Annotated in this window: 50 protein-coding genes and 3 pseudogenes (2 of these 53 running past the window's edge); 27 read left to right on the top strand and 26 right to left on the bottom strand. The window is 56.9% G+C overall.

Annotation, left to right across the window (positions count from 1 at the left end):
• The 4 genes from ACR0KW_RS14430 to ACR0KW_RS14415 form a co-directional block, all read right to left on the bottom strand.
• A protein-coding gene (locus ACR0KW_RS14430; protein ID WP_480805599.1) for a tyrosine-type recombinase/integrase crosses the window boundary here: on the bottom strand, positions 1-1,193 show its 5' portion. The gene continues 505 nt to the left of window position 1, outside the view; only the first 1,193 of its 1,698 coding nucleotides appear in the window; it begins with the start codon at positions 1,191-1,193; the stop codon falls past the left edge of the window.
• A gap of 166 nt (positions 1,194-1,359) precedes the next feature.
• Entirely contained in the window at positions 1,360-1,566 is a 207-nt protein-coding gene (locus ACR0KW_RS14425) for a helix-turn-helix domain-containing protein (protein ID WP_480805598.1), read from the bottom strand.
• Positions 1,541-1,714 (bottom strand): hypothetical protein, encoded by a 174-nt coding sequence (locus ACR0KW_RS14420; RefSeq protein ID WP_480805597.1) that lies wholly within the window; start codon positions 1,712-1,714, stop codon positions 1,541-1,543. The genes ACR0KW_RS14425 and ACR0KW_RS14420 overlap by 26 nt, the downstream gene beginning before the upstream one ends.
• Before the next feature lie 32 nt (positions 1,715-1,746).
• Positions 1,747-2,580 (bottom strand): hypothetical protein, encoded by an 834-nt coding sequence (locus ACR0KW_RS14415; protein WP_480805596.1) that lies wholly within the window; start codon positions 2,578-2,580, stop codon positions 1,747-1,749.
• Positions 2,581-3,422: 842 nt separating this feature from the next.
• On the opposite strand from ACR0KW_RS14415, the gene ACR0KW_RS14410 reads away from it, so the two are divergent.
• Complete coding sequence (locus ACR0KW_RS14410; protein ID WP_480805595.1) at positions 3,423-3,818, top strand: hypothetical protein; 396 nt, start codon at positions 3,423-3,425, stop codon at positions 3,816-3,818.
• A gap of 149 nt (positions 3,819-3,967) precedes the next feature.
• Here the strand turns inward: ACR0KW_RS14410 and ACR0KW_RS14405 are convergent.
• The 5 genes and pseudogenes from ACR0KW_RS14405 to queC form a co-directional block, all read right to left on the bottom strand.
• Positions 3,968-5,026, bottom strand: a pseudogene (locus ACR0KW_RS14405) (IS110 family RNA-guided transposase).
• Positions 5,027-5,232: 206 nt separating this feature from the next.
• Positions 5,233-5,700: a preQ(1) synthase gene (queF, locus tag ACR0KW_RS14400; RefSeq protein WP_480805594.1), complete on the bottom strand. Its 468-nt coding sequence runs from the start codon at positions 5,698-5,700 to the stop codon at positions 5,233-5,235.
• A gap of 12 nt (positions 5,701-5,712) precedes the next feature.
• Positions 5,713-6,432 (bottom strand): 7-carboxy-7-deazaguanine synthase QueE, encoded by a 720-nt coding sequence (gene queE / locus ACR0KW_RS14395; protein ID WP_480805593.1) that lies wholly within the window; start codon positions 6,430-6,432, stop codon positions 5,713-5,715.
• Positions 6,429-6,785, bottom strand: coding sequence for a 6-pyruvoyl trahydropterin synthase family protein (locus ACR0KW_RS14390; RefSeq protein WP_480805592.1), 357 nt, complete (start codon positions 6,783-6,785; stop codon positions 6,429-6,431). The genes queE and ACR0KW_RS14390 overlap by 4 nt, the downstream gene beginning before the upstream one ends.
• Positions 6,785-7,477 (bottom strand): 7-cyano-7-deazaguanine synthase QueC, encoded by a 693-nt coding sequence (gene queC / locus ACR0KW_RS14385; protein ID WP_352997311.1) that lies wholly within the window; start codon positions 7,475-7,477, stop codon positions 6,785-6,787. Before queC ends, ACR0KW_RS14390 begins: the two co-directional genes overlap by 1 nt.
• 436 nt (positions 7,478-7,913) lie before the next feature.
• Between queC and ACR0KW_RS14380 the strand changes: the two genes are divergently transcribed.
• Entirely contained in the window at positions 7,914-9,110 is a 1,197-nt protein-coding gene (locus ACR0KW_RS14380) for an ABC transporter permease subunit (RefSeq protein WP_480805591.1), read from the top strand.
• A gap of 254 nt (positions 9,111-9,364) precedes the next feature.
• On the opposite strand, the gene ACR0KW_RS14375 is transcribed toward ACR0KW_RS14380, so the two are convergent.
• Together ACR0KW_RS14375 and ACR0KW_RS14370 are read right to left on the bottom strand one after the other, a co-directional pair.
• A complete protein-coding gene (locus tag ACR0KW_RS14375) occupies positions 9,365-9,664 on the bottom strand; it encodes a hypothetical protein (RefSeq protein ID WP_480805590.1) in 300 nt (99 codons plus the stop codon).
• A gap of 214 nt (positions 9,665-9,878) precedes the next feature.
• On the bottom strand, positions 9,879-10,349 hold the full coding sequence (locus ACR0KW_RS14370) for a hypothetical protein (RefSeq protein ID WP_480805589.1): 471 nt from the start codon (positions 10,347-10,349) through the stop codon (positions 9,879-9,881).
• Positions 10,350-11,327: 978 nt separating this feature from the next.
• On the opposite strand from ACR0KW_RS14370, the gene ACR0KW_RS14365 reads away from it, so the two are divergent.
• The 4 genes from ACR0KW_RS14365 (at position 11,328) to ACR0KW_RS14350 (ending at position 19,489) form a co-directional block, all read left to right on the top strand.
• Positions 11,328-12,356 carry a LytTR family DNA-binding domain-containing protein gene (locus ACR0KW_RS14365; protein ID WP_480805588.1) on the top strand — a complete coding sequence of 343 codons (1,029 nt, stop codon included), beginning with the start codon at positions 11,328-11,330 and terminating at the stop codon, positions 12,354-12,356.
• 51 nt (positions 12,357-12,407) lie between these two features.
• Positions 12,408-13,013 (top strand): helix-turn-helix transcriptional regulator, encoded by a 606-nt coding sequence (locus ACR0KW_RS14360; RefSeq protein ID WP_480805587.1) that lies wholly within the window; start codon positions 12,408-12,410, stop codon positions 13,011-13,013.
• Positions 13,014-13,609: 596 nt separating this feature from the next.
• The gene (locus tag ACR0KW_RS14355) at positions 13,610-17,812 is read left to right on the top strand and encodes a beta strand repeat-containing protein (RefSeq protein ID WP_480805586.1); all 4,203 of its coding nucleotides are present in this window, start codon (positions 13,610-13,612) and stop codon (positions 17,810-17,812) included.
• A gap of 330 nt (positions 17,813-18,142) precedes the next feature.
• Complete coding sequence (locus ACR0KW_RS14350) at positions 18,143-19,489, top strand: ferredoxin reductase family protein (RefSeq protein ID WP_480805585.1); 1,347 nt, start codon at positions 18,143-18,145, stop codon at positions 19,487-19,489.
• A 1,098-nt stretch (positions 19,490-20,587) separates the two neighbouring features.
• On the opposite strand, the pseudogene ACR0KW_RS14345 reads toward ACR0KW_RS14350, so the two are convergent.
• Together ACR0KW_RS14345 and ACR0KW_RS14340 are read right to left on the bottom strand one after the other, a co-directional pair.
• Positions 20,588-20,920, bottom strand: a pseudogene (locus ACR0KW_RS14345) (transposase); the annotation flags it as partial.
• A 368-nt stretch (positions 20,921-21,288) separates the two neighbouring features.
• The gene (locus ACR0KW_RS14340; protein WP_480805584.1) at positions 21,289-21,534 is read right to left on the bottom strand and encodes a hypothetical protein; all 246 of its coding nucleotides are present in this window, start codon (positions 21,532-21,534) and stop codon (positions 21,289-21,291) included.
• A gap of 26 nt (positions 21,535-21,560) precedes the next feature.
• Between ACR0KW_RS14340 and ACR0KW_RS14335 the strand changes: the two genes are divergently transcribed.
• From ACR0KW_RS14335 to ACR0KW_RS14325, 3 genes are read left to right on the top strand one after another with little or no spacing between them, the layout of a single operon-like run.
• The gene (locus ACR0KW_RS14335; RefSeq protein WP_480805583.1) at positions 21,561-23,198 is read left to right on the top strand and encodes a TadE/TadG family type IV pilus assembly protein; all 1,638 of its coding nucleotides are present in this window, start codon (positions 21,561-21,563) and stop codon (positions 23,196-23,198) included.
• Positions 23,198-23,728, top strand: coding sequence for a TadE/TadG family type IV pilus assembly protein (locus ACR0KW_RS14330; protein ID WP_480805582.1), 531 nt, complete (start codon positions 23,198-23,200; stop codon positions 23,726-23,728). Before ACR0KW_RS14335 ends, ACR0KW_RS14330 begins: the two co-directional genes overlap by 1 nt.
• A gap of 1 nt (position 23,729) precedes the next feature.
• Positions 23,730-24,296: a TadE/TadG family type IV pilus assembly protein gene (locus ACR0KW_RS14325; protein WP_480805581.1), complete on the top strand. Its 567-nt coding sequence runs from the start codon at positions 23,730-23,732 to the stop codon at positions 24,294-24,296.
• Between the two features lie 367 nt (positions 24,297-24,663).
• On the opposite strand, the gene ACR0KW_RS14320 is transcribed toward ACR0KW_RS14325, so the two are convergent.
• A complete protein-coding gene (locus tag ACR0KW_RS14320; protein WP_480805580.1) occupies positions 24,664-27,981 on the bottom strand; it encodes an ATP-binding protein in 3,318 nt (1,105 codons plus the stop codon).
• Positions 27,982-28,200: 219 nt separating this feature from the next.
• Complete coding sequence (locus tag ACR0KW_RS14315; RefSeq protein ID WP_480805579.1) at positions 28,201-28,671, bottom strand: aminoacyl-tRNA deacylase; 471 nt, start codon at positions 28,669-28,671, stop codon at positions 28,201-28,203.
• A gap of 262 nt (positions 28,672-28,933) precedes the next feature.
• Between ACR0KW_RS14315 and ACR0KW_RS14310 the strand changes: the two genes are divergently transcribed.
• Positions 28,934-29,896, top strand: coding sequence for a formylglycine-generating enzyme family protein (locus ACR0KW_RS14310; RefSeq protein ID WP_480805578.1), 963 nt, complete (start codon positions 28,934-28,936; stop codon positions 29,894-29,896).
• Positions 29,897-29,957: 61 nt separating this feature from the next.
• On the opposite strand, the gene ACR0KW_RS14305 is transcribed toward ACR0KW_RS14310, so the two are convergent.
• From ACR0KW_RS14305 to ACR0KW_RS14285, 5 genes are read right to left on the bottom strand one after another with little or no spacing between them, the layout of a single operon-like run.
• Entirely contained in the window at positions 29,958-30,341 is a 384-nt protein-coding gene (locus ACR0KW_RS14305) for a carboxymuconolactone decarboxylase family protein (protein WP_480805577.1), read from the bottom strand.
• Positions 30,342-30,358: 17 nt separating this feature from the next.
• On the bottom strand, positions 30,359-31,099 hold the full coding sequence (locus ACR0KW_RS14300) for a sulfotransferase-like domain-containing protein (protein ID WP_480805576.1): 741 nt from the start codon (positions 31,097-31,099) through the stop codon (positions 30,359-30,361).
• Positions 31,100-31,118: 19 nt separating this feature from the next.
• Entirely contained in the window at positions 31,119-31,937 is an 819-nt protein-coding gene (locus ACR0KW_RS14295; protein WP_480805575.1) for an aspartate racemase/maleate isomerase family protein, read from the bottom strand.
• Positions 31,938-31,956: 19 nt separating this feature from the next.
• Positions 31,957-33,045, bottom strand: a complete 1,089-nt coding sequence (locus ACR0KW_RS14290) for an aromatic ring-hydroxylating oxygenase subunit alpha (RefSeq protein WP_480805574.1) — start codon at positions 33,043-33,045, stop codon at positions 31,957-31,959.
• Positions 33,042-33,929, bottom strand: coding sequence for a MurR/RpiR family transcriptional regulator (locus tag ACR0KW_RS14285; protein ID WP_480805573.1), 888 nt, complete (start codon positions 33,927-33,929; stop codon positions 33,042-33,044). The genes ACR0KW_RS14290 and ACR0KW_RS14285 overlap by 4 nt, the downstream gene beginning before the upstream one ends.
• Positions 33,930-33,997: 68 nt before the next feature.
• Here ACR0KW_RS14285 and ACR0KW_RS14280 point away from each other — a divergent pair, with 68 nt between their 5' ends.
• The 7 genes from ACR0KW_RS14280 to ACR0KW_RS14250 are packed head-to-tail and all read left to right on the top strand — an operon-like array spanning position 33,998 to position 42,705.
• Complete coding sequence (locus ACR0KW_RS14280; protein WP_480805572.1) at positions 33,998-36,463, top strand: FAD-dependent oxidoreductase; 2,466 nt, start codon at positions 33,998-34,000, stop codon at positions 36,461-36,463.
• The gene (locus tag ACR0KW_RS14275; RefSeq protein ID WP_480805607.1) at positions 36,463-37,545 is read left to right on the top strand and encodes an alcohol dehydrogenase family protein; all 1,083 of its coding nucleotides are present in this window, start codon (positions 36,463-36,465) and stop codon (positions 37,543-37,545) included. Before ACR0KW_RS14280 ends, ACR0KW_RS14275 begins: the two co-directional genes overlap by 1 nt.
• Positions 37,542-38,120, top strand: a complete 579-nt coding sequence (locus ACR0KW_RS14270) for a dimethylsulfonioproprionate lyase family protein (protein WP_480805571.1) — start codon at positions 37,542-37,544, stop codon at positions 38,118-38,120. Before ACR0KW_RS14275 ends, ACR0KW_RS14270 begins: the two co-directional genes overlap by 4 nt.
• Positions 38,117-39,223 carry a mandelate racemase/muconate lactonizing enzyme family protein gene (locus tag ACR0KW_RS14265; RefSeq protein WP_480805570.1) on the top strand — a complete coding sequence of 369 codons (1,107 nt, stop codon included), beginning with the start codon at positions 38,117-38,119 and terminating at the stop codon, positions 39,221-39,223. The genes ACR0KW_RS14270 and ACR0KW_RS14265 overlap by 4 nt, the downstream gene beginning before the upstream one ends.
• Positions 39,220-40,326, top strand: coding sequence for a mandelate racemase/muconate lactonizing enzyme family protein (locus tag ACR0KW_RS14260; RefSeq protein ID WP_480805569.1), 1,107 nt, complete (start codon positions 39,220-39,222; stop codon positions 40,324-40,326). The genes ACR0KW_RS14265 and ACR0KW_RS14260 overlap by 4 nt, the downstream gene beginning before the upstream one ends.
• Positions 40,323-41,426 carry a mandelate racemase/muconate lactonizing enzyme family protein gene (locus ACR0KW_RS14255; RefSeq protein WP_480805568.1) on the top strand — a complete coding sequence of 368 codons (1,104 nt, stop codon included), beginning with the start codon at positions 40,323-40,325 and terminating at the stop codon, positions 41,424-41,426. Before ACR0KW_RS14260 ends, ACR0KW_RS14255 begins: the two co-directional genes overlap by 4 nt.
• A 1-nt stretch (position 41,427) precedes the next feature.
• Complete coding sequence (locus ACR0KW_RS14250; RefSeq protein ID WP_480805567.1) at positions 41,428-42,705, top strand: aspartate aminotransferase family protein; 1,278 nt, start codon at positions 41,428-41,430, stop codon at positions 42,703-42,705.
• 222 nt (positions 42,706-42,927) lie between these two features.
• On the opposite strand, the gene hemC is transcribed toward ACR0KW_RS14250, so the two are convergent.
• Positions 42,928-43,887: a hydroxymethylbilane synthase gene (gene hemC, locus ACR0KW_RS14245; RefSeq protein ID WP_480805566.1), complete on the bottom strand. Its 960-nt coding sequence runs from the start codon at positions 43,885-43,887 to the stop codon at positions 42,928-42,930.
• A 108-nt stretch (positions 43,888-43,995) separates the two neighbouring features.
• Between hemC and hemE the strand changes: the two genes are divergently transcribed.
• Complete coding sequence (gene hemE / locus ACR0KW_RS14240) at positions 43,996-45,030, top strand: uroporphyrinogen decarboxylase (protein WP_480805565.1); 1,035 nt, start codon at positions 43,996-43,998, stop codon at positions 45,028-45,030.
• A 60-nt stretch (positions 45,031-45,090) separates the two neighbouring features.
• Here hemE and ACR0KW_RS14235 read toward each other — a convergent pair whose 3' ends face one another.
• On the bottom strand, positions 45,091-46,200 hold the full coding sequence (locus tag ACR0KW_RS14235) for a CaiB/BaiF CoA transferase family protein (RefSeq protein ID WP_480805564.1): 1,110 nt from the start codon (positions 46,198-46,200) through the stop codon (positions 45,091-45,093).
• A gap of 154 nt (positions 46,201-46,354) precedes the next feature.
• Between ACR0KW_RS14235 and ACR0KW_RS14230 the strand changes: the two genes are divergently transcribed.
• The 6 genes and pseudogenes from ACR0KW_RS14230 (at position 46,355) to uvrC (ending at position 53,050) form a co-directional block, all read left to right on the top strand.
• Entirely contained in the window at positions 46,355-47,284 is a 930-nt protein-coding gene (locus ACR0KW_RS14230) for an ABC transporter ATP-binding protein (protein WP_480805563.1), read from the top strand.
• On the top strand, positions 47,281-48,042 hold the full coding sequence (locus ACR0KW_RS14225; RefSeq protein WP_480805562.1) for an ABC transporter permease: 762 nt from the start codon (positions 47,281-47,283) through the stop codon (positions 48,040-48,042). The genes ACR0KW_RS14230 and ACR0KW_RS14225 overlap by 4 nt, the downstream gene beginning before the upstream one ends.
• 113 nt (positions 48,043-48,155) lie before the next feature.
• Positions 48,156-48,953 (top strand): S49 family peptidase, encoded by a 798-nt coding sequence (locus ACR0KW_RS14220; RefSeq protein WP_480805561.1) that lies wholly within the window; start codon positions 48,156-48,158, stop codon positions 48,951-48,953.
• 168 nt (positions 48,954-49,121) lie between these two features.
• The gene (locus ACR0KW_RS14215) at positions 49,122-50,084 is read left to right on the top strand and encodes a calcium/sodium antiporter (RefSeq protein WP_480805560.1); all 963 of its coding nucleotides are present in this window, start codon (positions 49,122-49,124) and stop codon (positions 50,082-50,084) included.
• A gap of 18 nt (positions 50,085-50,102) precedes the next feature.
• Positions 50,103-50,885, top strand: a pseudogene (locus ACR0KW_RS14210) (SDR family oxidoreductase); the annotation flags it as partial.
• A 290-nt stretch (positions 50,886-51,175) separates the two neighbouring features.
• Positions 51,176-53,050: an excinuclease ABC subunit UvrC gene (gene uvrC / locus ACR0KW_RS14205; protein WP_480805559.1), complete on the top strand. Its 1,875-nt coding sequence runs from the start codon at positions 51,176-51,178 to the stop codon at positions 53,048-53,050.
• Here the strand turns inward: uvrC and ACR0KW_RS14200 are convergent.
• Entirely contained in the window at positions 53,047-53,931 is an 885-nt protein-coding gene (locus ACR0KW_RS14200) for a DMT family transporter (RefSeq protein WP_480805558.1), read from the bottom strand. The two genes, uvrC and ACR0KW_RS14200, sit on opposite strands and share 4 nt — an antisense overlap.
• A 183-nt stretch (positions 53,932-54,114) precedes the next feature.
• On the opposite strand from ACR0KW_RS14200, the gene pgsA reads away from it, so the two are divergent.
• Genes pgsA through ACR0KW_RS14185 form a run of 3 tightly spaced genes read left to right on the top strand, consistent with a single transcriptional unit; the run spans position 54,115 to position 55,477 of the window.
• On the top strand, positions 54,115-54,783 hold the full coding sequence (gene pgsA, locus ACR0KW_RS14195; RefSeq protein WP_170327279.1) for a CDP-diacylglycerol--glycerol-3-phosphate 3-phosphatidyltransferase: 669 nt from the start codon (positions 54,115-54,117) through the stop codon (positions 54,781-54,783).
• 3 nt (positions 54,784-54,786) lie between these two features.
• Positions 54,787-55,032, top strand: coding sequence for a molybdopterin converting factor subunit 1 (gene moaD / locus ACR0KW_RS14190; RefSeq protein WP_480805557.1), 246 nt, complete (start codon positions 54,787-54,789; stop codon positions 55,030-55,032).
• A gap of 1 nt (position 55,033) precedes the next feature.
• On the top strand, positions 55,034-55,477 hold the full coding sequence (locus ACR0KW_RS14185; RefSeq protein ID WP_480805556.1) for a molybdenum cofactor biosynthesis protein MoaE: 444 nt from the start codon (positions 55,034-55,036) through the stop codon (positions 55,475-55,477).
• A 50-nt stretch (positions 55,478-55,527) separates the two neighbouring features.
• Here ACR0KW_RS14185 and ACR0KW_RS14180 read toward each other — a convergent pair whose 3' ends face one another.
• The 3 genes from ACR0KW_RS14180 to ACR0KW_RS14170 form a co-directional block, all read right to left on the bottom strand.
• The gene (locus tag ACR0KW_RS14180; protein ID WP_480805555.1) at positions 55,528-56,058 is read right to left on the bottom strand and encodes a hypothetical protein; all 531 of its coding nucleotides are present in this window, start codon (positions 56,056-56,058) and stop codon (positions 55,528-55,530) included.
• Positions 56,059-56,222: 164 nt separating this feature from the next.
• Positions 56,223-56,543, bottom strand: coding sequence for a hypothetical protein (locus tag ACR0KW_RS14175; RefSeq protein WP_170327275.1), 321 nt, complete (start codon positions 56,541-56,543; stop codon positions 56,223-56,225).
• A gap of 1 nt (position 56,544) precedes the next feature.
• Positions 56,545-57,161: the end of an OmpA family protein gene (locus ACR0KW_RS14170; RefSeq protein ID WP_480805554.1), read on the bottom strand. Its footprint extends 1,300 nt past the window's final position; 617 of the gene's 1,917 nt are visible here — the last part of the coding sequence; its start codon lies beyond the right edge, outside the window — the gene reads right to left on this strand; the stop codon is at positions 56,545-56,547.

The following is a 57,161-nucleotide window of genomic DNA, read 5'->3' as shown; positions in this document are numbered from 1 at the left end:
AAGATGGCGATGGCGAGCGCATCTTCGCGTGCCAGAGCCCAGCCATACGGCTTGGACGTGCCGCGTGGTCGGGCGAAAATCCGTTCAGGCAGGAGCAGCAGGCACTGCTGATGCCGGTCCTCCTGCAACACCCGCAACCGGCTTCGGTTTTTTTGGGTCATGCCATTCTGAGGTTTGACGGTTAGGCGCGCGGCAAGCCCCGACAGCGCGTCCCGGGTGTCATCGGGTGCATTGAGTATCCGGGCCAAGTTGCGGAGCAGCGCGGCGATCTCGCTGATCATCTTTGTGGTCTGGTTGTTGGTGCGCGATAACATCTGGCGCAAACCCCGTTCAGCCATCGTCGGATTGATCAGGACGTCCAATCCGCCAATGTGGCAAATTGGGATGCCAGAATGAACCAGTTCGGAGGCAAACCGAACCAACTGTCTTTTGTATTGGGACAGGGTCGCGGATCGGAGTGCTCTGTTCTGACCGTCATCTGCCAGCGGGTCCGGATTGGACAGACGATGCATCAGCTTTACAAGATCAGCTTGGAATGGCGCTAGAAACGCGGTCACCGAAAAAGTGATGACCTTCTGACGCGATTCCAGAGGCAAAGTGACCCTGGGCCATTGTGAAATACGTCGGGCCGCCAGGTTCCAGCCGTTGACGGCGGCACGATATGCGACGTCAGGCGATTTGCTGATCTCGTTATGCTCAAGGGCTGCTCGATAGGCTTGGGCATGCTCTTCACACACAGTGGCAGGTTTGACGCCCTGCCGGTTGAGAAAATGCACGAAACGACAGAGCGCGGGTTGCAATGTCTTGTCACCGGACGCAAGTACATCCGCCCAGAGCGCGTGCCAATCAGGAGACAGATCATCGATCCGGTTGTATCGCCGTTCCACCAGCCCGAAATGCGCGAGCGCAGCCCGTGCGTCGCTGACCACATTTTGCCAACTCTTTGATGTGAGACCTAGTGCAGCCGGTGAGACATTGGCCAAACGGGGCTGCAACCATCGGCTATCGCAAGGCACATCCACTAACGGCAGCCCAAGGGCTTTGGCTGCGCGGCGCAAGCCGGAGATCATGTCGCGGCGGCGTGCGTTGGACATAGAGGTATCGGAGCGCAGCTGTTCGATAAGGTCGGCAAACATCGGTGTGTCGGCTTTGACGAAGGCCAGCGTCAATGGAACGGGTGTTTGGCTAGTCATCGGGTCTGCGCTCCTCTGGACATGTCAGGTCTCGGGTGGACGGGTGTGGACAGGAGGTCCGATTCGGGAAAAGCGTAGCACAGAAAGTTAGAAACTTACGGGGATGCCCTCTTCCCGAAACACACATAACGCACTGACATTAATGGGCATTAATGGTCGCGAGTGCCTACCAGCAATGTGCCTGCCGGTAGGCGGCATGAGCTGCCGGATCAATGCGGATGAGGCGTCCGCCGGGGCCGACCCGGATAACCTCAAGCAGGCCTGCCGCAATTGCACGGCGCACCGTCTTCTCCGAGCAATTGTCCAGTTCAGCAACGTCTTTCACCGTCAGAAGCTTGCGGGTTTGTTTAGTCTTCGCTTTGATCTGTGGCATCCTGAAGCGCCTCCTTTTGGTCAGAGGCGTCCCGGCCCAGTTCCCGTACTGCCTGGACAGCCAGCAGTCGGACCAACTGGTCAATCGCTGTCTCAACCTGCTTGTGCGCGTGGTCGTCAGAAGGGGTTTTGGCGGGAACGCGTGTCATGCCATGACCATGACAACGCGGGCTTGCTCATTCTAAGTGTATTGATTGCCCGATTCCGGCGGCGCGCAACGCTCTTTCTCTTCGCGCTTAAGCTTGCTGCGAAAATCGTCAATATCCACGCGGATCGTCTCACCGCTCAGGATTTGCTCCGGCTTGGTAATCATCTTCACGACAGACTGAATGAAGTTGACAAGTGGACCTTGCCGTTGTCCTCCGGGGCGACCGTCTGAGTATGTCGTATAGGTCAGGGGGCGGCCGGCATCTTTCCAGATATAGCAGCAGCTCTCGATGATGTACTGACGACGTTTGTCGCGCGAGAACCGCTTGTCTCGTGGCGACATCTCTGCAACCGCGCCGGGCGTCGCATAGATGCGTCGAATATCATCCTTGATGTCTTGGCTAAGTGTCGTTGCAGACTCTAGCTTGTCGAGGACTTGAGGAAGAAGGTCTGCGTCTTCTGGCGTCGACGCGAAATAAGTTGAAAGCGAGCCCAATGCGTTCCGGAGTTCTTGTGCAGTAATTGTGCCCCGTTTGGCTTCCCGCAGGAGTGTCTTGAGGTGCTTTTGACCTCGTTCAATCGCTTGCGAGCGACGGACCTCGGTCAGATTGATTGCAATGTCGTCATCGTTGTTTAGGCAGTGACCCAGCAAGGTGGACAAGTCGCGCACGAGCGTTGTTGGCAGGTCAAACTGTTCGCGCAAGCTTCCGATCATGTCCTCCGAAAGTGCGCCACGTTCTCCATAGCTGCCGAGCTTCCATGACATGGAACACTTGATCCCATCCATGTGCGGATAGATGGAATAGTCATCTTCAGTATCTGCAACGTCGCGATTGCACTTCAGACCGCTGTCCGCGTTAGCGCTCATCTTATTCTCCGTTTGGCACACTCTAGGGTCTGGCCTCGCGCCAAATAGCCGATGCGCATCACTGCAACATCGTTAGCTGAGAAAGTGCTCTGGTTGAAACAAGGCGACCCCTTCAAAGCTTGCACACAAATAAAAGAACGGGAAGAGAACAATTTGACTAGGTTCTGTGTAGTGCCGCTGGCCCGAACCGCCTGCGCTATTGGAGGGCTGCGGCGCTTCGGGCCAGCTACGGTTTGTACAACTGGCGATCGCGCGAAACTCACAAAGCCAAAAAAAGCAGATCAATACACTTAGTCAGCAAGAACGCAAAATCGGACGTTCCGGGCCGGGATGGGTCTTCCCCGTCTCCGTTGCGCCCGGTTTATTCTTGCTGCTTTCCCTGGCGAACGACCAAAAAAAGCGGTGACCACGGTACGTTCACCAACCGGCCTCCAAAGGTGAATTATGGTTCGGGGACTACCCCATCCCGCACCGACGCGGCTCCTTCTGGCCCGGTGCAGAAACGCGACAACGGAACCCACCGGCCGATGGTTGTCATTCGACGTCAGACGGATCGGGGACCGCTGAGACCGGGCTTGGTCCGAGCGGGGCAGGTGAGAAGCCTGCGGGGAAGCGGTTGGCCACCGACAACAGGCATCGCGCGGATACGAACCTGAAAGCGAAGGGCCTTCTCCCGCATGACGGGGGGAAGGAGCGGGGGCCGGATATTGTCTGACAAAATGTCGGAATAAATCCGGTTGAAATAAGACGGAAGCACAAGACTCGCTCACGTCCTATCCGAAAAATAGTCCAACCCCGTCGGCAAAGTGCTGATGTAACTTGCGTTCCTACTGAATGATTGAGTGTCGTTTTTCTTTCAACCGATCGGCGTCGAGGCAAATGGCTCAGAACTCACGGAAATGGGTCGATCGTCCGCCAAGCCTGCTTTCGCCGCCGTTGGTCGAATACTGGGTTTAGAAGAAAGACCAATAACGGTGGTTTTGGCCGCCAGCAACTTGGCAACAACAAAACCCTTGAAAAGCTGCAAAGTTCGTTTGGCCACCAAGCAGACCTTCGCTGCGGTTGCGGCACCGATCATCACCAATGGCAGCAACGCGCAGAAATCGGACGTTCGTGAAGGCAGCAGAAAAGGTCTGCAACGAGCCCAATGTATGTACCGGCTGCTGTTCGCAATGCCATTGATGCATGTCTTCTGGAAGTCGCTGATATGTATCCGGCCTTTTGATAGGCTTGCTTAGTTGCCGTGGCCCTGTTGGGAATACGCCCGCGCCTTTGCCTCATTACCTACCGGGCCGCCCATGGCCATTTGGGCTCTCAGGCTTTGGGCGCGGCATTGTTCCGTTCCATGCATGTGAGGTTTACGAACATCTTTGTCGGTGGCGGATCCTCAGGTCGCAACCGGAAGGTCTTGGTCTCTCCTGTCAAAGTCGGTGCCTGATCGCAGCACGCTCCATGCGATCCTGGCCAGTTTGTTGGCGAGCGCGACCCCGAGCTTGTTGTGCTGCATGCGGGTTGCGGCCGCTTCCAGCCAAGGACCAAAGCTGAACTTATGCCAGTTCTGGGGCCGCATCATGATGACCTGCGCGGCTTGAACGAAGAGAGTGTGAAGGTATTTGCTTCCGCGCTTTGTGATGCGGCCAAGAATGGTTCGCCCGCCGGTGCTGTTTTGTCGTGGAACCAAGCCGAGCTAGGCCGCGAAGTCCCGTCCCCTGTCATAGGCTTCACCTTTCCCGATAGCAGCGACAACCGCTGTCGAGATCAACGGGCCAATCCCGGGAATGGTCATGAGGCGTCGGCAACTCTCCTCTGACGCGCTGAGGTCCTTGATCTCGGATGTCGTCATGTCGATCCGCTTGTCTAGCCAGACCCAGTCATGCTGAAGACCCAGAATGAACTTTCGCATCCTTAGTGACAGCTCATCACTCCGATTGTTCAGAATGGCGTCGAGTGAGTTGCGCAGGGCGGCCACGCTTTTGCGGACGGTGATGCCGCGCTCGAGCAGGAAAGCCCGGATCTGGTTCATCGTTGCAGTCCGCCGTGACACGAGGCGCGACCGGACACGATGTAGGGCCTGCAGATCGAGTTGTTCCTGTGTCTTCTCAGAAACCGTCTTGAGATTGGGACGCAAGGCGGCTTCCGCGATGGCCTCGGCATCGTTGTAGTCGTTCTTTTGCCCCTTGTTGAACGGCTTTACATAGATCGCTGGAATGATCCGGGGCTCAAACCCCAGGTCGCGCAAAGTCTGGCTGACAAAATGTGCGCTCATGCAGGCTTCCAACCCGACAACGCAGCGGGGCAAATCCTCAAAGGTTGTCACCAGCGCAAGTCGCTTGATCTTCTTGCGCAGCACCAGACGGCCATCGAAATCGAAGCCAACCAGGTGGAAAACATCTTTGCCAATGTCGATGCCGACCGACATCAGCTCATCAAAGTCGTTCTTTGCCATGCTACTTCTCCATTTTGCAGAAATAGGCCAAGCCTAACCTGCTGGGTGAAGCAGCCGGTACATCCCATTACCTACCAAGATTAAAAGAGGCTCGTTTTGCACATGCAGCATTTCGACAAGTTTGTAGACCGCCCTCGGGCGACGTTCATCCGAGATTTGAGTTGCCGTGCAGCGGCATGAGAATCAGTTGTTCAGTCCGGCTGTTTTCATCCACGGCCACGATATGTCGGGACACCCTGATCAGGTATCCAGACCCCTGAAGGCTGCTCACCGGTTTGGTAGAAAATATCAATCGGGATTCCTCCACGCGGATACCAGTAACCGCCGACCCTAAGCCACTTTGGTTCCAGCAATTCGACTAGTCGCTTGCCAATGGTGACTGTGCAGTCTTCGTGAAATGCGCCATGGTTGCGGAATGATCCGAGGAACAGCTTCAGCGACTTGCTTTCCACGAGCCATTCACTGGGAACGAAATCCAGCACGATATGGGCAAAATCGGGTTGCCCGGTCATCGGGCAAAGAGAGGTGAACTCCGGCGCAGTGAAGCGCACCGCATAGTCGGTTCCTGCCTGCGGGTTCGGCACCTTTTCCAGCACCGCCTCTTCCGGCGACTTGGGCAACTCGGTTTTGCCGCCGAGTTGAGTCAGATTTGCGTAAATATCTTCGCTTGCCATTGTTCTGTTCCTTCAAACGCCGCGTTTGTTGCCCCAGACGAGCACATGTAGCTGTGGCAGAATTGTCGGGGAGAACCAGCGGTCCCCCAGGGTTGTTTCGATCAGCCACTCGTAGCGGGCCATGATGCCATCCAAATCGATTTCGGCATCCTCGGCGCCGGGTGGTGGCGGAGTGTGATTGCCGGGTTGAAGATAGAGTGGCAGATCAGGGTAACGTGCAGCCACGTCACGGGCCCAGTCATAGTCAACATTATCAAAGATCACGATTTTCATCACCGTTTCCACTCCTGTAGCACGTGCAATGCAATCGTCGAATTTCATCCAATCCACCGTTTCACCTGAGGATGGCGGCTTCGGGCTCAGGATCAGCGTAGACAATTTGCTGAACCAGTCCTGCGCAACCGAGCCCTGTGTCTCCATGGCAAAGCCATAACCTTTAGCTCTGCCCAGCATTATCAACGTCGCAAAATCCTGGATTGCAGGGTTGCCGCCTGACAAAGAGATAGTCAAAGGTGACCCACCGGACAGGCGTTCCACTTCAGCAAAAATTTCTTCCGCGCTCATCCGTGCCCAGGTATGGCGGAATTCACTGTCCACTGCGTGCAAACTGTCGCACCAAGAGCAGCGGTAGTCGCACCCCCCGGCGCGAACAAAGACTGTGGGCACACCAATCACGGCACCCTCACCCTGAATTGTCGGGCCAAATATTTCCGCAATGCGCAGGCTGCTCATGGGCGATACTCGGCCCAGGTTTTGGGCGTCTCGCTGATCCTTACTGCGCTGGTTTGTGGCCAGCGGGCCAGACAAAAATCGTATATCGCCTTCGCCATAAATTCCGAGGTGACCATGTCGTGCCCGAATACATCGTTCAGATGCCGGTGATCTAACACTTCGTCGATCCAGATCTTTAAAGGTGAAAGTTCTCGGTAATCGATGACAAAGCCGTTTTCATCCAGCTCATCTGCTGCCAGTTCTACTTCAGCGATGTAGTTGTGTCCGTGAAGACGGGCGCAGGGGTGATCATCCGGCAGGGCAGAGAGTTGATGACTGGCGGAAAAATGAAATTCCTTGGTTATCCGGTACATCAGGCGTCCTCCAACGCGGATTTCCAGAAATCCGGATCGGAATATACCGTTGGGTCTGTGACCCCGGCCAAATGGAACGCCTCGCGCCGTTCAACACAGGTGCCACAACGACCGCAGTGTTCTGCGCCACCTTTGTAGCAGGACCAGGTATCAGCAAAGTGAGTGTTGTATTTCGCCCCTTCGGTAACGATGGCCGATTTGGGAATGTGCACGAAGGGCGTGTAGAGGCGGACATTGGCATAGCCATCCAGCGCCCTGGCCTGCATCGCTTCAAACGCTTTGGTAAATTCGGGACGACAGTCGGGATAGATGAAGTGGTCGCCACCGTGCACAGCCGTAGCGACTGCGTCCGCCTGTTTGGCAGCCGCCACACCAAAGGCAATGGCCAGCATAATGGCATTGCGATTGGGCACGACAGTAACTTTCATTGTTTCTTCGGCATAATGTCCGTCCGGCACATCAACATCGTCGGTCAACGCCGAACCTGACAGATGCGCACCGATATGGCGCATGTCGATCAGATCAAACGGCACTCCCAGCCGCTTAGCGCAACGGGCCGCAAATTCAGTTTCCTTGCTGTGGCGCTGGCCATAGTCGAAGGAGATCAGGCCAATTAACTCGTGTTCCGCCGCTACTTTATGCGCCAGAGACACCGAATCGAGCCCGCCGGAGCAGATAACAATTGTCTTCATTTTCAGATCCATGTTTTGTTTGCCGGGTTGGCTACGACCGGCGCTCACATCTTGTGAACGCGGTGTTTTTAGCAGACTTAGGTGGCAAGGTAAAACAACATGCTTGTCGCGTAACGGCAGGCAGGAGTGTGTCCGACTTCCTTCTACTTCCCGTGATGAACGGCGGTCCAACTGTGAAGGAATATTCGCAGGTGCAGCGAAAGCCCACTTCGTCCGCTTATCGGCCATCCGACACCGGACTTTGAACGTCCGGAATGTGCGGTTCGCTACGTGCCGCACATGCAAAAGACCGAAGCTCGGTCGACGGCAGCAATGGGCTCAGAGCCGACATTCGGACGCATTATGGCGATTGTTGGGCCGGCCAAGGCAGTTCAATGTCGGCAGTGCGGACAAAACGGACCTTGCGGACATCGCCTTGAGCGGAGAATGTTCCTTCATGATTTACAAACCCAACAGGACAAGCATCACTGCTGCGCAAAAATCACCATCTAATAAATTTCTTTCAATCACCTTCGTTCGCTATTGGCTACGACAAAACTTGTTTAACGGTGCAACCAACAGTTTGCTGTCGCTAAGTCTAATCGCTCTCATAGTGACCCTATTGTGGAATTTTTTTGTATGGGCTGCACTCAACGGTGTCTGGAACACGGGGTCTCTTGCCGAATGTAAAGAGATTGTCGAGGTGGCCCATGGTCCGGAGGCGCATGGTGCATGTTGGGGGGTTCTCAAGGGAAGAGTTGGCGCGATTCTGTTCGGGTTTTATCCATCCGAGCTTTACTGGCGGCCAATCACAGCACTGGTATTGCTGTTCGCAGCGCTCGCTCCTCTTGTTTTCAAGTCATTGCCACGTAAGATGCTATATTTTTCAGCGTTGTATCCTGTCATCGCTTACTATCTCATTTGTGGGGGCCTCGGGATTGAAGTTGCTGATTCTCGCCAGTTTGGTGGCCTGTTGCTCACATTCATTCTGGCGGTTTCTGGGATCACTTTAGCAATCCCGACCGGTATCGCACTAGCATTGGGACGTCGGTTTCTCATTCGACCCTGTAGAGCCGCTTTCGCGTCTATCATTGCGTTTGCTCGAGGCGTTCCGCTCATTGTATTGCTGTTTGGATGTTTTCTATTGACCAACATCCTCCTGCCCCCTGGAACTTACGTTGACCAGATACTTCGAGGAGTAGCCGTGATTGCATTTCACACTGGCGCTCGGATAGCGGGGGCAATCCACGAGCGGCTGATAGCAATCCCTGAAGGGCAATGGGAGGTGGCGAGTGCTTTGGGCTTTAGCCGGAGGAAGACTATCTGGTTAGTCGTTCTTCCCGAAGTACTCAGGGCGCTGTCGCCATGGATGGTGCTAGCCGCTGTTGGGGTGTTTCGGGACACGACACTTGTTGCGGTGATGGGTTTCTTTGATCCACTCCGGATATTGGAGGCCATCAGGGCCGACGCAGTTTGGCATGGCGTCGTTTGGGAGTTGTTTATGTTTGTTGGATTGCTTTACTGGTCCATTTGTTTTTGCATGACCTGTTATTCTAAATATCTTGAACAAAAATTCGAATCCGAACACACCCATCCTGACAACTTGAGGCGACAGTCAGTTGCGCGTGCTATCGTCACCGACTCGACGGCTTAGATGTATCTTCAGGCTGAGGGCATTTTGAGTTGCCAAACTTGCAATCACCTCAGGCACGACTACTAGGGCCCAGAGTCGACATTCGATCATTTCACTCAGACAATTGAAGGGCGCTTAGGCGACCAAGGTCGGCAATGTTCTGTAAGCGGCCTAATGTACCCGCAGCAATCAATTTACGCAGCAACGGCAGCAAAGGGCTCAGATGGCATTCAACAACCAACAATAAGGAAGACTGTGCAGCACTATCTGTATCGCTAGGAATCATCACCAAATGTAAACTTAGTGCAGTCTCTTAACATTTCGGTCACTCGCTCAAGCATTCGACCAATTTCGTCAGCATCGGGCGACAACGGGTTGAGATTAAATGCAATTTCCTCACCAGCGCTCGAAATTTCCTCAAGTGAGGTCTCCCTGCGGCTTTTAAACCACGTGGTCTTGCATTCCTCGTGTGCTACCTCTGCACGCTTGAAAGCGTTTTCTGCTTCCTTTCTGCCTGCGTCGGCACAGTTGGCAAAAAGAACTAATGCGGAAGTTGCGAACAGAATTGCTTTCATGAAAATCCCCAAAGAAACGAAGCAACACTGACCGCCTTCGTGTAAAAACTCAACCCGAAGGTAAAATCGCCAAATCCCGGCCTTTGTCCGCTACGGGCGGCTAGCGGTCCAGTGCATCCGCAGCGCTTAGGCGGCGCAGCTATGACCGCAAGGGGCTGTTCTGTCTCACCGCAGAGAACGGCTGCAGTGAGCCCATTGTGACCCAACAAACGAATTACTTGAAGGAGACTTCTTCTTTCAGTTCCGCTTTGTCAGGTACTCGAAGGTAGATTTGAGGCTGCTCATATAATATGCTGCCGCGCTCGGAATCCACTAAATACAGTGGCCGGGAACCGGTGACAGTGGGTGACCACCCTTTTGGTGGGGCTACGGCTGGTGGAATATTGTCGTCGACTCTTATGTGGCCCTTTGTATAGCCGTATTCACGACATTTGCCGCTGACCTTGTCTAGAATTATTGTTTTGCAAAATCGACCATATCCGCTGCCGTTGCAGTGGCTTGGGTCGCGATACAATGTGAAGTAGACCAGTTCAGCGGTTTCAATTTTTGAACCCTCCGGAAACCCGCAAATTGAGCGGTCAAGAAGTTGCTCAATAAAACGGATTATTGGCGGAAAACTTGCCGCCGCTTGAGGGCTAATTGCGAAAAGCAATAGCAGTGCCATTGGCCAAGTAAGCTGCTTCATACTCAGAAAGTTACCCTTTGAGATGGATGTCAGAACGAAGTCCGAAGCTATTGGAGGTCAATCTACCCTGCAATCCAAGATCTGCAATGTCCGCTCACCTACCATTTGCCGCCTGGTTCTAAACGTCTGGAATGTGCTGTTTTCGGCGTGCTGCACATGCAAATGACTGAAGCTCGTTAAAGGGCAGGAATGGGCTCTTTTCACCAGTCCATGCAATCTGCGGAGAATGACGGCAGCGAGCCCGGACCTGCCACGCAAAGCTAAAAGCATGCTGTACCTGCATTCGGCAGGTCGCAGCCTAAAGCGGGCATCGTACTCCTTCAAAGACAGGCGGGAAACGGACTTTCGCCGCCGTTGCTCCCCACTTTGGCTATTGTGTTACTAGCGGACCTTCAATTCAGCCCATAGGTCTCATCGGGTCGAATGCTGTTTAAGCTATGAATGGCAGCGACAGCCAAGAAACGGGCTATGCACAAGCTATACGTGCAACCTTTTCTCGTTGTTGGCGGACCACTCGAGACGCCGTAACACGGCGACTCGTCTCGGAGGTATTGAAGAGCACACCCACTAACAATGCCGGTTTGAGCACCTGCCCGCGCCGATCAACCTTAGGGCCGGAAAATGGCTCAGTCTGAGTGAAAAAGAGGGGTAACAAGGAAGTCGCTGCCGAACGTTACTCGCACCAAAACGCCAGTTATTCGCACCAAAGCTCGATTTCTCGTACTTTGGCCGGTTTTTGACGAGGCGCATTCAGCTATAGGTTCCGCATCGGGTGGACTTCGAGGAAATGGTTCCACCGGACGGATTCCCTGGTGTGGGATTGTTTGCTGAGGAAAATAGGTGTGTCGGGCAAATTCGACGATTGTTGGATCGAAACCCTGTAGCGAAAAGACGTTATGGGAATAGAGGTGGTCTTCATGACTTTCGCGCTCAAGCGCCATGCTAATCGGGTCAGGCTAACGTTTGAACAGCGACTCTATGCCCAAAACCTATTCAATCGCTATCTGGCCGTACCAGATTGAGGTACTATTTCCCCGAGCAAATGCCTGTTTGCACCGGATCAGGAACTGGCGCCGCACCGACGGTCAGCTTCCCGGTAGTGGTAGCAAGCAGAAATGTCCGAAGTGTTGGTTTCCTGGGGAGCATATTTCGTTGCTGACAAAGGCTGAACTTGCTGTCTGGCTGCGTAACTTGATGAAAGACAAAGTCTTCATTTCAGCCTACGCCGTGGTCTTTCTTGCTCTTGTGATTGTAGAGCGGGGACATGCAGTTCCGAACATCAGTCAGGTTCAACACGCTTTGTACGTGTTGGCTTGGGTGATCGCATTTTACGCGTTCTATTTCTTCGCGGGGCCCACCCTGTTCTACTGGTCCATTCAAAACTCCATTTGTGTGTTTTGGACCACTTTGGGAAGCTATCTGATAATTCTATTCCTTAAGACCTTCATTGTGACCCACCTGCTGGCGGGCGGATCATCTCTTGGACACGCAGTCCTTTATTACCTTACCTCTGCATTTGTCTCGACTGTGGTTACCTACGCCATATTTTTGCACTTCAGGGCTCAGGCGGTGAAGGGTTTCGGGTACGACCCGCTGAAATACCTGTTTCGGCGTCCTCCTGGACAAATGGAATGTCCGATCCAGATGAAGCTCGACGAGGCAAATCGCGGCCCGTTGCTGATGATCGAAGCGCAGAACCAGTATGTGTCGGTCACAACTGAAAACGGCACGCAGCTGATACGAATGACACTGAAAAGCGCTACTCAGAGTTTGGACCCTGATGCCGGTTTGCTAGTCCACCGATCGAGGTGGTTGTCGAAAAAGCAAATAGACGAATTGGTCTATAAAAATGGAAATCCCTACGTCGTGACCCCAAGCGGCAATGCGTATTCGATAAGCCGAAAAATGGTTTCCGAGGTTAAAGAGACTATTGAACAGCGTAAGGCGCAGGCTTTCAGCATCGATCAGACGGGACCTGCAACCAGAAACGAAAAAGCACAATGCTGAATTGCGGGCAGGCAGAAACAAAAAATCGCCCCACCGCTTAGACCCGTCAGTTTGGATTTTTCGAAATCGCATCCTTCGATAGGGCAAAGCTGGTCAGCCCCGACACTGCACACAGAAGTAACGACCGGCGCAACAATCACCGGCAACTCGAAAGAACCTACCAAAATGCCCTCCAAAGAACGTCTGACGCTATCATTCTTTGCATCACTTGCCGCGGCGCTCCTGATGCTTTTGGAAGAGTTTAGCGAAGCGATGGGATTGGCGTGGGTGCACAACTGGGATGATTACCACATCTGGGCAATTATCGTCATGCTGTGTTTGCTGGGTTCGATCATAGCCCTTGGGGTCGAGTTGCTCCGTATGGGTCACCACGTGACAAAACTTGAGGGGAATGCGAGCCGTGCCTCAGAAGCGTTTGAGGAGCTTTTGGTGGGCTACTTTGACAAATGGTCATTCACCAGAGCCGAGAGGGATGTAGCGCGACTTCTTCTGAAAGGATGCTCCACCGCAGAGATTGCCGAAGCCAGAGATGCGAAAGAAGGCACTGTGAAAGCACAAACAAACTCAATCTACAGGAAGTCAGGATTCTCCAACAAATCGCAGCTTTTCAGCGCCCTTCTGGAAGAACTTACCGGCGACGGACTAAAGAAAAACTGACCCCCAAAAGGCATGAGCGGTTGCATTTCTGCCGGGCGTTCAGCCCCCGGCCTTGTTTCCACAGCGCCCCGGTGAAAGGACTTTTAGCAGGGCCTTTCTGCTTCTTTTACCCTGTTCCTCAATGCGGGTGACATCACGACCATCTGAATAAGTTAAGGCCGAGGCACTGTGTTTGACCTCGTCCGGTATACTAATGAGAGCCCGGTTGGTTACCCTTGCTTCCTGAACATACGACAAAACACCAATGAACCGGTTTCGCCGGGTTTTCGTATGAGATTTCAGGCCATTCATTTTCCTGCCAGCACCTTAAGTCGGGTGACGAAAGGGCTCTGTTTCGTCGATACAATCTCCAGGGCACGCGCCTTGGTACATCCACATTTCATGGTTTCAAATCTGTGAAATTTCATTGGCGATAAACTAAGGTGTAGGCCGCATAAACCAAGGTTCAATATTGCTTAAACAGCCTCATTATCGCCTTTTTTGGCCCTTCAAGCCCAATGCTGAGTGTGCAAGCAAATGCGCATTGAGAGGGTGACGCAGGGTAACCACCCCTGCTCGCGCACAACAAAAATCTTTAGCCAGATGGGGCAGGAAACATGCAGGTCGAGCAGAGGGTACACGCGTTCGCGCGCGGGGGGCGTCTAACCAAGTGGAAGGGAAAAGTGGCGAGCATTGCGCCTTCGCTGTTCTTGTGCTCCGCCTCGGTTTTGGCCGTCTCGGCAGGGTCCTCACTGGCAGAGGTTGTCAATGGGGCACGAACCACGCCGCTGATCAGTAGTGTGGATGAAGACCACACCATCTCGAACACCGGGTCGATCAGCATCAACCGTTTGCCGGGTCCTGCCTTGGTTCAGGTCAACGTGGCGGATTATTCCAGCACAGTGACGAACGCCGGGCAACTGACAGCCCCAGAGGCGAACGTCAGGACTCGCGCAGCGGTCGACATCAATGGCGATTTGTCAGGCACTGTTCTGAACTCGGGCTCCATCACGATGGGTGCCGCATCCGGCGACTCAGCAGTAATCTTTGGAATAGACATCTCCGGGAACACGACAGGTTCGGTACAGAATACTGGTGTTATCAGTATCGCAAATTCTGCGCTGACCTCCGGCACTTCCGTGGGTATTCTAGTCAATCAACTTGATGGCACACTGTCCAACAGTGGGACAATCGATCTTCGGGGCAACAACAGCAGCAGAGCTATAGCAATTGGACTAACGGCCGACGTTGTGAACGGAACTGCAAGTAACAGTGGCAGCATTGTTGTTGATGTCTCAAGCTCTGTTGGGTCGGCGTTCGGATTTGGCATGTCCTTTGTGACAATCAACGGGACAGTCGATAGCTCTGGCCCCATTAATGCATCTGCATCCGCCGCTAATATTGTCCGAGCAGCCGGTGTTGAAATTGATCGTCTGCCAGGGGAGTTTAACAGTACCGGGGCCATCAATGTGTTGGCAGCTGGTACAAACCAGGCAACCGGGGGCGCAATTGTGGTAAACAACCTCTCCGGGCGTCTGCAAAACAGCGGCGCACTTACTGTCGAGATGACAGCGGGTAACACCGGAAGAGCAGACTATGACGTCATCAAAGTCTCCGGCCTGAGCGGAACACTGACCAACTCAGGGATGATTTCCGGGTTGGCTTTCGGCGGAAGTGCTACGGCAGATGGGTTCGATATCGGGGGCGTGGGCGACAGCGGGAATTTCGACAATTCGGGCGCTGTCAATATCCAGGCGCTTGCTACATCTACAACTGCAAATGCCGGCGGGTTGGATTTCGGCAATGTTGCCGGCAGTGTCTCGAACAGCGGACCCGTCAATGTCGTCGCTGGGGGGATCACCTCGGCCACTGCCCGGGGGATACAGACGCGCGACATCTCGGGTACCCTGCTCAACAGCGCCAGGATTTTTGCTGATGCAAGGGCCAGCAACGGGTCGGCCACAGCATATGGGTTTCAAGTTGATGAGGTGAGTAACCAGCTGACCAATGACGGCGACCTGACGGTTGCGGCAAATGGGACACTTGATGGGGACGCAACCGGTATTTTAACGGATATTGTGCAGGGGGCGCTCACCAACAACGGCGCTATCACGGTAACCGGCCAAGGCAGTAGCGCCAATGCATCTGGGATAGACACCCGGAATGTCGATGGTTCCCTGATCAACACCAACACAATCACTTTGAGTTCTGTTGCCACTTCATCGTCGGCACTGGCCACGGGCATTAATACCGGAAGGCTGAACGGGACACTTCAGAACTCGGGCAATATCACCATTCGGGCACGCGCCGCCGACCATGCGTCCGCATATGGTATTGATGTTGGTGAAATTGGCGGCGCTCTGAGCAACTCGGGCTCTATCACCATCCAGGTGGATAACGGATCGAGCGTGGAAGCCATTGGCATCCGGTCTTCGACTGTTAATGGCTCATTGACCAACAGTGGCAGCATCACAATTGCATCACAAGGCTCTTACGTTTCAGCCGAAGGGATCCGCACAGGTTCTATCAGCACGAACGGAGCTTTGACCAATACCGGCTCGATTTCTGTTCTGGCAAACGCACAGGGTTCGCAGGCGAGTGCCAACGGAGTTCTGATCGGTGGTCTTATGTCCGGCACTCTGACCAACAGCGGCAGCTTGACGGTACAGGCTATGTCCGACGTTGCTACTGCCACCGCTTACGGCATCTTTGCGACAGATATCGACGGCCAGCTCAGCAATAGCGGAACAATCGTGGCGATGGCCAAGGGCGATACGGCCGAGGCCTCTGGTATCCGCGTCCGAAACATCAACGGCAGCTTCAGCAATAGCGGTGCGATCACTGTAACGGCTCAAGGGCAAAGCTCGGCAACAGCACGGGGAATCGAAACCGGAGAAATCACCGGTTCGTTTGACAACACAGGAACCATCACAGTCGCTGCTGAAGGGGGAAGCAGTGCGTACGCGACGGGAATACGATCTGACAATTTCCGGGGTATCAGCGGCACTTTTGCAAACTCAGGTAGCATTTCGGTAACAGCATCAGCATCCGGTGCGTCGACTGTGGCCGCAACTGGGTTGAGCGCGCGATTTATTGACCAAACTGGCAGTTATGAAAACTCGGGCACGCTTTCGGTTGCCGCACGCGGTGACTACATGTCCTATGCCTACGCGGAAGGCCTCCAATTTTCGCGCGTTGGCGGTGACGTTTCTAATACTGGGGACATCTCGGTTCTGGTTGAAAATTCGCAAGGTTCGTCTGCCTACGCTGCCGGGATGTTTATTGGTGGAGTATTAGATACGGCCCGCATTTCAAACTCGGGTTCCGTGCAGGTGACAGTCGCTTCTCAGAACGTGGCGACGGCTGCTGCGATAGGCCTGGGAATGGGCAACATCGATGGCAAAGTTAACAATTCCGGAGCTATTGTTGTTTCAGCCAAAGGTGATCAGTTGGTCCGCGCCCATGGCCTGACAAGCGGCGGCCTTGGTGCGAATGGTGTTCTGGATCACAGCGGTTCGATCTCGGTCTCTGCCGACGGGGGCACTGATACCGAAGCTTACGGCATTTTTGTGAATAGCGCTCAGGGCACTGTCAATGTGACGGGAGACGTCTCTGCCGCTTCATCCGGCAAGAGCTATGCGGTGTTTCTGGGCGACGGCGGCGGCACGCTGAATGTCGAATCCACCGCAGATATTGACGGCACCATCCGGGTCAGCGATCACGACGTCAATCTGAGCAATGTTGGCGGACGAGTTGTCTATCGTTTCCAGGACGATGACACGGCCAACGGTGTGTTCACAACGTCTGTGTCCTCAGCCTCTCAAGGTTGGTTTGTTGATAATGAAGGGGGCGCGGCGCCCGTTTATGCATCGTTCGACGCCGCCGAGTTGCAACCCAACACAAACCAAACGTTCGAGATTGCGGGTCTGTCGTACAATCTCGCACGCCAGTTGGACCGCGCAGATGTTGGCGCTGCCAGCCGCGACCGGGTGGTACTCAGCACGCGCGGAAGCGGCCCAATCGAAGGGTTCCGGCCGTACTTTTTGGTTAGTGGCAGCAAAAGCGACGGAACAGCTAGCGGCAGCTCTTCGGCACTTTCGTCAAACATGTGGAGTGTCAGTGCAGGTGTAACCCGCGATCTTGGAACCGGGCTTCGATACGGGTTTGGGGCTAGCTATTTCAAGAATGACGGAACCTTTGGCACTTCGTCCTTTGATACTTCGGGTGTGTTTATCAGCGGCATCGTAGCACAAAACTTCGGATTTGCCGATCTGAGCTTTGGCTTGGGATACGGTGACCTGGACAATGATGAGACCCACCCCAGCGGGAGTGTTGCGTCGGAGGCTGACTATTCCAGCGACATGATAACTGCCTTGGTCGCGGCAGAGCGGGAACTTGCCTTGAAAAACGGTGCAATCCTGACCCCGAGGGCAAGCTTTCTGTACGGAGAGCAAAACCTGGAGGGCTACACCGAAACGGGCGGGACCGCCAATGCAACAGTGGGGGATCGAACTGTCACGTTCAATGAAACCCGGATCGGTGGTGCATACGCAACTTCCATGCTTGGCGGGCGCCTCTCGGCATCTCTGGATGCTGTTCACAGGGACGCAGATGCACCGTCGGTGGTGGATGTAACCATATTTGGCAACACACTCGCTCTGGCCTCAGGTGGAGGGGGGGCCGACACCTTTGGCGAGGTGGGGCTAAACTTCGAGAAACCCTTCCATCATGGGGGAATCCTTCGCCTTGAAGCGAGATCAACCCTTGGGGCTGACGTATCAACCCAGGCCCTCTGGGCGTCCTACGAATGGAAGTTCTGACTAGGAGATACGCACGCAACCTTAACAAACAGTTCTGTTTGGCCACTCCGACCCCTTTGAGCGTGGCCTTGAGATAGCGGTCCACCAAAACTGCTATCTCTGTGGACCACCTCAAGCCATCACACGGGTGGTCCACAAACTCTCTTCGAAAGCTTCAAAATCAGGCAAAGTAACGCGATTGACATGGGCCCTGCCAGTTGAGGTCAATCCACGCAATGTGATGCGCCTAAACCTTTGGCCTATGACGCTTGAAGTCTGCCAATCGACCAATTTTGTCGGATGTTACAGCTTCCCGGTAACGATGAACCCATTCTCAGAAAAGAACCAGTCATGAACCCAATCGGCCTCATTCTGATCGCAGCAACGGTGCTTGTCCCGGCATATCAGCTCTTTTCCCTGCCAGGTATCACTGACCAAGCCGCATTGTTTTCCCAGTATCTGGGGCTTGCCGCGCTTGTCCTAATGGCGTGGAGTCAGATCCTTTCGACACGCATGCCGGGTATCGAGCATCTGTTTGGTGGGCTGGACCGGGTTTACGTGCTGCATAAATGGGCGGGCATGGTAGCCATGGGGGCGATCCTGTTGCACGATACGATAGGGGCTGAAATGCGTGGATTGGGTCGCGAAACCGCGTTAAATGACTTTGCTGAGTCTCTCGGTGAGATCAGTCTGTATGGCCTGCTGCTGCTGGCTCTCATCTCGGTTGCTACCTTTATTCCCTATCATCTTTGGAGATGGTCGCATAAAGCCATGGGTGCCCTTTTTGCCGTTGGTGCACTTCATTTTTTTCTGATCACCAAACCCTTTGCGATGACCGATCCTGCAGGGCTGTATACGGGGTCCTTCTGTGTAGCGGGTATAGTCGCCTATCTGTGGATGTTGCTGCCGCACAGGCTGCGTCCATCTTATCGCTATAAAATCACGAAGCTCGAAACCACCGGCGGAGCATTGGCCATTACGCTTGTACCAAAAGGTAAAGGGATACGCCCATTGCCTGGGCAATTTGGCGTCCTGCGTTTCACCGGCGCCGGAATAAATGAACCTCATCCGTTCAGTTTCTCGAAAATTGATTTTAGCGGCACAGTGTCGGTGACAGTGAAGGCACTTGGGGATTTCACTTCAACCCTGGAAAAGGCGTTGAAAATTGGTCAGCGGGTGCACGTTGAAGGCCCCTTTGGAAAGTTCCGCTATGCCGGTAAAGGTCCTGAAGTTTGGATTGCGGGAGGGATTGGGATCACACCATTCCTTGTCTGGGCCGACAATCTGAAAGCAGAAAGCAATCCGGTCGACCTTTTTTACTGTATCAAGTCAAGAAAGGTGGCACCGCACTTAAATGAGATCGAAAAGCTGGCTGCCAGCAGGCCAAATCTTGCGCTGCACCTTGTTGTTTCCGGTGAAGGCAGACGCATCAGCGCAGAAATGATCGCTGATACAATTGGGCCGAACCTATCACGTGCCAAAGTTTCTTACTGCGGCCCGAGTTCCCTCCGGGCATCACTCAAGAAGGGGCTGAGGCACTATGGCGTTACCAGCCGGCAGTTCCAAAGCGAAGAGTTTGAATTCCGGACCGGCATCGGGTTCACGCGCTTGCTGCGGTGGTTGAGTGGCCGGTTTTTGAGTTTTCGAACACATAACCGGCAAGCGCGAACCTCACCCTCCCCCGAGAGCACGACATGACACAATTCAAACAAGTACCAATTGACGATGCTTTCGTATTAGCCTGTCGCATTTTCACGATGGGCAGTTGACACCTGTCTTGATGTTGTAACAGCCAAGATGCTGACCAGATAGAACACTAATGTGGTGTCGAAGAAAACTCCTGCGACTTGCCGGATTCATCCGCAGCCTCCAAGTCGCTCAGGAACGATAGTACTGACGGAACGCAGTCCGATTGATGCGGTGGGATTGCATGCCATAGACTTTGCGTCAACAGCAGCTTTGTCCACCTATCGGCCGTCCGACACCGGACTTAGAACGTCCGGAATGTGCAGTTTGCGACCTGCTGCAAGAGCGAAAGTCTGAAGTGTGATCAACGGCAGCTCGGGACTCAATGCGGACCTTGAAACGGGTTTCTTGATTGTCACTTTCCGTCCAATGCGGTCATTATTTCAAACAGCCGCGGAATGCGTAGAGATGGCTTGTTAAATTAATAGTTCCGTTAACGTTCGGTATAGGCCAAATCCTGCTCCCGCAACCAAAAATAACAGCTAAATATCAAACGCTTAGCCTCGCAAGCCGCGAGGCTTTTTGCATCCCGCCAATACAACTGGAAGCACTGTGGAAGCAAAAGGAGGCGAATAAAACTGTGGTAACGCGCAACAAGCGCAATTCTATCTAGAGGCTGTTATGAGCCGTATATACCGTAGTCAATGGCTTGCTGTTTGTTCAAAAGGAGGTCTGTGGACGACGCTAAGCTGCTACCCCACTTCTGTTCGGCAAGTGACCGATACGGCCAGGCCCTTTTGAAAGGGAAGTAAACACTTTGCAAAACTATTTGGACATCTGGATTTGTGACCCGCGCCAGCGGAGGGAGTAGCTGTCAGCGACATGTTCATGGGTCCATGCCACACTGTGATCTCCCAAAAACATGCCATTTCTGCATTTCAGGATTTCCATTCTTCCAGATTTCTAGGGATATTTTCTGCACTATTACAGATGCTTAAGAGGCTTCTTCCGCGTGATTTGCAGATGCAAAACAACCTTTTGCCGACGAAAAGTAGCTTCTTGCAGCTACTTCTACTGTAGCGGCAGGAGGATCGGGCAGGCGTCCACGTCCCCCTTTTTTACCGCAAGGCTGGACGCGGTGTGATGGGCTTTGAGATACGTTGCATCGATCATGACGGTCTTTTCCTCACCATGATCAGCGGCCAAGCCGGTGAGCATCGCGGCGAAGATACCCTTATCGCTCCACTGCTTCCAACGATTGCAGAGCGTCTTGTAAGGGCCATACTCTTTAGGTGCATCACGCCATCGTAAGCCATTGCGGTTGATGAAGATAATGCCGCTCAACACGCGCCTGTCATCAACGCGTGGTTTACCGTGCGATTTGGGAAAAAAAGGTTCCAGACGCGCCATCTGTGCGTCATTTAACCAGAATAGATCAGACATGTTCACCGCTCGTTTTCGAGCCGTGAATCATGCCGTCGGTTGAAAATCAATGGGGTTGAGCCTAGAGCCGCGGACCTTCTTTGTTTACTTTAGGCAAAAGGATTTCTCTGAGGCAGAATCGTTCCATAGCTAACAACGGCCACCATATTTAGGGGGAATTACCAATAGAACAAATTGCAGAAATATTGGCCTAATTAGCCATCAATCCTTCCCGGTTAAGAATAAGGAGGCTATTATTAATTGCGCCAATTCTTATGTTTTCGGCATTACATAAAAGTGGCAATAGCCACGTTTTCTTTTTCCAAATATGATAAAGTCACGCTAACTATTTGATAAACCTTAATAAAAAACTAGATTCGACTCTTTTGTTAACCGAACATTAACGCGCGGTTGTGTGCCGTTAAAAATATCCACGCCAAAATGCCGAAGAGCTGCCACATTTTAACCGCTTTTAAATCAGACATTTTGTGGGGACGGCTGCAGCTTGCCGCTGACTTTAATTTCTTTGGGTTAGAAAGATGCTGAATATTTGTAACAGTAAACGTTGCCGCAATCGCACTGGTTGCAATTGCTAAGGTTGCCTTACCGAGGATCAGTCTTGTGGCCGGTTCCATCGGCCAAGAGAGGATAGTACATGCCCATGGCTTTCGAGAGATTTAAAAACACTTGTGTTTCCTCTTCAGTTCGAATGCAGAAAGATGCTCGACATTTTGCTAATGACGAGAGTGGCGCGCTTACTATTTTCGCCCTCTGTATGTTTTTGGCTATCGTCGCTTTTGTGGGCATCGGCATAGATTTTATGCGCTTTGAGAGCGAACGCGCCGAATTGCAGTACACGCTGGACCGGTCTGTTCTGGCCGCCGCGGACCTTGATCAAAAGGCAGATCCAAAAACCGTCGTTCGTTCATACCTTGAAACGGCGGGCCTTCTGGATCACGTGACCAGCATCGATGTGGTCAACAGCGATGGTTATCGCGAGGTGTCGGCAACAGCCTTATCCGAATTCCCGACTCAATTCATGCGCCTATCTGGCTACGATACATTGTCCGCCCCTGCGGCAAGCACTGCCGAGGAAAGCATCGGTATGGCCGAAATCTCAATTGTCACGGACGTCTCGACCTCGATTGCGCTGCAAGAACTGAAGGATGCTACGAAAAGCATCATCACACAGATTGCAACGAAAAACGGGAAATGGAACAACCAGATTTCATTTTCACTGATCCCTTATTCCAGCCAGGTTAACGCTGGCGCGAGCTTGTTGCAGTACTACAATGTCGACCGTTTCCATGGCTACTCGCACTGTGTCAACTTTGTCGACAACGAATTCAGCAAACCTGATCTGTCTCAGACCATAGAACTGGAGCAAACGGCTCATTTCGACCCATATACCGAGACTAAAGAGCCGATTGAACATCCTGTGTGCCCAATCCGCCCTGGATCAGCAATCCTGCCATTCCAAAACGATAAAACTGTGCTTCTTGACTACGTCGACGGCCTCACCAAGCTGAGCAATCCGGTGGCGGACGAGGACTCGGGCCTGGACAATGGCGCGAATTGGGGCCTTATCCTGCTGGATCCCGGCACGCGTCCGGTTATCAACAATCTCGCCACCAAAGACAAAATCGTTCCGGACGCATTTAAGGCCCGCCCTGTGGCTTACGGCGGCAACGTCCAAAAGGTTCTGATCCTCGTGTCCGACGGCCACAATACTGATCAGCACATGCTTAACCCCTCGATGCGCACCACTTTGTCGGATTTGTGGTACAATGAGGAAACCGATCGTTTCTCGGTATACCAATCGAATGGTAGCCCCAATTACTGGTGGCCGCACGACAACAGCTGGCAGGATCACCCCTACGGCAAAGGGAACACGCGTTGCACGAGCAAGGGCAGCAAGACGAGTTGCGTGAAAGAAGACGAACCCGGCAATGCGGTACAATTGTCCTACGTTGAGCTGCTGAACCTCGTGTCTTTGGAACACATCGAGCACAAAATCTTCACCCACTCGCCAAGTGCCTATGGTCAATGGGAAGGCAAAGCGTTCAGCAAGAAAAATGCAGTCGCCAAGGATCAGCGCACCAAACATGTGTGCAAGGCCGCCAAGGATGAAGGCGTGATCGTCTTTGGTGTCAGCGTCGACGCCCCGGTGAACGGCGAAAAGGTACTGCAAGATTGCGCAAGCTCTGCCAGTCATTATTATCGATCGTCGGCCTCTGACCTCAAAGATGCCTTTACCTCGATCGCATCCTCCGTCCGTATGCTGCGGTTGACACAGTGATGCGTAGGTTGCTTTCAGCGCTGGCCAAGCTCCACCGACGCGAAGACGGAAATGTGACTGTCGAGTTTGCTATCGTCTTCCCGGCCATCTTATTTTTGGTTCTTTCGGGGTTGGAGCTTGGCTTAGTAACGCTGAAACACGCGCAGCTCGAGCGTGCTGTCGACATGACCGTGCGCGACATTCGGCTGAACACAGGCATCAACCCACAACACGACGACATTAAGGCCCTCATCTGCAGCCGCGCCGGTTTTATCAGCAATTGCGAAGCCAACTTGCGCCTGGAAATGATTCGGCAAGATCCTTTTGCCTCTATTACAGTGCCCACTGTCCCTGACTGCACTGACCTCTCCGAAGTGGCTCGCCCCGTGAGGACTTTCCAAAACGGCCTTGAGAACGAGTTGATGGTTCTTCGGGCCTGCGCCAAGATCAACCCCGTTTTCCCAACATCCGCAATGGGCAAGGCACTGGTCAACGAAGAAGGCCAGTACGCTCTGACCGCCACTACCGTCTTCGTACAGGAGCCAAGTTAGTATGAGGATCAAGCGATTTCCGACACACCGCCCTAAACGTTTTCTGGCACGGGAAGAAGGCTCGATTTCCCTTGAGGCAGTCCTCCTTGCCCCGATCCTCTTTTGGACGATCATGGCGGGCTATACATTTTTCGAAGGCTACAGGCAGAATGCCTCGAACATCAAAGCGGCCCATACGATTGGTGACCTGATTTCTCGCGAAGTCCGGGAAATTGACTACGCCTATATCGACTCGATGGAAGATATGTTCAGATTGATGGTGGTCAATCAAGCCGATCTGAAAATCCGAATTTCGAGTGTTCAATACCATGAAGACACCAACAGCCACTCGGTGGAATGGTCTGAATATCGCGGTGGATATACCGAAAGGCTGTCGGACGCTAATATTGATCAATATAGAGATGCCCTGCCGCCGATGGCGGATCAGAACACGCTCATCCTGGTCGAGACGTCCAACACGTTTGTCCCCTTCTTTCAGGTAGGCTTGGGCAACATCGAACTGGAAAACTTCATTTTCACTCGGCCTCGATTTGCAAACGAGATTCACGGCCCCCCCCTCCCCGTCTAAGGCCACGCCACCTTGAACAGGCGGGTTAGAAATACTCGTTGATGGTGGCAGGGCGGGCACAAGCTAAGAACCGTCCGACGCTTAGATCTCGGTGTAGGATTGAACATACGTTCGCGTTTGCGGCAACATGATCCGAAAGAAACAATTCCCCGGGGCGCTGGTATTTGGCTTTCGGATGTTTGGGTTGAAGTTTTTAGCGATACGTGAACAAATTTCGAAATGGCAATGTAGTTCGACAACGCCGGAAGCGTACTCCCGCAATCAGGTCGGAGAATTCCAAACCAGCCCGTTCACTCTACAAACAATCATCAGAACTGCTTGCCCAGTGCCGTTCGATCAATCCAAACGTCCCACAGGCATCTGAGAATTACCCTGCCGTGATCTCATCAAGCAAGTCATGGGCATCACTTACGTCGATCGTATGCTCCCCTCCTACTATTGATCTTAAGACGGTGCTTAGTACGGGAGGGGCTGTGGGTGATGCGAATTTCTTGCATTGCTTAAAGTAATCTACCGCAGTTCGAAGTTCGAACATCCTCGCTTGTTGTCGCTGCGCAGTTTTCAAAGCTTCATGAAACTCAGCTTCGGCAGGACCAGTCCCGGAAGAGGCCAGCGCGTAGACCCGGTCTGTTTCGGCTTGTGCCCAGCCCTCATTCGTCAGGCCCTGGTATTCGCGGGCTTCGGCCAGCAATTCCAGGGCACCTTCCCGATCACCTGTTTCAAGAGTGAGTTCGGCAATCAATGTAAGGAAGAAAGGTTTGTAGTTCCCCGCCCCGCTGGCCCACCACGCTTCTGCCGCGTTTCCTAACGCGCGGATCGTCGCCGGGGCGGGTGAAACAAAGGCATCCACCCAGCTGCGCCAGAGGGCTGCAGTCACGGACATGAATGTAAAGGAGTGCTTTGACGCGAGTTCCTCAAGTTGGTCGACAACTTCAATGACCTGGTCGGGTTCACGGCGCAGAAGGTAAAGCATACACAGGTAGGTCAGTGATTGCGCGATGCTATGCGCATGTTCAAGCTCTCGGGCGGCAGCAACCGCTTGCTTTTGAACTTCCAGTGCCTTGTCCGGCGCGCCGCGCATCCAGATGGCCAAGCTCAGGAAACACGAGGTGATCGCGGCATGGTCCGACCCATAGATAAAAGCCAGATGCCCATCCCGTTCCCTGCTGTAGAGGTCGAGCGCCTGCTTCAAATGCTCGTAGGCCGGACTCAGTTCTCCAATGTGAAACAGCACGGCACCCATTGCCCGATGCGCCACCATCTGATGCTGCGTTTCACCGGTCGTTCCCGCCAATTTCAGCAACTCTCCGGCAACATTCCTGGCCAGATCGTATTCGGCACGCACCAAATGAAACGAATACAAACCGTTCAATACCGGGAACAAGTGCCCGGTTTCTTCGACGCGTTCACACAGGTCCCTAATCCGTTCATAGACAGAACCGGTTTCATCGGCGGCTATTCCGGCCGTTGAGCGCAGAACACCCGCTCTGAGAACCTGAATCTCGATTTCCTTTCGGTCACGGTCGTCGCTCTGCCCTTGCTCTCGCAATTGCTCGATTGCCAGGGAAAGCTGTGTGTTCGCTTCAATGTTTGCTGAACGCTGAACCGCACGCTGGCCCGCAAGGTGGCGGCAGTCGATGGCCTGCTTGCTCATCCCGGCCATCGTGTAGTGATGGGCCAGAATTTCCGGGCTGGCATCCCCTATGTGAAGTGCTTCCTGATTGAGCGTTTCGGCGACGCGCGCGTGCAGGACCCGTCGTTCGCTTTTCAAAAGACTGTTGTAGGCAGTGTCGCGAATAAGGGCATGGCGATAGCTGAAGGTTTCCAGATCGTCTGTCGCAGCGGTTGTGACAATGCCCGCGTCCACCAGAAGCTCCAGGGCTGAACGCAACGCCTTTTCGCCAAAGCGCGAAACCTCGGCGATCAACGGATAGGAGAACTGAGGGCCGATGACCGCGCCGATCTGAGCCACCTCCTTGGCTGAACTCAGTCGGTCGAGACGCGCCATCAGCGCATCATGCAATGTGCTGGGAACCGGGCTTGCCGGAGACGATGCACCAACCGGTTGGGCTGCGTGATCTTCCATCAAAGCGCCGGATTCCAACAGGTCTTTTGTCACTTCTTCGACGTAAAGCGGGACACCATCAGATCTGGCGGCGATCACCTCATACATCTCATCCGAGATGGACTGACCTTGGGCAACTTCGTCCACAATGCTTTTTACCTGATGGAAATCCAGTTGCCTCAAGACAACTTTCGTTAGGTTCGATTGCAGCGCCCAGCCCGGGTCGAATTCGGGCCGGAATGTCATCACAACCAGCACAGGAAGGTCTTTGATCCGATCCACGATCTGATCCAGCAGCAACTTGGTCGACGGATCAACCCAATGCGCGTCCTCAAACAAAAGAAGAACCGGTTTTTCCGCAGCCATAGAAGCCAGAATCTTCAGCATCATCCCCAGCGTTTGATCCATGATTTTCTGAGGAGTCAAATCCAGCGGTCCCAATCGGTCTTCGAAGGGAACAGAAAGCAAAGACGCGGCCAGCTTCAACACATGGTCGGACGGATCCCCCAGGACCGAAGATATCTTGTTGAGCTTTGTTTCGTCTGAATCGTCGGGGCGAAGTTCCGCAATGATCTCGAACTGACGAATGACGGGATAAAACGCACTCGCAAAATGATAAGGTGAGCACTGATACCGGGTTTGAGTGTGCGACACCCCCGAAGCGTTTTGACGTAGTTCTTCAACCAGCCGAGACTTGCCAATTCCCGGCTCGCCTGACACCAGCACAACTTGTCCTTGGCCACCACTGGCTAGTTTCCACTTTTCGTTCAGGGTCTCATATTCAGCAGCCCGGCCAACCAAGGGCTTTAGCAACACGTCGTCCAATGCCATGAAACGGCTGACCGTGTCCCGCGTTCCGGTCACTTGCCAAGCTTCGACCTCTTTCGCGAACCCCTTGAGCTTGAATGCGCCGCGCAAAACGTATTCGAAAGCGTCCCCAGCCAGCTGATGCGTGCTAGGTGCGATAATCAGCGTGCCGGGGTCGGCCATTGCCTGAAGACGCGCGGCCAGATTTGGCGTTTCGCCCATCGCGGTCCCGTCCTCAAACATCTTTTCGCCGCGCAAATCACCGACGACCACCAGCCCGGTCGCGATTCCAATTCGGACGTTCAGTTTCGCATGGGTCCGGATGTCCGGGATTTCTTTTATGATCCGCAGGCCCGCACGAACGGCGCGCTCCGGATCATCTTCGTGGGCATGGGGAAACCCGAAAAAGACCATGATCCCGTCGCCGTAATAACTTGCGATGTGACCATCAAAGGCGGCAACGGACGCCGCACATGTTTCTTTGAACAGCCGCAGGACTTCGGCCAGATCTTCGGGATCGACACGCTGGGCGATTTCGGTGGACCCGACCAGATCGATAAACATGACAGTCAGTTGCCGTCGCTCCGCCACAATGGCGGGGCCGAGTGCAGTGTTTTGTGGGCGCCGCCCCCCGTCTGCGCTGGCACGAACGGCTTTCATAAATCGCCGTCTCGGACCCAGAGGAAGCCCGATCGTGACAAGGTCTTCGTCGGTCAACTCTGTCAGATCACCGAGTTCGATTTCGTGTTCTTCAAAGGCTCTGGCATATTTGGACAAACCGTGGTTTTCCAGCCAGACCGCGATATCGGACATTATTGATTGTCTTGCTTGCTGCTTCAGCAGAGCCCTTGCCTGCATCCAGCCAGCACGCATCCCCCTGTTTGCTTGGCCTTTCAAGGACCCCCCATAGGTCCCGTCGAAATACGGAGTACTTCTTTCTCAATGAAGTACTCCGATGTGGTTTTGGTCAAGGGGGTCATCACCATTAACTGGGTTGGGCCCGATACCAGTTTGCCAGAATTCACCAAGTCCCTAGTGCATACAGCAGAATGCCCCATGAGGCGCATCTTTCATTAACGTGTCGAAATCCTTGCCGCGCATCTCGATCAGGGTTTTGTGATCCCCTGCCTCGAACCAGATTTTGTCCAGCCCGGTCAGGCTGTCGTCGACAACGGTCGGCAGATCATAGGCTTCGCCTACAGGCGGCACCGCGCCGAGAGCACAGTCATCGAACAGACCATCCATTTCGGATTCCGGCGCCAAGCCAAGACGGCGATTCATCATCGATTGCAACGCGGTCAGGTCAACCCGGTGATTGCTGGGCAGAACTGCAAGCAGAGGTCCTTCCTCCATGTGGATCAGAACCGATTTGGCGAGGTGATCGCCGGGGACATGCGCCGCTTCTGCGCACTCGGCAGCGGTCGCGGCATAAGGATGGGGAATGGTGTCAAACGGAAGCCCTTGGGCATCCAGATGATGTTTTAGACGAGTCGCAATGGTCATTTAGCCCTCCGTATCATCGAAGGCGTCCCGGTCGCGAAACGTGTCATGGTGCGCAACTAGGGCGCAATTGTGTGTGAGCCTATATTGTGCGCCGATTGACCGGAACGGGCAAGGGGGTAGGGCGCGCAAATCCAGCGCATTAAGTCAGTCCACCTTGACAACCTACTGAGTAAAAACCAAAAAATTCCGATGTGTTTGAAAACCTGATTGCTGTTCGTCATGCCCAGATATCATCAGACATTTGAGCCAAGGAGTTGTTTTCATGAGATACGGTCTTCCGAGTATCTGGTTTCTGGCGTCGATCCTCACGACGCCAGCCCAGGCGCAGTACCGGATTGGCGATGGAATGCAAGTAAACGACCTGGAGATGTTTCAGGAATGCGACGTTTGCCCTGAGATGATCGTCCTGCCCCTTGGTGAGTTCCAAATGGGTGGTCCTCCGGGTGAGTCCAAACAGAATGTCAAATTTGATGACGCTGGTAACTGGATACTCGTCACCCCGGATGATCCCTACATCGCGTTTCATGAGGGGCCGGTTCACTCTGTCACGATAGACTTACCCGTCGCAATGGGACGCAACGAAGTCACTTACGATGAATGGATGGCCTGCGTGAATGATGGCGGGTGCGGGGGCCATGTTCCGCAAGACTTCATTCGGTTACCAAAAAAGCAGCGTGCAAAGATTGTTGGTCGCCATCCGGTCATAACGGTCTCTTATCAGGATGCATTTGCTTACACCGATTGGCTGAACAGCAAGGTGGGGATGGATGTTTACCGTCTGCCAACCGAGGCGGAATGGGAATATGCCGCACGGGCCGGAACTCAGACGCCCTTTGCGCAAGGTGAAGAAGTCAGCACGGATCAGGTGAACTTTCTGGGCAGCGCGACCGAGATTATGCTGGGTGAAGAATTCCCGGACCTTGTTTCACGCGGGAAACCTGTGCCGGTAGATACTCTCGATGCAGCCAATGCTTGGGGGCTGCGGCACATGTCCGGCAATGTCATAGAAAGAACAATGTCCTGCTGGACAGACACGTATGAAGGGTGGGGGGCCTCCAGCCTCTACTTGAAAAAGGCCAGCGAACCAAACTGCGAAAGGCGTGTAACGCGAGGTGGGGCGTATTTTGCAGCAATGGATCACTCTCGCGTTGCAGGGCGAGCCAGTGGTTTGGAAGATGCACGATCTCGCGTTTCAGGGTTCCGTGTTTTAAGAGACCTGAACTGAGTGTTCTTGCTCACCAATGGTTGGCTAGCATCCAGGCTGCAATTGCTGAAGTGGGGTACGGTTACGCGTTCTCCAAAACGCGCCGCGCGACTCTGAAACACTCCAGCGCCTGAGGCACGCCGCAGTAGATGCCGATCACGTGGATGATGGCGCGAATCTCTTCTTTGGTCACGCCGTTGTTCAGCGCGCCTTTGCAGTGAATCTCCCACTCGTGCATCTTTCCCAAAGCCCCGATCATCGCGAGGTTCATCATCGACCGGGTTTTCGCGTCGATCACGTCATCACCCCAGCCAAAGCCCCAGCACCAGGCGGTCATCGCCTCTTGAAATGGGCGGGTGAAGTCATCCGCGGCCGCGAGGTTCTTTTCCACGTATTCGGCGCCCAGAGTGCCTTTGCGTTGCTCCAACCCTTTGAGGAAAAGGTCTTCGTTGAAAATATCTGCCATGTGAGGTCTCCGGTGCTTCAGCGCGTCAGGCGGTGTGTGTAGAGGTGATCATAATGCGGTTTCATCCGGCGATGCACCTGTTTCACCCGGTCCGGCGCATCGTTGATTTCGATATACTTGCGGGGCTGTGGCGCAAGACCGGTCGAGGTCGCAAGATTAGCGTGAAAGGACCCTCCGTCCCACCAGCTGTGGGCCGAAGGGTCGCCGCCCGCCTCCCAAGTCAAGGCGCCTTCGATGAAGGGGATGCCGACGGCGTCGCAGAAAGCTTGCGTCATGGTGTGTGGGTCTTCCAGCAGGTCGTCGCTGTCGATCACCGGTGGCGGGGTGCCGTTCAGCGCGGTCAGCAAGTCGAACAGGGCGCGTTGTTCGGGAAAGCCGACCTCGCCCTCGGCGAAATCGGGCCAGCGTTTGTACATCGAGGTGATGGTTTTCGCCGGGTTTCGGATCAGGAAGGCATGGGTGAAATGCGACAGGAACTCTGCATCCCATATGTGGTTAATGTAGTGCGGGAAGTCCTTGAGGAAGACCGGCCCCTTTTGCGCACGCGCCTGAATGTCCTGCCACACGCTATCCAGCGTCAGGCCCGGCGTCGTCACATCGCCGGGCTGGAACCGGTGCCATAGCGGGTCTTCACCCTGATACCAGGCCTCGCCGAAAGGCTCGTGCAGGCAATCCAGATCACCGCGTTGCCGCATCATCCATTCAAAGGCCGTCGAGGTGGACCGGGGCACCGCCCAGAGCGCGAGGATTTTGTGCATGGTTTTGGGGTCTCCGGTTCTAAAGCCGTTTCAAAAGCTGGCCATGCGGCGTGTCCGGTGACAGGCCGAGCGATTTGAAGATGCGCCAATAGAGCGCGATGTCATGGCCGATCACCGGCTTTCCAAGAGCAGCTTCCAGCGTATCGGCCAGATGCAGCGGACGTTGTGGCAGACCATTCAGGCCGGTTCGAAAATTGCACATCCCGTTGATTAGGATCGCATCCGCCTGCGGAGCCTGATCGGCGACGTATTCGAAGCTTTTCAGCGCCAGATCACCGTCAAAGACCCAGCGATAGCTGTTCACCTCTTCCTGGCTGGCGAACCAACCCTGATCATGGAAATTACCCGCATAAAGCACGTCGAACCCGGCCTCACGCAGGAAACCCACAGTACCCTGCCACCATTCGGGCCAGTGATAGGCGGCGTTCAGGGCCACCTTTTCGATGTTCATCTCGCGCAGGGCTTCGACCATCGCGTAACCGGCCATGTGAAACTGCGTGCCGTATTTGTCGGACAGGTCGGCACAGTGCTGACGGACGCCCTCGACACCCAACCCGCAGGCATGGACCCAGTTGGACCCGACCTGCCCGCAGACATCGACACCGTTGCGGGACATGCAATGGACGAAATCCTCAAGCATCCCGAAGTTCTGCTTTCGCTGATCCAGCCCGTGCACATAGTCCGGCACATGCAGCATCCACCCATGCACGCCGACCGTTTCGGGACACATCCGCAGAAAATCCGACGGCGCTGCGTCAAAATCGAAGGGCGGGCAGGTGAAGCCCACCTGATGCGGGAACAGCTTGTGTTCCGGCTGCCAGTCTTCGGGCATCAGCATGGGCGGATCACCGCGGTCATCAGTCCACCGCCTCACGCATCCATTGCTGCAGCCGGGCGATCGAGTGTTCCGACATCACGCCACAGCCGGGGTCCAGAACCAGTGGCCCGGGGCGATAGCCACGGGATTTGAGGCCGCGGTGAACGCTTTCGACCAACCGAATGTCTTCCTCGACCGTGGTTTCGCGATCCTGCACGGCCAGTTGCCGGATCACCGCGCTTTCCGAACCGCCTTCGGTGTACCACCCACGCCAGACGGTGCAGTGATCGGCATCGTTTGCGCGCCAGTGATAGGTGTTCAGCACATTGCCCGGATAGCACTGGAATGAGAACATCGGCCACAGGAACCAAGACTGATAGTCGCCCGCATGGGGCACCGACAGATCGACAGGATAGGTCATCTTGTCGAGGCTTTGACACTCGGTCGTGTGGCGCAGGACGTAGCCGCCACCTGCGTCGGGTTGGATGTCATAGGTCTCGGGTTTGACCACACCTTCGGCAAAGGTCGGGTGGTTGCTCGGGCAGTGGTAGCATTCCGAGTAATTCTCGATGCTGACCTTCCAGTTGCAGTGTTCCGGAATCTCGACCCATTCCAGCGGTTCCAGATCGTCGATATGCGGAACAAAAGCGCGGATTTCCTCGCGCACGCCGGGGTACCATTCGTCCATCGGGGCGGCGTCATCGTCTAGGTTGACGAAGATGAAGCCGTTGAACACTTCGGTGCGGACTGATGTCAGGCAAATGGAACTGCGGTCAAAGCCGGGCACGGATTTGATATTCGGGCCGGCGCGCAGCTGGCCGGACAGCTCATAGGTCCATGCATGATAGGGGCAGACGACAACGCGCGTGTTGCCTGCACCGGTCACCATTTCATGCGCGCGGTGTTGGCAGACATTGTAGAAGGTGCGGATTTCACCGTCGCGGCCGCGAATACAGAATAGGTTCTGACCGGCGATTTCAAAGGCAAAGTAATCACCCGCTTCCCGCACCTGTGCCACGTGGCCTGCAAATTGCCACGTTCGGGCCAGAAGTCCCTGCATCTCCTGTTCAAAAATCGCAGGGTCGGTGTAATAGCGCGCGTCCAGTGAGTGAGTCAGGGGTGCGTTCATTCGGGCTCCTCCGCGTAGAGGCCAAGTTGGTGTCTGCGTTGGTGAAACCGTTCCACCCGCTCGACGATTTCGTCACTGGAAACCGCGATCACGAAGGACAACAGCGTTTCCAGCAAAGCGATGGTCGAGACGGAGGACGGGAAGAATTGCGGCGTGTCGGCGGCAACGACAAACCCGTGCTGCGCGTTCAGGATCACAGGGCTGGCCGGGCTGTCCGAGATACCGACCACAGTCAGCCCCTGTTGCCGCGCCAGCTTGATGGCGTCGATCACCTCGGTCCGGTACGGGTGGCAGGTGATGGCGATCAGCACGTCTTGCTCATCCGCCCAGGCGAGATCATCCACCGGGGTCGATCCGGGGCGGGGGATGGCGTGAAACTGCTTCATCCCCGTTGAGGCAAGGTAGGTGAAATTGCGCGCGTTCGAATTGTTGACGCCCACGCCCAGCGTGAAAATCTGGCGGCAGTTCCAGATATCTTCGGCTGCGGACTTTAGGCTGGCGGCGTCGATCCCGGCAAAGGTCTCTTCGATATTGCGGATCGCGGCGCCGATCATGTCAGCGTAAAGCCCGCCCAGTTCTCCCGACTTGCCAATGTCCTGCAACCAGCGGGCGCGGTCAGGAAACGACACGCCGCCCTGGCGAATCGCGTCGCGGAACGGGGCGCGGAAATCCTCGTAGCCTTCGAAGCCTACCTGCCGGGCCATCCGCACGAAGGTGTTGGGTTTGACCTTGGCCGCCTCGGCAATCTCGCGCACGGTCGAAACCCCAACATCCGTTGGGTTTTCCAGCACGTAGCGCGCGGCTTTCTGCGCCTCGGGCGTCAGGGCGTCCCACTCTTCCGTCAGGCGGTCGAGAACGATAGATGATACATTTGTTTCATTCATGATTGACGATGGTACATTTGTGGAATTAGCCTGTCGAGCAGAAACGCGACTCGGGAAGAGGAAAAATCATGTCCGAGAAGAATCTGCCGTCACATGCCCGCGTAGTGATCGTGGGCGGAGGTGTCATGGGGGTCGGTCTGGCCTATCATCTGGCGCATGAAGGGTGGGGCGACGATACCGTCCTGCTGGAAAAGGCCGAGCTGACCAGTGGCAGCACCTGGCACGCGGCGGGCCAGATCACGCATTCGACCTCAAGCTTTGGGCTGGGCAAATGCGTGGACTACAACATCGGTTTGTATTCCGGCGCTCTGGAGGCCGAGACCGGCCAGCCCGTGACGTGGCATGGCTGCGGGTCCTTCCGTTTGGCCTATACCGAGGATGAGATGGACTGGTTGCGCCACACCCTTTCGGTGGGTCGCTCGCTGGGCTTCAATATCGAACTGGTCGGCCCCGAGAAGGTGGCTGAGTTGCACCCGTTCTACAATCTCGAAGGCGTGCTGGGTGCGCTGCACACGCCCGATGACGGTCATGTCGATCCTACCAACGTGACCATGGCGATGGCCGCGGGCGCGCGTCAGAAGGGCGTCCGCATCTTCCGCAACTGCCGCGCGACCAACATCACGCAGGCCGACAATGGTGAGTGGGTGGTTGAGACCGAGCAGGGCACCATCACGTGTGAGCATGTGGTGAACGCGGGCGGCACCTATGCCCGTCAGATGGGTGAATGGTCGGGGCTGCAGCTGCCTATGACTTCCATGACCCACCACTATTTCGTGACTGAGCCGGTGCCCGAGTTCCAGAACCTGGACAAAGAACTGCCGGTGATCCGCGATGACCGCAAAGTCTCGGGCTATATCAGGATGGAGCAGCAACGCGGGCTGATCGGGATTTACGAGAAGGAAAACCCGAACTCGGTCTGGCATGATCATTGCCCTTGGGAGTATGAGAATTGGCTGTTCGATGCGGATTACGACCGGGTGATGCCGTGGCTTGAGGAGAGCCTGAACCGCATGCCGATCTTTGCCGAGCTGGGTATTCAGCGCGATGTGCACGGGGCGATCTCGCACCCGCCCGACGGCAACCCGCTGATCGGGCCTGCGCCGGGTGTGCGGAATTACTGGTGCTGCTGCGGGACGCAGATCGGTATCGGCTGGGGGCCGGGCCTGACCCGCGAACTGGCGCGCTGGATGGTGCATGGGGCCGCCGACATCTCGATGCGCGAGTTCGATCCGCGCCGGTTCGGCAGCTATGCCACCAAGGACTGGCAGGTTATCAAGGCCGAGGAAGATTATTGCCTGCGCCACGAAATCCCCTTTCCGCATTTCAATCGTCTGGAAGGGCGTCCGATCAAACCCTCGCCGTTGTATGAGCTGCTGAAATCCAAGGGTGCTGTGCACGAAGAGGTCTACGGATTCGAACGCCCCCGCTGGTTTGCCCGCGATGGGGTGGAGCAGCGCGATCACTATTCCTTCCGCCGTACTCCGGTGGATGACATGGTCGCGGCCGAGGTCAAGGCGGTGCGCGAGCGCGTCGGTATCATGGATGTTTCCGCTTTCACCAAGGTGTTGATATCTGGCGATGATGCAGAGGTCTTACTGGACCGCCTGATTGCCAATCGCCTGCCAAAAATAGGCCGGATCACGCTGGGGCATATGTTGAATCGGCGTGGCCGGATTGAGATGGAAGTGACGGTGTCCAAAGTTCGGGAGGATGCGTTCTACCTTGTATGCGCAGCTTTCTTTGAGCAACGGCTTCTGGATCATTTGGAAGCCCACAGGCAAGGAGCGCGCGTCAAGGTCGAGAACCTGTCTCACAGCTACTGCGCGCTGTCCTTGAACGGTCCGAAATCTCGCGAGGTTCTGAACGCGGTTCGTCAATACAGCCCGCCGGAAGACAAGCTGTTCAATGCAGATTTCCCGTGGATGACGTTGCAAATCAACACTATCGCTGAGGAGCAGGTCTGGGCCTTCCGAATGTCTTACGCGGGTGAGTTGGGCTGGGAGTTTCACATGCCGCGCGCCAGCCTCGAGCCGGTTTACAACGCGCTTTGGGCGGCGGGAGAGCCGCACGGCATCACCGACTATGGCAGCTTTGCCATGAACGTGATGCGGATGGAGAAGGGCTTCAAAGGCGCGGGCGAGTTGACCAATGAGGTCACTCTGGCCGAGGCTGACGCGCTGCGCTTTGCCCGTACTGACAAAGATTATCTGGGCAAGGACAAAACCCTGAACACAGATCTGCCGTGGATCTGCGCCTATCTTGAAATCGACCCGGATGGCGAGATCGACGGCCACGGCGGTGAGGCGGTGATGCTGGACGGGCGTGTCGTGGGTTCGACGGCCTCAGTTGCCTATAGCCATACGGTCGGCAAAATACTCGCCTTTGCCTATATCAAACCCGAGGCAGCAACACCCGGAACCGCGCTACAGGTCGTGGTCCATGGATCACCCCGCGCGGCGCGCGTGTTGGGTGAACCTGCCTATGACCCGCAAAGCCTGCTGCCCCGCACAGACGCCGCTTTGGAGATCGCATGATGACTCTACCCGATACAATGAAAGCCATGGTCACAATAGGTCATGGCGGCCTCGAACAGATGGTGCTGCACGAAAACTGGCCGCGCCCGGAACCCGCTGCCGGAGAGGTGCTGATCAAGGTCGCCGCCTGCGGCCTGAACAACACCGACGTGAACACACGGTCAGGCTGGTATTCCAAGACCGTCTCGGATGCGACCACCGGAGGTGCGTTTGAAGAGGTGGGCGAAGATGACCCCACTTGGGGCGGCAATCCGATCACCTTCCCGCGCATTCAGGGGGCCGATATCTGCGGTGAAATCGTGGCCGTGGGTGAGGGTGTGGACAGCGCCCGCATCGGCGAACGTGTCATCACCGATGGCTGGTTACGCGACCCGTCAGATCCTGGCAACATGGACAAGACCGGCTATTTCGGCTCGGAACGGGATGGGGGCTTTGCCGAATACGCCACCACGCTGGCCGTGAACGCGGTGCCGATCACGTCTGACCTGTCGGATGCGGAACTGGCGACTTTTTCGTGCTCTTATTCCACTGCCGAAGGGATGCTGACCCGTGCTAAGGTGACCAACAGCGACACCGTTCTGGTCCCCGGAGCATCTGGCGGCGTTGGCGGTGCACTGGTGCAACTGGCCAAACGCCGCGGCGCACGCGTGATTGCGTTGGCGTCCGAGGCAAAGCACGTAGACGTCGCGGAGCTTGGCCCTGACCTGATCCTACCGCGCACGCCCGAAAACCTGCGTGCGGCGCTGGGCGATGAAAAGATCACCGTAGTCGCGGATGTGGTCGGCGGTCCCTATTGGCCGAACCTGATCGACATTCTGGAGCGCGGCGGGCGTTACACCTGTTCCGGTGCCATCGCTGGCCCGATGGTCGATTTCGACCTGCGGACATTCTACCTGCGCGATCTGACCTTCACCGGATCGACCGTGATTGACCCGCAAGTCATGCGGAACCTCGTGAAATACATTGAGGCCGGTGAGATCAAACCCGCTCTCGCCGCAACCTATCCGCTGGAGGAGCTGCGCGAGGCGCAAGCCGCTTTCATCGCCAAACAGCACACCGGGAATATTGTGGTGATCCCATGACTATGGACGACGTATTAGAGGCCGCGCGGCAGCTGCATCAGGCGCATCCCGATCTTTCCGAGTTCGGTGCATGGCCCACGGACCTGACCGAAACCCAATTGCAGCCGAGCCATATTCCCGCTGCCGATCTGGTGAGCGATTTCGATGCAGGCGGCAGCGAAACCACCCGAGTCTTGTCCGGCGCGATCAAGGCCACCGCGCATCTGGCCCATTGGAAGCTGACCTATACCGAGGATGAAGTCGGTGCCGATTTCCTGCAACGTTATGGGTATTACGAACTGTTCGGTCCGACCGGTCATTTCCATTCGACCCAGTTGCGGGGCTATGTGGCCTATTGGGGGGCGGGTCTGCACTATAACTGGCATAGCCATCAGGCCGAGGAGCTGTATCTGACGCTGGCCGGAGGGGCTGTGTTCCGGGTCGCGGGTGATGAAAGTTTTGTCGGGCCGAACCAGACACGCCATCATGACAGCTGGCAAAGCCACGCAATGACCACGACCGACCAACCAATCCTGACCTTTGTCCTCTGGCGCGGCGAAGGTATGGGCGATCTGCCACGGATGGATGCCGCATGAAGATCACCCGCCTCCGCATCTACCAGACCGGTCTGCCCTATGTGGGCGGAGCCTATGTCTGGGGTGCGGGCAATGTGATCGAGACCGCCATCGCCTCGGTCGTTGTCATCGACACCGACGCCGGATTGCAGGGGTGTGGTGAGTTCACGCCCTGCGGTGAGAACTACATGGTCGCCCATTCCGAAGGCGTGGCGGCGCTGGCGCGACTGGTGGCGCCTAAGCTGTTGGGCGAAGACCCCCGGCAGGTGGCGCGGATCGAACAGTTGATGGACCATCTGGTGCAGGGGCACGGATACGCCAAGGCTCCGTTCGACGCAGCCTGCTGGGACATACTCGGGCAGGCCTGTGATCAGCCGGTCTGGATGCTGCTGGGGGGCAAGCTGACCGATGGCGCGCCGATGTACCGGGTGGCGCCGCAGAAGGCGGTGGATGAGACGGTGGCCGAGATGAATGCCTACCGCGATCAGGGCTATCGCCAGTTCCAGATCAAGGTCGGCGGCGATTGGGTCAGTGACATTGACCGCATCCGCACCACGGTGCCTTTGCTGCAACCGGGTGAAAAGGCGATGGCCGATGCCAATCAGGGCTGGCGCGTGGACAATGCGATCCGGGTGGCGCGGGCGACGCGCGATCTGGATTTCATTCTGGAACAGCCCTGCCGCACTTATGAAGAATGTCAGCAGGTGCGCCGTATCGCCGAACAGCCGATGAAACTGGATGAATGCGTCACCGGTATGCATATGGCGCAACGGATCGTCGCTGATCGAGGCGCTGAGATCTGCTGTCTGAAAATCTCGAATCTCGGCGGCCTCAGCAAGGCGCGCCGGGTGCGGGACTATCTGGTCGAAAACCGCATTCCCGTGGTCAGCGAGGACACCTGGGGCGGAGAGATCACCACCTCGGTCGTAGCGCATTTCGCGGCCTCGACCCCAGAAGAGTTTCTGCAAAACACCACCGACCTGATGAACTACAACACCCGGTCCACCGGAATCGGCGGCCCGGAGTCGCGGGATGGCAGGCTTTACGCCTCTGATGCGCCCGGGTTGGGCGTGACTCCGGATTTCGAAAGCCTCGGCGCGCCGGTGGCGGAGTATGCCCTATGAAGATCAAGACCATCACCGTCTTCCAAGTCGACCTGCCGCTGGAGCATCCCTATTGGCTGTCGGCCGGGCGGCTGAAGTTCGAAACGCTCGACGCGACGCTGGTGAAGATCGAAACCGATGCAGGTCTGATCGGCTGGGGCGAGGGTACGCCGTGGAGCCACACCTACATACCCGCGCATGGGCCGGGCATCCGGGCGGGAATTGAAACGATGGCTCCGTTCCTCCTCGGCCTCGACCCACGCAAGGTGCTGGAGGTGGAGCGCGCGATGGACCTCGCGCTGCCCGGTCACCTCTATGCCAAAGGCCCGATCGACATGGCCTGCTGGGATATCGCCGGGCAGGCGGCAGGCCTGCCGATTGCCGATCTGATGGGCGGCGGATCACGCACACCGCGCCCGATTGCATCCTCGGTCGGCGCCAAGACCGTCGAGGAAACCCGAGAGGTGATGGAACGCTATCGCAGCCGGGGCTACATCGCCCATTCGGTGAAGATCGGCGGCGATGTGGAACGTGACATCGCCCGCATCCGAGACGTCGAAAGCGTTCGGCTTCCGGGTGAGATCGTTCTATACGACGTGAACCGCGGCTGGACCCGGCAACAGGCCCTGCGGGTGATGAGCGCCTGCGAGGACCTGAGAGTGATGTTCGAACAACCCGGCGAGACATTGGACGACATCGCCGCGATCTCGGGTCGTCATGCCTCGCCCGTGTCTGTCGACGAAAGCCTCGTCACCCTGCAGGACGCCGCCCGCATTGCCCGCGATGGCCTGGCCGAAATGTTCGGGATCAAGCTGAATCGTGTGGGCGGACTGACCAAAGCCGCGCGGATGCGGGATATCGCGCTGGCACATGGGATCGACATGTTTGTCATGGCGACCGGGGGCTCGGTTCTGGCCGATACCGAGGCGCTGCATCTGGCCGCCACCATCCCGGACGATAATTGCCACGCCATCTGGGCCTGTCAGGACATGATCACTGTCGATATCGCCGGCGGTCGCGGGCCGCGCAATATCGACGGCCACCTGCACCTGCCGGAAACGCCGGGGCTTGGCGTGCACCCGGACGAGGACGCGCTGGGCGATCCGGTTGGAGTATATCAATGAAGATCAACAAGATAACCCTCTGGTCCGTCGATCTGACCAGCCATGAAACCTATCACATGGCCGAGGGCAAAACCTGCGCCACCGTGACCTCGCATATCCTGTGTCTTGAAACGGATACCGGTTTGCAAGGATGGGGCGAGGTCTGCCCGATCCCGCATTACCTGCCCGCCTATGCAGGTGGTGTGCAGGGTGCGATCACGGAGATGGGGCCGGAAATCCTGGGCATGTCCCCGTTTGGTGCCGACGCACTGATGCGCAGGCTGGATGGGTTTCTGCTGGGGCACCGCTATGCCAAATCCATGGTTGATATCGCCTTGTGGGACTTGTTCGGGCAGGCCACCGGTCAGCCGGTCTATGCGTTGCTGGGTGGTCGGACGCGGAAAGACATGCCGCTCTACCACTCGATCACTTGCATCGCTCCGGATGAGATGGCCCGCATAGCTCAGACCGCCTATCAGAGCGGCATTCGGCAGTTTCAGGTCAAACTGGGGGTCGAGGGCGACTGGCAAGCCGACGCCGAGCGCTTGATCAAAGTGCGCGAGGCCGTGGGGCCGGGGCCGCTGGTCTATGGCGACTGGAACTGCGGCGCGTCGCGCCTGCAGGCCACGCGGACGGGTCGTGCCGTGGCGCATCTGGACGTGATGCTGGAACAGCCGTGCAAAACGCTGGAAGATTGCGCCGCTGTAAGGCAGGCCACCGGTTTGCCGATGAAGATCGACGAGAACGCCCACGATCTGGCCTCGTTGCTGCGCGCGCATGAGTTGGGCTGCATGGACGCCGTCGCGTTGAAACTGTCGAAATTCGGCGGGCTGTCGGCCATGCGCCGGGCGCGGGATCTGACCGTGCATCTGGGGGCAGAGATTTGCGCCGAATGCACCTGGGGCTCGGATATCATCACCGCCGCCTCGCTGCATTTCGCAGCCTCGACCCCGCATGGATCGTTGCTGAATACCTGCGATCTGTCCTCCTATGTGGCCCCGCGCGTATGCCCGAACGCACCAAACCGTGAAGACGGCCGGATTGCCCCGCCCGAAGGTCCGGGGTTAGGTGTGACCCCGGACCCCGAAATCCTTGGTTCCCCGATATTGGAGATCGTGTGAGATGCTGAAGATCAATACTCAATCCGAATGGATCGCCCGCGCGAATGAGGTTCTGCCCGCAGGGGGATTCGGCAATTTCGACCCTGGCATCATCATCGCCCGTGGCGAAGGCAGCCGGGTCTGGGACGAGGACGGCAATGAATATATCGACTACCTGATCGGGTCCGGTCCCATGCTGCTGGGCCATGGCCACCCCGAGGTGATGGAGGCCGTGCTGGAACAACTGCCCAAGGGTATGACCTTCTTTGCCAACAACGCCAAAGGCATCGAGCTGGCCGAGGCCATCGTCGACGCCGTGCCTTGTTGCGAACAGGTCCGCTTTGTCGCCTCGGGCGGTGAGGCGGATATGTACGCGATCCGTCTGGCCCGCGCCTATACCGGGCGCAACAAGGTCCTGAAATTCGAAGGCGGCTATCACGGCATGAGCGCCGAGGCGCAGATGAGTCTCGCCCCCAGCCGCCGGGTCAATTTCCCTCAGGCGGTGCCGGACAGTGCCGGTATTCCTGACAGCGTGGCCGAACAGATGCTGATCGCGCCCTATAATGACCTCGAGGCCGTCGCGGCCCTGCTGGACGAACATGACGACATTGCCGCGATCATGGTGGAACCGCTGCAGCGGATTATCCCGCCACTGCCCGGATACCTGCAAGGTCTGCGTGATCTGTGTGACAAGCACAACGTCCTGCTGATTTTTGATGAGATCGTCACAGGGTTTCGGCTGGCCTATGGCGGCGCGCAGGAAAGATACGGGGTAACGCCTGATATCTGTACGTTGGGCAAGATCATCGGTGGTGGCTTCCCCCTGGCCGCGCTGGGCGCCAGCGCCGAGATCATGAAGCATTTCGACAAGGCTAAGGTGGGCGAGGACGGCTGGCTGATGCAGTTGGGCACCCTGTCCGGCAACCCGGTGGCCTCGGTCGCGGGTCTGAAAACCATGGAGGTTCTGCGGCGCGACGGTATCTATGATCAGCTCCGCGCGACCGGGGCGGCGTTGCAGCAGATGCAGGTAAAGGCCCTGACGAAGGCCGGTATTCCGCATCAGATCGTCGGGGATGAAACTCTGTTCGACATCTACTTTACCGATGCCGCCTGCCGCGACTATCGCAGTGCCAAACATGACGATCCCAGCCGCAATGCGCTCTACAACGATACGTTGCGCGCGCATGGGATATTCAAATCCCCGGGCAAGCTCTACCCGTCGATGGCGGTGATCGAGGCTGATCTGGAACAGACCCGATCAGCAGTCGATAAGGCCGTGCAGGCGATCAGCGCGGTCTGAGGTGCTGCCCCGGAATAATACGGGCCGCTGTCATAATGTGACAGCGGCCCTTACCAACTGGAAACTCGTTTAGTCTCGCCCCCTCGAATACCACTTAATCAAGTATACTGAACAAAAACTTTCGACATATTCGAGACCAAACCAGCATTTCAACCAGTCTGATACTTGTTTGCCTGACTTTCGCCTCGGCTACAGTGAAGTAGTTCACATTCAACAAATTTTCTAGCTTCTCCAGTCGAAAAAGCCCGGCCCAGCCTGTTCAAGAAGCGTCTGAGCCATGGTGCGGCCCATCTCGGCGCCGTCGGCAATCGCGCCGGTGATGTCCTCGGATATCGCTTCGGATCCGTCGGGGCGCAGCACTTCGCCGCGCAGGCGCAGCTGACCGTCCAGTACCTCTGCCAGCCCGGCGATGGGGGTTTCGCACGAACCATCCAGCGCCGCCAGCAAGGCGCGTTCCGCAGCAAGACGCTGACCGGTTTCGGCGTGGTGGATCGCCTCGAGCATACCCGCAGCACGGGAATCGTCGCTGCGGCGTTCGATGCCGATCGTGCCCTGCGCGATGGCAGGCAGCATGTCCTCGGGCGCGATTGCCGTGGCCGGGACGTCCTCCATGTTCAGGCGGCGGATGCCGGCCATGGCCAGAAAGGTACAGTCTGCCACGCCGTCGGCCAGTTTCTTCAGTCGGGTCTGCACGTTGCCGCGAAACTCGACCACATTCAGGTCGGGACGCCGGTTCAGCAATTGCGCCCGACGGCGCAGCGATGACGTGCCGACCACAGCGCCTTGTGGCAAGTCGTGGATCGAGCTCAGGCTAGGAGAGATGAACGCATCGCGCACATCCTCGCGCGGCAGGAACGTGTCCAGCACCAGACCTTCGGGCTGCTCCACCGGCATGTCCTTGGTGGAATGCACCGCGATGTCGATATCGCCGTTCAGCATCGCCTCTTCGATTTCCTTGGTGAACAGGCCCTTGTTTCCGATCTCTTTCAGCGGGCGGTCCGCGTCGATCATGGCGCGGTTGTCGCCGGTGGTCTTGATCACCACAATCTCGAACGCCTCTTCGGGCAGGTCGAATGCCGTTCCCAGCCGTTGCCGGGTTTCATAGGCTTGTGCCAGCGCCAGGGGTGAGCCACGGGTGCCGATCTTGAGCGGTGAGTCGGGGGAGGGCAGGGTCAGTGTCATGCGCACAGCTTTAGTCGCGTCACATTGCCCTGACAATGGGGGCATGGCTTGACAAATTGCCGCCGAAGGAAGACCCGTTGCGGCAAACCTGATGATTGGGGGCAAAAGATGGCCGAAACAAAGAAACTGCTGCGGGCGCTGGCGGGCGAGGTACAGGATGTGCCGCCGATCTGGATGATGCGTCAGGCCGGGCGGTATCTGCCGGAATACCGGGCGACACGGGCGCAGGCGGGGGATTTCCTGTCGCTGTGCTACAACCCGGAACTGGCGGCAGAGGTGACCCTGCAGCCGATCCGGCGTTACGGGTTCGACGCGGCGATTCTGTTTGCCGACATCCTGCTGGTGCCGCAGGCGCTGGGCGCGGATTTGTGGTTCGTCACCGGCGAGGGCCCGCGCCTGTCGACCATCACGCAGCAATCGGATTTCGACGCGCTGAAACCGGTTGACGCCATTCATGAGACCCTGTCGCCGGTTTATGAGACCGTCCGCATCCTGTCGCGGGAATTGCCGTCCGAGACGACTCTGATCGGGTTTGCGGGCGCGCCCTGGACGGTTGCGACCTACATGATCGCCGGGCGCGGCACGCCGGATCAGGGTCCAGCCCATGCGCTGCGCGAAGAACACACCGCCTTGTTCGAGGCGCTGCTGGAGCGGATCACGCTGGCGACGATCGAATACCTGTCGGCCCAGATCGAGGCCGGGGCCGAGGTGGTCAAAATCTTCGACAGTTGGGCCGGGTCGCTGAAGGGTGAGGCGTTCCGGAAATACGCAGTCGAGCCCTGCAGGGTGATCACGCAGGCCATCAAGGAACGCCACCCCGGTATCCCGGTGATCGGCTTCCCGCGTGAGGCGGGTGACGGGTATATCGGTTTCGCCAAGGCAACCGGTGTGGATTGTGTGGCGCTGGACAACTCGGTGTCGCCGGAATGGGCGGTCGAGCATGTGCAGGCGGATGGTTGTGTTCAGGGCAACCTGGCGTCGTCGCATATGGTGACCGGTGGGCAGGCCCTGGTGGATGAGACGCGGCGCATAGTCGAGGCTTTCTCGAAGGGGCCGCATATCTTCAACCTTGGTCACGGGATCACGCCGGATGCGGATCCGGAAAACGTGCAGTTGATGATCGACACGGTGCGCGGGCGGTAAGCAAGCGAAGGGGGCCAGCCCCCTTCTTGGCCTGCGGCCAATTCATCCCCCGGGATATTTTTAGCCAGATGAAGCGGCCGGTGGTTGCGGCGCGTCGAGTTCGTTCAGGATGTCCTGACGGTGTTCTCCGCGGGCAGGGCTGGATTTCGGCTGCCATTCCGAGGTTGAGAATCTGGGTGCGGCAGCGACTTGCAGGGTGCCATCAGTTCTGCGCCATGTCTGGCGGGCGGCGTTCATTGGGTGGGCTTGCGCCTCGGTCGGGCTGAGGACCGGCGCGACGCAGGCATCGGTGCCTTGGAAGAGATCCGTCCAGTGGTCGCGCGGTTTGCTGGCGAAGATGTCAGACAGGCGTTGGGTGAGCGCGGGCCAGGTCGCAGGATCGAATTGCGATTGGAAGTCAGGGTCATCCGACAGGCCCATTTTCTGCAGAAACAGCGCGTAGAATTTGGGTTCGAGGCATTGAACCGTCACAAAGCCGCCATCGGTACAGAGGTAAGTGCGGCTCCAATGGGGGCCGTCCAGCAGGCTTTGACCGCGGGTCTCCGACAGGTTGCCGGATTGGTTCAGGCTCATGAGCAGGTTCATCATATGGGCCGAGCCATCGTAGATGGCGGCATCGACTACGGTGCCTTCACCCGTTTTCTGTGCGTTCAGCAGCCCGGCCAGAAGGCCCGCGACCAGATACATGGCGCCTCCGCCAATGTCGCCGACCAGAGTGGCCGGGGTTTGCGGCGGTTGGCCGGGCTGAGAGGCGTACCAGAGCGCGCCGGACAGAGCGATGTAGTTCAGGTCATGTCCGGCGGTGTCCGACAGGGGGCTGTCCTGACCCCAGCCTGTCATTCGTCCATAGACCAGCTTGGGGTTCATCTCGTGGCAGGGTTCCGGACCGAGGCCGAGTTTTTCCATCACGCCGGGGCGGAACCCTTCAATCAGCGCATCGGCCGAGGCGATAAGGCGTTTGGCGATCTCCAGATCGCTAGGGTCCTTCAGGTCCAGATCAATCGACCGTTTGCCGCGATCCAGAATCGAGCATTCGGGCATCCCCGGTGTTGCAGCCTGCCCCTTGCGGTGGATGGTGACCACATCGGCGCCCATGTCCGCCAGCAGCATGGCGGCAAAAGGGGCAGGGCCCAGCCCCTCGATTTCAATGATCCGAATACCGTTCAGCATGGTCCCCCCTTCGATTAAAGGCAAGGTTTCGGGAACGCCGGTAAATTGCAAGGCTATAGGGCAAACCCGCAAAAAAGCGCAGGACCTTGTGCGAAATTGGCCTGTTCTGTGCCGGTGGGCCGGGGTAGGGTCGCCGCCAGAACGGGGAACTTGAATGACGACCATTCTTTCGATCAAGGATTTGCGCAAATCCTACGCCGACGGGTTTGAGGCGCTCAAGGGCGTGTCTCTGGACATCGAGCAAGGGGAAATTCTGGCGTTGTTGGGGCCGAATGGCGCAGGCAAGACGACGTTGATCTCGACTATCTGTGGGATCACCACGCCGACCTCGGGATCGGTGACGGTGGGTGGTCATGACATTCAGGCCGAGTTTCGCGCCGCGCGCCGGATGATTGGTCTGGTGCCGCAGGAAATCGCGCTGGAGCCGTTCGAAAAGGTTTGGAACACCGTGCGGCTGTCGCGTGGGTTGTTCGGGCTGGGCCGAAATGACGCGCGGATCGAAGAGATTCTGCTCAAGCTGTCCCTGTGGGACAAGCGTAAGAACGCGATCAAGGAACTGTCGGGTGGCATGAAGCGCCGGGTGCTGATCGCCAAGGCGCTGGCACATGAACCGCGCGTTCTGTTTCTGGACGAACCCACCGCCGGCGTCGATGTCGAACTGCGCAAGGATATGTGGGAGATCGTGGCCGAGCTGAAGCGGGCCGGCGTCACCATCATCCTGACCACCCACTATATCGAAGAGGCCGAGGCGATCGCAGACCGCATTGGCGTCATCGACAAGGGCGAGTTGCTGCTGGTGCAGGACAAGGACACGCTGATGGCGCAGATGGGTAAGAAGCAGCTCGAGGTGATGCTGACCGAGCCGATCCAAAGCATCCCGGACAGTCTGGCGGCCCACAATCTGGCGCTGAACGGCAATGGCGATGCGCTGGTCTATACCTACGACACCCACGCAGACCGTACCGGCATCACCACGCTGCTGAACGACGTGGCGCAGGCGGGGCTGGTGTTGCGCGACGTGCAAACCCGCCAGTCGAGCCTGGAAGAGATATTCGTTAATCTGGTGTCCGGAGAGCCCGCATGAACTGGTCTGCTATCGCCGCCATCTACCGGTTCGAAATGGCCCGGTTCTTTCGAACACTGGCGCAGAGCTTTCTGTCTCCGGTGCTGTCGACATCGCTGTATTTCGTGGTTTTCGGCACTGCCATCGGCAGCCGTATCCAAGAGGTCGAGGGCGTGTCTTATGGCGCGTTCATCGTGCCGGGGCTGATCATGTTGTCGGTGGTGATGCTGGCGATCTCGAACGCGTCCTTCGGAATTTATTTCCCCAAGTTCCTGGGCACGATTTACGAGCTGCTGTCGGCCCCTGTGAACTTTATCGAGATTGTCATCGGCTATGTCGGGGCCGCGGCGACCAAGGCGCTGTTCGTGGGGTTGGTCATCCTCGTAACGGCCTCATTTTTCGTGGATTTACGCATCGAACACCCGTTTGCGATGGCGGCGTTTCTGATCCTGTCCTGCCTCAGCTTTTCGTTGCTGGGGTTCATCATCGGCATATGGGCCAGCAATTTTGAACAGATGTCGCTGGTGCCGCAGCTGGTGGTGACTCCGCTGATCTTTCTGGGGGGCACGTTCTATTCCGTCTCCATGCTGCCGCCGCTGTGGCAGACCATCACGCTGTTCAACCCGGTGGTCTATCTGATCTCGGGGTTCCGGTGGTCGTTCTACGGATTGGCGGATGTCCCGATCGGGTTCAGCCTGCTGGCCATCGTGGCGTTTACCGGCCTGTGTCTGAGCATTATCTGGTGGATCTTCAAAACCGGCTGGCGCATTCGCAGCTAGGTTGTATCGGGCGTTGCATTTTTGCCCACTGACTTTGGGAAATGTGTTCACGTCACGTCTATCGGTTAAGCGGTCCCTTGTTTACCGGTTGGGTGCACTCTACATCGGCATCCATGAAACTCAGCCTGCCGTTTCTCAAAAAGCAACCCAGCGTGGCCGTTGTGCGCCTGTCCGGTGCCATCGGGATGGCCGGGCGTGGATCGATGTCTGATACCGCGCTGGCCCCGGTTTTGGAGAAAGCCTTTCGCAAAGGTAAGCCCGCTGCCGTCGCGCTTGAGATCAACTCGCCCGGTGGATCGCCGGTGCAAAGCTCTTTGATCGGGGCGCGCATCCGGCGGCTGTCCGAAGAACTTGAGGTTCCGGTTATTGCTTTTGTCGAGGATGTAGCCGCCTCGGGCGGGTACTGGTTGGCAGCGGCTGCGGATGAGATTTATGCCGATGACAGCTCGGTGTTGGGATCAATTGGGGTGATTTCATCCAGCTTTGGTGCGCATGTCCTGCTGAAACGGCAGGGAATCGAACGGCGTGTACATACCGCTGGGGAGTCGAAATCCATGCTCGACCCGTTCTCGCCCGAAAAGAAAGAGGATGTCGCGCGGCTGGAAACCCTGCTGGCTGATATCCATGAGAACTTCATCACCCATGTCAAAACCCGGCGCGGTGGCAAACTGGACGAAAGCCAGGACTTGTTCACCGGGGAAATCTGGCTGGCGCGGCGCGCGCAGGAGCTGGGCCTGATCGACGGTATCGCACATTTGAAACCGAAGATGCAGGAACGCTTTGGCGACAAGGTCAAGTTCCGCCGCTATGGGCTGCGCAAACCGATCTGGTCGCGGCTTGGCGCATCGCTGGCGCAGGACGCTATCGCCGGGCTTGAGGAGCGTGCCGCCTACGCGCGTTTCGGTTTGTGACGTGATTATCAAGATTGTCACCCTTTTCCTGATCGCCATGGGAGTCCTGGCGATGTTCGGCAAGCTGCGCTTTCCGGGGCAGAAGCGGTTGCAATCCTCAAGATGTCCGCGCTGTGGACGGTTCAGGATCGGCAAAGGCCCGTGTGCCTGCGAAAAAGGAGGCCGTACATGACGGCATGGCTGTTATCCGGCCTTGGTCTGCTGATCCTGCTGCTGGCAGGCGATGCGCTGGTGCGCGGTGCGGTGAACCTGAGCCTGCGCATGGGTGTACCCGCGCTGATCGTCAGCTTGACGATCGTGGCCTTTGGCACCTCGGCACCCGAGCTATTGATCGCCATCAGCGCGATCAAGGAAAACGCGCCGGGCATTGCGCTGGGTAACGTGGTCGGGTCCAATACGGCGAACATCCTGTTGGTTCTGGGCATACCAGCCTTGCTGTCGACGTTGCACACCAGCGAATGCAACAGCCGCAGGAACTATGTTTTCATGCTGCTGGCATCGGTGCTGTTCATCGGTCTGGCCTTCTGCGGCGTGTTCACCTTGGTCAGCGGCGCCATCCTGCTGGCGGCATTGGGTCTGGTCCTGTGGAATGCCTTCCGCGAGGCGCACGCCCATCGCAAAGCTTGCGGTCAAGCGTGTGCCGAGGATGAAGAACTGGACGGTCTGGAAGAGGCCGACCCCAACATGGCCTACTGGAAGATCTCGGTCTATCTGGTGCTGGGCCTGATCGGCCTGCCGATGGGCGCGCATCTGCTGGTCGAATATGCCACGGTCATCGCCCTCACCTACGGCGTCAGCGAAACAGTTATCGGTTTGACGCTGGTTGCAGTCGGGACCTCTCTGCCGGAACTGGCGACGACAGTGATGGCGGCGCTGCGGCGGCAGGCGGATGTGGCGCTGGGCAATGTGATCGGGTCGAACATGTTTAACCTGCTGGCCATTGTCGGGATTGCCACGCTGGTCGGACCGATTCCCGTTGATCCGGAATTCCTGCGGTTCGACCTGTGGGTCATGCTGGGTGCCTCGCTGCTGCTGGCCCCGTTCGTGTTTTTCAAACAGGACATCACACGCACCTGGGGTTTCGTGTTGACCCTGCTATATGCAGTCTACGTCGTCGTGTTGCTGGCGTGATTTGATCAAGAGGAAGCGTCCATGACCCGAGCGTTAGTGACCGGTGCCGGAATTCGCCTTGGACGGGCCATGGCGCTGTATCTGGCGCGCCGTGGCTATGATGTCGCCGTGCATTACGCCACCTCGGAGCAACCCGCGCAGGAGACCGTGGCCGAAGTTCAGGCCCTGGGCCGCAAGGCTGTCGCTTTGCAGGCCGATTTGCTGGACGAGGCGCAGGTCAGCGCGCTGCTGCCCCGTGCGGCAGAATTGCTGGGTGGGCCGATTACCTGTCTGGTCAACAACGCCTCGATCTTTGAATACGACAACATCCGCACGGCCACCCGGCAAAGCTGGGACCGGCATATGGACAGCAACCTGCGCGCGCCCTTCGTGCTGACGCAGGCGATGGCGGGGCAGGGCCTGACGCCCGACACGGATGAGGCGGGCGAACCGGTCGCCACCGGTTTGATCGTCAATATGGTCGACATGCGGGTGCGCAAACTGACGCCCGAATTCATGTCCTACACCATTGCCAAGATGGGCCTATGGGCGCTGACCCGGACTGCCGCGCAGGCGCTGACGCCCGCGATCCGCGTCAACGCCATCGGCCCTGGCCCGACGATACAGGGGCACCGGCAATCCGAAGAACACTTCAAGGCACAGCGCGCCAACACGGTATTGGAGCGCGGAGCGAACGCCTCGGATATCACCGCTGCCTTGGGGTATTTTCTGGACGCACATGCCGTCACCGGACAGCTTTTATGCGTGGATGGCGGGCAGCATCTGGGCTGGCAAACTCCAGATGTTTTGGGCGTAGAATAGACATATTCGCTGCAAGTTTTGCACTGCTCGCAGTCCTGTTACCTGCCCGTTACAAAAATGTCTTTTTTTTCATATACTTGTCTTGTGCACAAAATAGAAGTGTTTAAAAGCAACGACTTAATAGGGTGCTTAATTTTTAAGCAACTTAATGAATCCCCAAGTATACAAGGGGATTTCGCCCTTCCCGGAAACTTATCTGCATAGTTATCCACAGAAACCGTGGATTTGTTTTCTCTTGATCTGAGGCCCTCAAGATTGCAGCCATGGTCAGGGAATCATATCTCAGGCCCATGACGACCCAGAACGAATCGAATCCCGAGACACAGCCCACCGGCTATGCTTGTATCCAGCGTTATGTGAAAACGCTGGACAACTCGCCCGGGGTGTATCGGATGCTGGATGCGGACAGCCGGGTTTTGTATGTGGGCAAGGCGCGGAACCTGAAGGCGCGGGTGTCGAACTACACGCGCCCGGGCCATTCCGGGCGGATCGAGAAGATGATCGCCTCGACCGCCTCGATGATGTTCCTGACCACGCGGACTGAGACCGAGGCGCTGCTTCTGGAGCAGAACCTGATCAAGCAGCTCAAGCCCAAGTACAACGTGCTGCTGCGGGACGATAAGAGTTTCCCGAATATTCTGGTCGCCAAGGACCACGCCTTTCCTCAGATAAAGAAACATCGCGGGGCAAAGAAAGAGAAGGGGGCTTATTTCGGCCCCTTCGCCAGCGCGGGCGCGGTGAACCGAACACTGAACCAGCTGCAAAAGGCATTCCTGCTGCGCAACTGTTCGGACTCGATGTTCGACAGCCGCACGCGGCCTTGTCTTCTCTATCAGATTAAGCGGTGTTCGGGGCCATGCGTTGGGTTGATCTCCGAGGACGATTACCGCGAAAGCGTCAAGGATGCGGAACGGTTCCTGTCGGGCCGATCCACCAAAGTGCAAGAGGAATTGGCCGAGCAGATGATGGCCGCCTCCGAGGCGATGGAGTTCGAACGTGCCGCCGGGCTGCGCGATCGTATTCGGGCGCTGACGCAAGTGCAGACCAGCCAGGGTATCAACCCGCGCGGTGTGACAGAGGCGGATGTGATCGGTCTTTATATGGACAGCGGGCAGGCCTGTGTGCAGGTGTTTTTCATCCGCGCGAACCAGAACTGGGGGAACAAGGATTTCTATCCGCGGGTCGGGGCTGATGTGTCACCAGCTGAGGCGATGGAGGCGTTCCTAGGCCAGTTTTACGACAACAAGGAGCCGCCGCGGCAGTTGATACTGTCCGACGGGATCGAGAACGCCGATCTGATGGAAGAAGCGCTCACCGAAAAAGCCGGACGTAAGGTGGAAATCCTTGTGCCGCAGCGAGGTGAGAAACAGGAACTGGTCGCCGGCGCCCTGCGCAATGCGCGCGAGTCACTGGCCCGCCGCATGTCGGAAAGCGCGACGCAGGCCAAGCTGCTGCGCGGTGTGGCCGAGGCGTTTGATTTGGATAACCCGCCGGGCCGGATCGAGGTCTACGACAACTCTCACATTCAGGGCACAAATGCGGTGGGCGGCATGATCGTCGCGGGCCCCGAGGGGTTCATGAAAAACGCCTATCGCAAGTTCAACATCCGTGGCGATGATCTGACCCCGGGCGATGACTTCGGGATGATGAAAGAGGTTCTGACACGCCGCTTCACGCGCTTGCAGAAAGAAGACCCGGATCGCGAAAAGGGCATGTGGCCAGACCTTCTGCTGATCGACGGCGGCGCCGGGCAGGTGAGCGCGGTGCACGAAATCATGGTCGAGCACGGCGTCGAAGACATCCCGATGGTCGGCGTTGCCAAAGGCGTCGATCGTGACCACGGCAAGGAGGAATTCCACCGTATCGGTCAGCACGCCTTTGCGCTGAAACGCAACGATCCCGTGCTGTATTTCATCCAGCGTCTGCGGGACGAGGCGCACCGGTTCGCCATCGGTACCCATCGTGCGAAACGGGCCAAGGCCGTGGGGGCAACCCCGCTGGACGAAATCCCCGGCGTCGGGGCCGCGCGCAAACGGGCCTTGCTGACGCATTTCGGCAGTGCCAAGGCGGTCAGTCGCGCCAATCTGGCCGACCTCAAAGCGGTGGATGGGATTTCAGCCGGGCTGGCGCAAAAGGTCTATGACTTCTTCCACGACAAGGGCTAGGCCTTTCGCCCGCGCCACAGGATATAGAGCCCCGAGGCCACGATCAGCGCGCTGCCGATCCACATGGTCTGATCCAGTTGCTCACCAAACATGATTACGCCCAAGCCGACACCAAACAACAGCCGCGAATAGCGGAAGGGGGTGACGGCCGAGACTTCTCCGGTCCGCATGGCTTTCATCAGCGCCGCGTAAGCCGCCGTGCCCATCAGGATCGCACCGCCGACATGCCAGCTTGTGTGCAGGTCCAGCGGCGCCATTGGCGCGCCTTCCCAGAACCGATAGGTCAGACCCGCGACCACGATGCAGAGAAAGCCGTAGAATCCCAGCACCTCGGTCCCAAGCGTCGCGGGCGCGGCGCGGCTGGCCAGGTCGCGCCCGGCAAAACCCAACATCCCCAACACGGCAAGGATGGACAGGGCTGAGAAACTGTCTCCGGTCGGTTGGATGATGATCACCACGCCGATCAGTCCGATTAGAATGGCGCTCCAGCGCCGCCAGCCGACCGCCTCGCCAAAGAACAGCGCCGCGCCCGCCACCACCACCAAGGGCGTGGCCTGCAGGATCACGGTCGCTGCTGACAGGGGCGTCAGCGTGATCGCCAGCACATAGAACAGCCGCCCCAAAATCTCGAACAGCACCCGCACCTTCATCGGGCGCGACAGCACGTCCCTGTGAAACAGATTCCTACCCCGCAACAGGGCCACCACCGCAAAGATCACCGAGCCACCGGCGCCGAACAGGACCAGAATCTGCCAGATCGGCAATGCCGCGGACGCGCCCTTCAACAGCGCATCCTCGAGCGCGAACAGCGCCATTGCGGCGATCATCCACGCGCTGCCGATCAGGTTGGATCGGGGGTCGGTTTGAATATGTGCGGTCATACTGTGCAGTCGCTCCTGAGCCGTCCGTCAATCTGACCGCAAAGACGCCGCGCGCCAAGCTGTATCTGACTGAGAGTTCCCGGTTGCGACCCTTTGCCTTTTGGCCCTGCAACTGCCTGTGATCGGGCCAGTTTTTTACTGCCCCGTCTTTTCTGTCCCGGACCGGCGATGTAGGGTCGGTCCATGAAGTGGAACCTGCCCAATATCCTGACCGTGCTGCGCCTGTTGGCCGCCCCCGGTCTGGCCGTAATGTTTCTGTATTTCACCCGCCCCTATGCCGACTGGTTCGCGCTGATCCTGTTCCTGACAGCAGCGATCACCGACTGGTTTGACGGCTATCTGGCCCGTGCGTGGAAGCAGGAAACCAAGATCGGTGCGATGATGGACCCGATTGCCGACAAGGCGATGGTGGTGATCGCGCTGATGATCCTTGTGGGCTATTCGACCGAGCACTGGACGCCGTGGCTGGTGCTGCCCGCCACTGTGATCCTGTTCCGCGAGGTTTTCGTCTCGGGGCTGCGTGAATATCTGGGCGATACGGCGGGAACGCTGAAGGTGACCAAACTGGCCAAATGGAAGACGACTGCGCAGATGGTTGCCATCGCGGTTCTGTTCTCGCAGGGGATCTTCGAGCATAATTTTGTCATGGCCACTTTCGGCATGGACCCTACGGTCATTGATCAGGTTCTAACTGGGCAGGTCGAGGACCTGAACCACATCCGCTGGCATCTGGAAGGGATGTTCTGGTCGGGCCGCATCGGCTTGTGGCTGCTGTGGATTGCCGCCACGCTGACATTGATCACAGGCTATGACTACCTACGTAAAGCCATGCCCCATCTGAAGGAGAGCTAACCGATGGACGTGCTGTATTTCGCCTGGGTGCGCGAACGTATCGGCCTGCCAAAAGAGAAGGTCGAAACACAGGCCGCGACGGTATCCGATCTGGTGGCCGAACTCAGCGCGCGTGAGGAACGGTATGCGGCAGCCTTTGCCGATCTTTCCGCGCTGCGGGTCGCGCTGGATCAGGAACTGTCGGACTTTGACGCCTCGTTGTCCGGTGTGCGCGAGGTCGCGTTCTTCCCGCCGATGACCGGTGGCTAAGATGCGCATTGCAGTTCAGGAACAAGCGTTTGATCTGGGGGGCGAGGCCAACGCATTCGCGGCGGGCAATGCGGCCAACGGCGCGATCGTGACCTTTACCGGTGTCGTGCGCGATCTGGCATCCGGCGATCTGGATGTGATGGAGATTGAGCATTACCCCGGCATGACCGAACGCGCCCTGACCAAGATCGCCGAAGAGGCGCAATCACGTTGGTCTCTGGGGGATGTGCTGGTGATCCACCGCCACGGGCGTTTGGCTCCGGGGGACCGGATCATGATGGTGGCCACGGCCGCGCCGCATCGCAAGGACGCATTTGAGGCGGCGGAATACCTGATGGATTACCTGAAATCCCGTGCGCCGTTTTGGAAAAAAGAAATCACCAAATCCGGTGAGGAATGGGTTGCGGCCAAAGATGAAGACGAGGATGCGCTGAGCCGTTGGTAGAGACAAGTTCCGGCACCCATTTGTTGGATGCCGGAGGAGGGCATTTCGGCTTAGCTGCTCTGTTCCGAGTTGCAGGTGCGCGCCGCTTCAATGGCTTTAAGAGTACCATCGAGGCTTACGGTGAAGCCGGTTTCTTTTTCTGGAAAGACGGTCATCTCGTATTTCTTCATGACGTCTTCGACGAATTGTGGATTGTTCGCCAGAATGTAGCCCCCCGTGTATCCCTCAGCGAGGTGCTTTGTCTTCTTGCGGGCTTCGGCCGAGTACACATTGCCATCCAGTGACAATATGATCTCTTCCTTTTTGCCTTTTAAGCCGATGTCGTTTTGGGTGAAAACTCCAAGATATCCCATTTCCTGATCTTTGGTTAAGCCCATTTGAACGACGTTGCTATTTTCGTCGACGCGTTCGATCAGGCAGGAACCGCGGGTTTCGTCGACATAGATCGTCCAGCCGGACTCTTCACCCCACTTTGTAAAGGTGTCATTCTCTGATGGGATCACATCGCTTGAGGCGAATGCGGCGGTTGTGAAAAATATCCCAAGGATTGCAGCGGTCTTCGGTGTCGTATTGAAAAGCATATTACACTCCAGTTGCTTGGATCGTGAACTATTCAATGTGCAGGCAAAAACACACCAATTCATATTATTGAATTTATTGTCAAAATGAAGAAGGCAGAATCTGACCGGCTAAAAACTGCCGATCGATCCATCCTTTGTAACAAAGGCAAGCCGAATTGGTTGTATCAGTCCGCGTTGTTGATGCGACCGCGCAGTTCTTCGGCCTCTTGCCGCGCGGCGCGCAACCCGTCCATGGCGGCGGCCAGTTCGGCCTCGGCCTGGGTCAGCTGATTGGTCAGCTCGGCCTCGCGCTGTTGCAAGTAGGTGATCGCCTGATCGCGGGTTTCCTCGGCCTCGTGCAACTCTTGGCTCATGCGGTCCAGATCTGCGACGTCGCTTTGGCGGACGCGGGACAGGCGGTGCGCCAGCCAGTTGGCGAACCAGCCCATGCAGAAGGCCGCGAACAGGATGATGGCGGTGGCGATAATGAATTCGATTCTGTTCAACTTACTGGTCCCCTGCATCCGCATCTGAGGCGGGTGTGTCCGTCTGTTCGGCCTCGATGGTTTCCGCCTCGATCGCGTCCAGCCCGGTTTCGGTGTTTGCCACCGGCTCGGGTCGGATCAGGCGGAACTCGATCCGGCGGTTTTCTTCGCGGCCTTCTTCGGTGTCATTGTCGGCGATCGGTTGCGATTCCCCATAACCCACGGCAGTAAAGCTGGCGGTGGGCACGCGGCGCCCGCGCAGCTCGTTCAGGATCGACTGTGCCCGCGCCTGGCTAAGCTGTTGGTTCATTTCTTCGCGGCCCTGACTGTCGGTATGGCCCTGAATCTCCAGCCGGATCGGGCCGCATTCGCGCAGGATGTCGGCAATCTGGTTCACCGTATCGCGCGAGTCGGTGGCGACGGTGGCCGAACCGGGCTCGAACGCGATCTTGGTGCCGGCCTGAACCTCGGCGATGCGCTCCTCGCACACCTCGGGGTCAGGCAGTATGTCGGCGGGTTCAGGCGGTTCCTGATAGGTGATGGACAGGGTGAATTCCTGTGCGTCGCCCAGTTTCTCGGACAGCAGACCGGCGATTTTCGCTTTCGTCTCGGGGTCGTGGCTGATGCCGTTCAGGACCA

It is taken from the genome of Ruegeria sp. CG11, from assembly GCF_056537245.1.
The sequence above is the reverse complement of the archived record's forward strand: the minus strand, read 5'-3'. Positions and strand labels throughout refer to the sequence as shown.

Excerpts from the sequence above, each read along its gene's own strand:
- ACR0KW_RS14425 (WP_480805598.1), bottom strand. The coding sequence starts at position 1,566 with ATGCCACAGATCAAAGCGAAGACTAAACAAACCCGCAAGCTTCTGACG.
- ACR0KW_RS14420 (WP_480805597.1), bottom strand. The coding sequence starts at position 1,714 with ATGACACGCGTTCCCGCCAAAACCCCTTCTGACGACCACGCGCACAAG.
- ACR0KW_RS14415 (WP_480805596.1), bottom strand. The coding sequence starts at position 2,580 with ATGAGCGCTAACGCGGACAGCGGTCTGAAGTGCAATCGCGACGTTGCA.
- queF (WP_480805594.1), bottom strand. The coding sequence starts at position 5,700 with ATGGCAAGCGAAGATATTTACGCAAATCTGACTCAACTCGGCGGCAAA.
- queE (WP_480805593.1), bottom strand. The coding sequence starts at position 6,432 with ATGAGCAGCCTGCGCATTGCGGAAATATTTGGCCCGACAATTCAGGGT.
- ACR0KW_RS14390 (WP_480805592.1), bottom strand. The coding sequence starts at position 6,785 with ATGTACCGGATAACCAAGGAATTTCATTTTTCCGCCAGTCATCAACTC.
- queC (WP_352997311.1), bottom strand. The coding sequence starts at position 7,477 with ATGAAGACAATTGTTATCTGCTCCGGCGGGCTCGATTCGGTGTCTCTG.
- ACR0KW_RS14380 (WP_480805591.1), top strand. The coding sequence starts at position 7,914 with ATGATTTACAAACCCAACAGGACAAGCATCACTGCTGCGCAAAAATCA.
- ACR0KW_RS14375 (WP_480805590.1), bottom strand. The coding sequence starts at position 9,664 with ATGAAAGCAATTCTGTTCGCAACTTCCGCATTAGTTCTTTTTGCCAAC.
- ACR0KW_RS14370 (WP_480805589.1), bottom strand. The coding sequence starts at position 10,349 with ATGAAGCAGCTTACTTGGCCAATGGCACTGCTATTGCTTTTCGCAATT.
- ACR0KW_RS14365 (WP_480805588.1), top strand. The coding sequence starts at position 11,328 with ATGCCCAAAACCTATTCAATCGCTATCTGGCCGTACCAGATTGAGGTA.
- ACR0KW_RS14355 (WP_480805586.1), top strand. The coding sequence starts at position 13,610 with ATGCAGGTCGAGCAGAGGGTACACGCGTTCGCGCGCGGGGGGCGTCTA.
- ACR0KW_RS14350 (WP_480805585.1), top strand. The coding sequence starts at position 18,143 with ATGAACCCAATCGGCCTCATTCTGATCGCAGCAACGGTGCTTGTCCCG.
- ACR0KW_RS14340 (WP_480805584.1), bottom strand. The coding sequence starts at position 21,534 with ATGGAACCGGCCACAAGACTGATCCTCGGTAAGGCAACCTTAGCAATT.
- ACR0KW_RS14335 (WP_480805583.1), top strand. The coding sequence starts at position 21,561 with ATGGCTTTCGAGAGATTTAAAAACACTTGTGTTTCCTCTTCAGTTCGA.
- ACR0KW_RS14330 (WP_480805582.1), top strand. The coding sequence starts at position 23,198 with ATGCGTAGGTTGCTTTCAGCGCTGGCCAAGCTCCACCGACGCGAAGAC.
- ACR0KW_RS14325 (WP_480805581.1), top strand. The coding sequence starts at position 23,730 with ATGAGGATCAAGCGATTTCCGACACACCGCCCTAAACGTTTTCTGGCA.
- ACR0KW_RS14320 (WP_480805580.1), bottom strand. The coding sequence starts at position 27,981 with ATGTCCGATATCGCGGTCTGGCTGGAAAACCACGGTTTGTCCAAATAT.
- ACR0KW_RS14315 (WP_480805579.1), bottom strand. The coding sequence starts at position 28,671 with ATGACCATTGCGACTCGTCTAAAACATCATCTGGATGCCCAAGGGCTT.
- ACR0KW_RS14310 (WP_480805578.1), top strand. The coding sequence starts at position 28,934 with ATGAGATACGGTCTTCCGAGTATCTGGTTTCTGGCGTCGATCCTCACG.
- ACR0KW_RS14305 (WP_480805577.1), bottom strand. The coding sequence starts at position 30,341 with ATGGCAGATATTTTCAACGAAGACCTTTTCCTCAAAGGGTTGGAGCAA.
- ACR0KW_RS14300 (WP_480805576.1), bottom strand. The coding sequence starts at position 31,099 with ATGCACAAAATCCTCGCGCTCTGGGCGGTGCCCCGGTCCACCTCGACG.
- ACR0KW_RS14295 (WP_480805575.1), bottom strand. The coding sequence starts at position 31,937 with ATGCTGATGCCCGAAGACTGGCAGCCGGAACACAAGCTGTTCCCGCAT.
- ACR0KW_RS14290 (WP_480805574.1), bottom strand. The coding sequence starts at position 33,045 with ATGAACGCACCCCTGACTCACTCACTGGACGCGCGCTATTACACCGAC.
- ACR0KW_RS14285 (WP_480805573.1), bottom strand. The coding sequence starts at position 33,929 with ATGAATGAAACAAATGTATCATCTATCGTTCTCGACCGCCTGACGGAA.
- ACR0KW_RS14280 (WP_480805572.1), top strand. The coding sequence starts at position 33,998 with ATGTCCGAGAAGAATCTGCCGTCACATGCCCGCGTAGTGATCGTGGGC.
- ACR0KW_RS14275 (WP_480805607.1), top strand. The coding sequence starts at position 36,463 with ATGACTCTACCCGATACAATGAAAGCCATGGTCACAATAGGTCATGGC.
- ACR0KW_RS14270 (WP_480805571.1), top strand. The coding sequence starts at position 37,542 with ATGACTATGGACGACGTATTAGAGGCCGCGCGGCAGCTGCATCAGGCG.
- ACR0KW_RS14265 (WP_480805570.1), top strand. The coding sequence starts at position 38,117 with ATGAAGATCACCCGCCTCCGCATCTACCAGACCGGTCTGCCCTATGTG.
- ACR0KW_RS14260 (WP_480805569.1), top strand. The coding sequence starts at position 39,220 with ATGAAGATCAAGACCATCACCGTCTTCCAAGTCGACCTGCCGCTGGAG.
- ACR0KW_RS14255 (WP_480805568.1), top strand. The coding sequence starts at position 40,323 with ATGAAGATCAACAAGATAACCCTCTGGTCCGTCGATCTGACCAGCCAT.
- ACR0KW_RS14250 (WP_480805567.1), top strand. The coding sequence starts at position 41,428 with ATGCTGAAGATCAATACTCAATCCGAATGGATCGCCCGCGCGAATGAG.
- hemC (WP_480805566.1), bottom strand. The coding sequence starts at position 43,887 with ATGACACTGACCCTGCCCTCCCCCGACTCACCGCTCAAGATCGGCACC.
- hemE (WP_480805565.1), top strand. The coding sequence starts at position 43,996 with ATGGCCGAAACAAAGAAACTGCTGCGGGCGCTGGCGGGCGAGGTACAG.
- ACR0KW_RS14235 (WP_480805564.1), bottom strand. The coding sequence starts at position 46,200 with ATGCTGAACGGTATTCGGATCATTGAAATCGAGGGGCTGGGCCCTGCC.
- ACR0KW_RS14230 (WP_480805563.1), top strand. The coding sequence starts at position 46,355 with ATGACGACCATTCTTTCGATCAAGGATTTGCGCAAATCCTACGCCGAC.
- ACR0KW_RS14225 (WP_480805562.1), top strand. The coding sequence starts at position 47,281 with ATGAACTGGTCTGCTATCGCCGCCATCTACCGGTTCGAAATGGCCCGG.
- ACR0KW_RS14220 (WP_480805561.1), top strand. The coding sequence starts at position 48,156 with ATGAAACTCAGCCTGCCGTTTCTCAAAAAGCAACCCAGCGTGGCCGTT.
- ACR0KW_RS14215 (WP_480805560.1), top strand. The coding sequence starts at position 49,122 with ATGACGGCATGGCTGTTATCCGGCCTTGGTCTGCTGATCCTGCTGCTG.
- uvrC (WP_480805559.1), top strand. The coding sequence starts at position 51,176 with ATGACGACCCAGAACGAATCGAATCCCGAGACACAGCCCACCGGCTAT.
- ACR0KW_RS14200 (WP_480805558.1), bottom strand. The coding sequence starts at position 53,931 with ATGACCGCACATATTCAAACCGACCCCCGATCCAACCTGATCGGCAGC.
- pgsA (WP_170327279.1), top strand. The coding sequence starts at position 54,115 with ATGAAGTGGAACCTGCCCAATATCCTGACCGTGCTGCGCCTGTTGGCC.
- moaD (WP_480805557.1), top strand. The coding sequence starts at position 54,787 with ATGGACGTGCTGTATTTCGCCTGGGTGCGCGAACGTATCGGCCTGCCA.
- ACR0KW_RS14185 (WP_480805556.1), top strand. The coding sequence starts at position 55,034 with ATGCGCATTGCAGTTCAGGAACAAGCGTTTGATCTGGGGGGCGAGGCC.
- ACR0KW_RS14180 (WP_480805555.1), bottom strand. The coding sequence starts at position 56,058 with ATGCTTTTCAATACGACACCGAAGACCGCTGCAATCCTTGGGATATTT.